The organism is Mycobacterium sp. SP-6446 (assembly GCF_001954045.1).
Taxonomy (GTDB): Bacteria; Actinomycetota; Actinomycetes; order Mycobacteriales; family Mycobacteriaceae; genus Mycobacterium.
Genome location: NZ_MBEM01000140.1, coordinates 57672 through 108586, shown reverse-complemented (window position 1 = coordinate 108586; position 50915 = coordinate 57672). Strand labels below are relative to the sequence as shown.

Sequence of the window (50915 nt, the reverse complement as noted above, 5' to 3'; positions counted from 1 at the left end):
GTGCCGACTCCTTGTCTCCGGTGGGGTCTGCGGTTGGCAGAACGGACGCGTCCCGGCGGCGGGGCCGGGGCGCGTGTAGTTAAAGTGTGCGCCGGCGGCTGGGCGCGGTTGATGGGCAATTGGGCCCATTTTTTGGCACCCGAAACAGCGGGCACCGTGGGGTCTCTCAGAACGATGCCTTCTGCCCGACGAGATAGCGGCGAGTGGCGGTCCGGATCGGTCAGGGCCGCTTAATACGGCATCTCCCGACTAACCGGCCGATCCGACTTCCCTCCACAACGAAGACGAGGATCGAACCGGGGTACTACGCGGGAATCCCGGCAAAGCACTTCCGATGCCCTGCGGCGGCTTAGCTCACACAACCGGGGCAAGGACCTGGATCGCCCTCGATTAGCATCGGGCTAACTTGGCGATTCTGTCCCCCATTAGTAACCCACGGCGGGGAATCCGGAGCGATCTTGCCGATCATAAAGTGGTGGCAGACGTTCATGTCCCAATCTGGAGCCCCATGATTCGGCTGCGGCAGTGGCATGCCCGGACACCATACGTAGCTGCAAGCCATACCGTTGCACACCGCACGCGGATATGCGTCGGCTCGGGCGGTAGCGGCTCCCACGCCTAAAAGGACCACGGCGACGCTGCCTGACAGCAGTGTCCCCGCGATGAACTTCTTCGGGGTGTGCTTGGTGTTCATGCTGTTTTCCTTCGTCATCCGTTCCCGGACCCCGTACTCAATTCGCCAGGGCAGCAACCAGGTTCGCCACGCTGGCCAAGGTGATCACAGTTCCGGTTTATGCGGTGGTGGCCGCTGCGGCCGCGATCGGCAGGCCAGCCGGTCGGGCCACGTGATCGACCATGTGCCGGCTCCTCGTCTCCGGCGGGGTTCTCGTTGGCAGACACGACGTGTCCGGGCGGCCCGCCACGGTGCGCCTGTGTGTAGTGTGCGTCGGCGAGAGGGCGCGGTTGATGGGCAATTGGGCCCATTTTTGGCGCGAGACGTCGTGTCAGAGCCCTGATATGGTCGGGCGCTGCAGAGCATGGGCGGCGGCTTGGATGCGGTTGTCGACGCCAAGTTTGGCCAGGATCGCCGCGACATGGTGGGCAACGGTCCTGCTGCTGATGGTCAGTTCGGTAGCGATCTCGGCGTTACTGTGACCCGCGGCGATCAGGGTCAGTATTTCTCTTTCGCGGCGGGTTAGTCCGTCGGGGTCGGCGAGGATGTCGGCGCGACGGCTGCGGCGGGTGCGACCACGCAACTCAGTGAGTCGTTGCTGGGCGCGCCGTGCCGTGGCCCGGGCGCCGAGGCGGTCAAAGGTCGCCAGTGCCGATTGCACGGCGGCGATATCGCCGCCGAGTTGGGCGATGGCCGCCTCGTAGGGGCAGCCCCGGCGCAGCCATTCCTCCACGGCGGCCTGCCACTCGCCGCGGACCTCTAGCTCGAACGGTGTGCATGGGTCGCCGCTGGAGGCCGCGGGTCGGTCGCCGACCAGATACAGCCAGCGGCGCAGCGCGCCGACCAGCCAGGGGTCGGTGTTGGCATCCGTGGCCGCCAGCCCTTCGTGGGCTTCGCTGCGGCAGGTGTCGTCGTCGCCGGCCAGCCAGGCCGCCTCGGCACGCGCTGCCCACACCGAGAAGAACCGAAGGTGGTCCGTTTCGGCCCCGGCGAGCGCGTCATCAAGCAGCGTGACGGCGGAGTGCTGGCCGCGCCGAGCATGTAGCAGGGCGAGGATGAGCTGCGGCAGAATCCGGTTCACTGCGGCCAAGCCCGGCCGGGTGAGGAGGTCTTCGGCAGCTGTGCGGGCGTGGTCCCAGTCGCCGCGATGCAGCCGCGCCACCGCATCGCCCCCGACGACCAAGGCCTCGAAGGTGAACACGTTATGGTCGCGGCAGAAGGCCAGCGAGTCGGTGATGTAGCGATCGGCGCGATCGATGTCGTAGTGCAACGCCGCCAGACAGCAAACCAGAGTCGCCAGCAGTCCGGCATGTTCGCCGCGGGTTTCGGTGGCCATCGCGTCACGCCACGCCGCTTCCAGCTGCTCCCAACCGGTGTCGTCGGTGAGGATCTGAGCCGTCGCGGCTGCGGCGCGGGCCCGGATAACCAGAGCGTTATCAGCGATGCGGGTTCCTAAGGCGATGGCTCGGCCGGCGTAGTCAACGGCGGCCGAGTCGAAACCCCAGCCCCCGAACTCTGCCAAGTTGACCAGCGCCCAGCCCAGCTGCGGACTCGGCCCGGCGTCTTGCACCAGTTCTAACGCGGCTCGTGCAGCATCGAAGGCCTCGCTGACCCGGCCCATGCCCCATAACTCATGGGACAGCCAGCGCAGATTCTCGCTTTGGCCGAGCGGATCACCCTGCGCGAGACGTAAGCGGATCGCCTCGCGCCACGATGACACCGCTGCCTCGGCGAGCCCGCACAGATAGCAGGCCAACGCGTGCTGCTCAATCCAGCGCACCTTTTGTTCGACGTTGACGCTATCGGCGTGGCGCAGCGTGAGCTCGTATAGCTCGGCGGCTTCCCGGTTCGCGCCAAGTACTGACGCCCGTTCGGCGGCCGCGGGCCCATACCGGATGACGGCGTCAGTATCGCTGGCCTGTTCGGCGTGAAACGCCAACGCCGACAAGGTATCCGGATCGATTGGCGGCTCAGCCAGCACCGCCAGTGCCCGTTTATGCAACACCCGACGCTGGTAGTTGGCGATGTGGTCGGCGGTGGCGCGGCGGGCCAGTTCGTGGCGGAAGTCGATGACGTCGTGCCCTTCGACCAGCACTCCGGCGTCGAGGCATTCGGCCAGTCCGATGCCGGCCGCGGGGCAAACCTTTTCCACCAGGGCGACAGCGGCGCGTGGGCCGCAGACCGCTACCGCAGCAGCGGTCTCGCGCGCGGCCGGCGACAGGCGGGCCAGCCGGCCGCGCACCGCTTCGGCAATGCTGCGCGGCAAGCCCTGCCGGGTCAGCGCCGCCGGGCCGGCGGCCAGCACCTCGGTGACGAAAAACGGGTTACCCCCGGTGAGTTCGTGTAGCCGCTCGGCGTTGACCCCGGTGCCGGTGGCCAGCTGTGCCACCGCATGGCGGCTCAGCGGCTCGAGTGCGATGCGGCGCACCGCAGCGCAGGTGGCCACATCCCCCAGGGCAACCGACAGCGGGTGGTGTCGGTCAAGTTCATCGTCGCGGTAGGACACCACCAGCAGCAGGGGCAGCGACTCGGTGCGCCGGGCCAGGAAGCGCAGCAGATCCAGGGTGGCGCCGTCCGCCCAATGGGCGTCTTCGATCACCCACACCCAGCTGTGCCCGTCGCGCAACACTCCCAGCAGCCGCCGGTAGAGCGCGCCGGTGTCTCCGGATTGGATCGCCGCGTCCAGCGCGCCAGCCGCGGCGGGGCCCACCCCGGCCAACGCGTCAATCAGCGGTCCCAACGGGCGCGGCGCGACCAGCGGATCACACCAGCCCCGTAGCACCCGCATCGAGGAATCCAGCCCGGCCCCAAAGTGATTCAGCACCGCGGTCTTTCCGACCCCGGCCTCACCCCGCACCAAAATCAGCCGCCCCGCACCGCCGCGGGCGACCTGCCGCGCCACATCGCCGAGCTCGGCGAGCACCGCCGAGCGCTCCAGCAACCCGTCCACCGATGCCCGCCTCGTTCCGACAAGACCCACGGTGCCGTCTGTGCTGGGTGCCAAAAATGGGCCAACGTGCCCATCAACCGCGCCTCCCGCCGGAGCACACTAATCACACGCGCCCCGGGCGGACCGCCGCGGCTACAGCAACCGCACATCCGGACATGATGCGGATCTCACTGTAGCCGCGACACCGCCCGGACGCGTGCCGTTCTGCCACCTGCAGATCAACGGGAGGGAGCCGGCACATCGTCAACGAAACTGTCCGGGGGGTGGGAGGATCACCGTGATGCGGCCCAGCCGAAGTAGCGATCGTCCCCGACTCCTCACCATCATGGGCTTGTTCGTCGCTTCGCTCGCGTTGTTCGCCATCGCGACATTCCTGGTATGGAATCGGCACTTCGGTGTTCCCGCTCGAGTGACAGTCGACAACTGTTGGGACAACGGGGCGGATAGCGTCAACGTACCCATCAATAACTGTTCCGCGCACGCAAGCGGTGCGCCGAAGGGATCAGTGATCATTACCGGTGCCTCGTCTCCAGACGTCGGTCACGACGTCGAGGTCCACAGAACCGGTGAATTTGTCATCAAGGACACTTGGTGGGAACCCCTTGTCATCCTTGGCTTGGGTTGCGCTGCCGGCGTGAGCGCGGTCAAGGGCATCGTGCGCCGCCGACGGTTCGACCCAACCACACAGAGCAGCGAGGTCTTCGGGCGCTCTTGGGAAACCTGGTCGGGGCACGGGCCTTAGGTCCCGGCCGGCAGCCAGCTACTCGGCCAGTTTGGCTAGTCCGGCTCCGGTAAATCCGTCCATTCGGCCGAAAGCCGCGCGCTGAACCGCGGCGGCCGACGGTCCAGGAACGCGGAGACTCCCTCGCGGGCGTCGGGAGTTCCCATCACCCGGTGGTGCAGCTGCGTTTCCAGCGACGCGACCTCTCGCGCGGTGTAGTTGTTGATTGCGCTGTCCCAGAGCAGCCGCTTGGCCAGCGCCGCGGACATCGGAGCGACGTTGATCGCGATGTCGCGCGCCATTTCCATCGCATGGGCGAGCACCCGTTCGGCGGGCAACGCCGCGTTGGCGACGCCGAGCGCGACAGCCTCCGCCCCGGTGAAGGTGCGGCCGGTCAGCAGTATCTCCGCGGCCGCGCCCAGGGTTGTCAGATGCGCCAACGTCCAGTGCGACATGCAGTCAGGTATCACGCCCCGGCGCACCTGCACCACACCGTATTTCGCGTCGATCGCGACGATGCGGATGTCGGCCTGCAGCGCGATGGTCAGGCCGATGCCGATGGCGTGGCCGTTGAGCGCGGCGATCACCGGCTTGCGTAATTCGAAGGCCGCCGGGTTGATCGGCGATGCCGAGAAAGTCTCGGCCGCGGCGTCGAACGGCGATACGTTGCCCGAGAAGTCCGCGCCGGCGCAAAAGGCGCCGCCCGCCCCGGTGACGACGATGGCGCGGACGTCGTCGTCATCGTCGCAATCCCGATACGCCAGACTCAACAGCGAGCCCATGTCGGCGGTGTAGGCGTTGAGATGTTCGGGACGATTAAGCGTGAGCACCGCCACGCCGTCGTTGATCTCAACTGTCACATCGGTATTCATTCGGATAGCTGGAACTCCACCATCTCGGCAACGGTGTCCACGGCCTCGCGCAGCGCGGCGAGCCGGTCGGCGGCCGACGGGGCGGACAGCACGGCGTAACGGTCGGCGGTGCCGATCGGAAGGCGGGATGCCAACCCGAACATGAGCGGTCCGGGGTCGTCGGCGCCGGCTTCGTCGTAGCCCAACAGCACGTCGCGCCCCGGCAGCTGCGCGCCGCGCGCTTCGGCGATCCGCTCGAACAGCGCGATCACCCGCTCTTCGACGTCGTGCAGCTGCGCTCGGGTCACCGGATCCCCCGGCTCGTCGGGCCACAGCGTGACCGTCGCCCGCGGGTAGGGGTCGTCGGTCAGCCACTCGCGCACCCGAATTCGCTCACCGGTACGGCAGCGCAGCGAGTATCGGTCGAGCCCGTGATCGACGCATTCGGTGATCCGGGTCAAAACGCCGACATCACACCGCGTCTCGCCGCCGCCGACCTCGCGCCCGCGGGATATCAGCACCACGCCGAAGGGATCACCGGCCTCGACGCAGTGGCGCACAAGCGCGACGTAGCGGGGCTCGAAAATCCGCAGCGGCAGATCCTGGTTGGGCAGCACCGCCGATTCGAGCGGAAACATCGCCATCTCAACGGCTTCGAGGCCCACCATGACTCAGCTGTCCAGCTCGCTCACGAGCGCGTCGACAACGGCGCGCAGATCGCCGTCATGCTCTTCGGCGACCCGCCGCTGCCGCTGGTACGAAGCGCCGACTCGCGGGATGTCGGCCACCGCCGCCAATTCGTCAGCGCAGTGCAGTGACTTCGCGACGGGCTCGAGCCGGTTCAACACGTCGAGCAGATCCTCGGTGACCAGGCGCTCGTTGCTGTCCGCGTCCTGGATGATGATCGCGTCCAGGCCGTAGCGGGCGGCTCGCCACTTGTTCTCCTGCACATGCCAGGGCGGCATGGTCGGCAACGACTCGTCGGCGTCCAGCCGGCGGTCCAGGTCGACAATCAGGCAGTGCGTCAACGCCACCAGCGCGCCCAGCTCGCGCAGGTTGGACACGCCGTCGCAGACGCGCACCTCGAGGGTGCCCAGGTGCGGCGAAGGCCTGATGTCCCAACGGACTTCGTCCATGTGGTCGATGATGCCGGTCTTCTTCTGGTCGTAGACGAAGCCCTCGAACTCCGCCCAGGTCTGGAATTGGAACGGCAGCCCGGCGGTCGGCAACTGCTGAAACATCATCGCGCGATTGCTGGCGTATCCGGTGTCCTCGCCACCCCACCACGGTGAGGAGGCGGACAACGCGAGCAGGTGGGGGTAGTACTTCAGCAGCGACGACATGATCGGCATCACCTTGTGCGCCGACGAGATTCCGACGTGCACGTGCACACCCCAGATCAGCATCTGCCGGCCCCACCACTGGGTGCGCTTGATCAGCTCGGCATAGCGGGGCGCATCGGTGAGCTTCTGGGTGGACCAGCGCGCGAACGGGTGGGTGCCCGCGCAGAACAGCTCCATGCCGCGGTCGCGGACGATCCGGCGGGCCGGCCCCAGCGTTTCGCGCAGGTCCTCGATCGCCTGTCCGGTGCAATCGCAGATACCGCTGACGACCTCGACGGTGTTGCGCAGCAATTCCTTGTGCACGCGCGGGTTTTCGCCGATCTCGGCGATGACGGCGGTGGCCTCGTTGCTCAAGTCGCGGGTCTGCGCGTCGACGAGCGCGAACTCCCACTCGACGCCGATGGTCGGTCGCGGTGAGCGCTTGAAATCGATGCGAGCGCGGGTCTTGTTAGCCGGCACCGATGACACCGCAGGCTACCCGCTTGCCGGCGTCGCCGGTGCTCATCGTCGTCGCGTCGGGCCCCGGCGTGCCGTTGGTCTGGTTGTAACGATCGCGTGGGATGTTGCCGAAGTTGTCGGCGCCGGCGTGAATGATGATCGCGGTCTTCTCGCCGTTCAACAGGTCTTCCATCGTGAACGCGTCGGTGGTCGTCATCAGCGTCCCCGAACCGTCCTTGCGAACCTGCAGCGACGTCAGGTCACCGCTGGCCGGCTCGGCCGCGTGGCCGGGCACCTGGAAGTGCCCGCCGGCGGACAAGAAGTCGCCGGGCGCGCCGCCGGTGGGTGCGACCGAATTGGGTTCGCACTTGCCCACCTTGTGGATGTGCACTCCGTGGAATCCTGGCGTGAGCTGACCCGGACCGGTCGTCGCGATCGTGATGGTGGCATACCCGTTGGCGAACTCGAGCGTCGCGGTGGCCACCTGGGCGCCGTCCGGAGCCTTGAGATGGGTGATCATGCGCTGCGATGCGGACGCCGCGCCGGCGCCCGCCGGCGCCCCCTCCTCGCCCGAGCCTCCCGACGGCGCGGGCGATCCAGTCCAGACCGCCGGCGGGGTACCCGGGGTCGTCGATGCGTGTTGGGGCGACGAGCACGCACCTACCAACGCGATCGCGAATATGGCGGCGGCAGCGACATTGCGGTGCTTAGGCATAGCGGAAGCCTAGCCCGCCGACCTCCGAATTTGCAGCGATGCGAACGTCAGCCCGTCACCAACACGATGACCCCGGGCGGTTGGTTGGCGAGTGCGGGGATGCGCGGTTGGACGGGTGCGCTCAGCTTCTGGCCGACGGCATCGGCGGTGGCGTGCTCGTCGTCGGCGTCGGTGTAGTACACCGTGGTGGCCGCGACATCGGGGATCGACAGGTTCCCAACCTCGGTGACCTTGAAGCCGGCACCCGTGAGCTGGTCCTTGGTGTGCGCGGCGACGCCCTCCCTGGACGAGATGTTGTACACGCGCACCTCGGCCTGGTTCGCCGGGGGCTTACCGGTCGTCGAGGCCGTCGTCGAGGTCGTGCTGCTGGTCACGCTGGACACCTGCGACGCCGAGTCGTCCTCGGAGTTTCCCGAGCTACCCAGGGCCTGCCAGCCCAGCAGCAGGAAAATGACGCCGAGGAACAGCAGCACCATCACCATGGCCCGCAGGGGAAGCCCCGTCGAGTCGGGGACGCGCTCTTTCATCGCAGCCCACTGTAGCTAGAACCGGGCCGGAACCTGCAAAGGCGCGTCAGGTGTCAGGTGACCTCGAAGCCCAGGCGCCGCGCCGCGCGGGCCTTCTGGCGGCTGGCGCGCAGCCGTCGCAACCGCTTCACGAGCATCGGGTCGGCGGCCAGCGCCTCGGGCCGGTCCACCAGCGCGTTGAGCACCTGGTAGTAGCGCGTCGCCGACATCGAGAACAGCTCTTTGATCGCTTCTTCCTTGACCCCGGCAAATTTCCACCACTGGCGTTCGAATGCGAGGATGTCGTGTTCGCGGCGCGTCAGCCCATCGGCGATTTCAGAGTCGTCCCCCGATCGATTTGCCCGCGCCATGGCGCTGTCCATATCGCTTCCCCTGGACCCTTCTCGGCGATTCTCAAACTGTGCGAATGACTTGACTTACATAGGGGCATGTTTCGGCGAATATTGAACCACGCCGCGAACCCTCAATCCGTAATCCAGACCCGCGAGTCGGCGGATTGGCCAAGATTGCCCGGCTGTCCCCCAAGCCGTTGTCCACCCCGCCTAAGCTAGCCGACCATGGCAGTCGTACCCATTCGCATCGTGGGAGATCCGGTCTTGCACGCCCCGACGACACCGGTGGCGGTGGCCGCCGATGGTTCGCTGCCGGCGGATCTGGCCGGCTTGATCTCCGACATGTACGACACGATGGACGCCGCCCACGGGGTGGGGCTGGCCGCCAACCAGATCGGCTACGGACTGCGGCTGTTCGTCTACGACTGCGCCGAGGACCGCGGAATGACGGATCGACGCCGGGGTGTGGTCGTCAATCCCGTCCTGGAAACCTCCGAAATCCCCGAGACCATGCCCGATCCGGGGGACGACGACGAAGGGTGTTTGTCGGTTCCCGGCGAGTCGTTCCCCACCGGCCGCGCGAAGTGGGCGCGGGTCACCGGACTCGACGCCGACGGTAGCCCGGTCGTCATCGAGGGCACCGGCCTGTTCGCGCGCATGCTGCAGCACGAGACCGGGCACCTGGACGGCTTTCTCTATCTGGACCGGCTCATCGGCCGGCACGCCCGCGCCGCCAAGCGCGCGGTGAAGTCGCACGGCTGGGGCGTTCCGGGTTTGTCGTGGTTGCCCGGCGAGGGGCCGGACCCGTTCGGCCACTGATGGTCTCGTGGCCCGAGTTGGGAACGCGGGTGACGGTTCGCTACCGACGCCCCGCCGGTTCGGTCCCGCCACTCACCGATGCGGTGGGGCATCTGCTGGCGGTCGATCCGGTGGTGCGGGTCCGGACGAAAACCGGCGCCGTCGTGGAGTGCTCGCCCGCCGACGTGGTGGCGCTGCGGGTGCTGACCGACGCGCCGGTGCGCGCGTCGGCGATCCGGGCACTCGAGCACGCCGCCGCCGCGGCCTGCCCCGCGGTCGAACACACTTGGCTGGACGGCTGGCTGCTGCGGGCCGGAGACGATACCACCCTGTGCGCTAATTCCGCTGTGCCCCTGGATATTTCGGCTCACACCGCGACCATCCCCGCGATCGTCGACTGGTACGACCGGCGCGGCCTGACACCCTGGTTAGCCTTCCCCGACCGGTTGCTGCGGCCGCCGCCCGGCCTCGCGGCCGCACACACCGAGCGAGTCTCGGTGTGCGACTTGTCGAGCGTCACGCCAGCGTCACAGCCGGACCCGAGCGTCATACAACGGGAGCGCTGGCGAGCCGCTGTGACCAACGCACCCGACGGCACCCGGTGGCTGTTCCTTTCCGTGGCGGGTGAACCGGCACGCCAAGCGGGCGAGGCGCTGTTGGCCTGGGGTGCGAGTCGCGGCGCAACCCGCGGTTGCGTGCAAGTCGGCGACGACGACACCGACGGCATCGCACTCGCCGATGCGCTCGGCTTCCGGCTGCACCACCGCCGGCGCTACATGCCGGGCCGAAGAATCGATACGGTCTAGCCATGCCCGACGGCGTGCTTGATGGCGGCGACCCGCTGCGCCCGGCTTCGCCGCAATTGCGATCGCCGCGGCTGCGGCTCGCCACCTGGAACGTGAATTCGATCCGCACCCGCTTGGACCGCGTCGTCGACTGGCTTGCTCGCGCCGACGTCGACGTGCTGGCCATGCAGGAGACCAAATGCGCCGATGGTCAATTCCCCGCCCTGCCGTTCTTCGAACTCGGCTACGAGGTCGCACACGTCGGCTTCAACCAATGGAACGGTGTGGCCATCGCGTCCCGAGTCGGTCTGGACGATATGCAGATCGGCTTCGACGGCCAGCCCAGCTGGAGTAGCAAGCCCGAGGTGGCCGTAGCGGCGGAAGCCCGCGCCCTCGGTGCCACCTGCGGTGGTGTACGGGTGTGGAGCCTGTACGTGCCGAACGGACGCGCCCTGGGCGATCCGCACTACGCCTACAAGCTGGATTGGCTTGCCGCCTCCGTGATACGGCCGCCGGCTGGCTGCACGACGATCCCACCGCGCAGATCGCGCTGGTCGGAGACTGGAACATCGCCCCGACGGACGAGGACGTATGGAGCACCGAATTCTATGTCGGCTCCACACACGTGTCCGAGCCGGAGCGGCGCGCGTTCAACGCCATTGTCGACGCGCAATTCACCGACGTGGTAAGGCCTTTCACGCCCGGCCCCGGGGTCTACACCTACTGGGACTACACCCAGTTGCGGTTCCCGAAGAACCGGGGCATGCGCATCGACTTCATCCTCGCGTCGCCGGCGCTGGCCGCCCGCGTGACCGATGCGCAGATCGTCCGCGAGGAGCGCAAGGGCAAGGCGCCGAGCGATCACGCGCCCGTGCTGATCGACATTCGCTGAGGCGAATCCGTGCGACCATTCGCTCGCGTTGAAATAGTCCAGAGCCGGCGTACGCTTGCGATATCTAAAGCCAGGGAGTCGCTATGGGTGTCGTTGGCGGAACAGTCCGCAGCGTGGGCAAAACGGTGAATCGTGCGGCAGCGGCCACCACGGCGACCGCTGGAGCGGTGGGCGGCGCGGCGGTGAACGGAATCGTCGGCGGCGTAACCGGCGCCGCGGAAGGCATTAGGCGCGGAATCAATTCGGGCAGTCATTCGACCCCCGCGGCCGCGCTGGCCATCGGTGCGCTCGGTGTCGCCGGCCTGGTCGAGTGGCCGGTGCTGCTGGCGGTCGGTGGCGGCGCGCTGCTGCTGCAGCGGCTGAACCGCAAACCGGAGACGCAGCCAACGGCCGCGAAAGCGACCCTCAAGCCGGTTCCGACGGAGCCGCCGCCGCAAAAGGCCCAGAAAGCCGCCGCCAAGCGGCCGGCCAAGAAGACGACGGGCCGCCGCGCGGGCACGGCGCAATTGCGCAGCACCAACTGAATGTGTGAGTACCGGGCTCAGCCGACCGCTCGGCTGTGCCCCGCCCGGCCCGCGGGCGTGGGCTCAGGGGCGCGGCGAGTCATCCGGTCGGTCTCCACAATCTCCACGACGCCCACCCGCCAGAGCAGCGCATATAGCTGCCGCACGGGCACGGTCAGCACAGAAGCTACCGTCGAAGTCATCGGATCGGCCAGGACGTCGGTCGTCGACATATCTCCGACGTTGACCACCCGACCCGGCTCAACGGGAAATGCTTAGTTACGGAAAGGCAAATGATGGCCGAAAAGAAAGCTCGCAGAGGGACCTCGCAGAGCGAGGCGGTGCAGAAAATCCGCGAAGGCGAGACCTTCGCCGTGAATCTTCCGGTTTTTGGTCAGCTGGAGATTCCGCGGCCCGAGCAGATGGCGTACTACGGGGGTCTGGCCGCGCTGGCCGCGTTCGAACTCATCGACTGGCCGGTGGCCATGGTCATCGCCGCCGGACACCTCTTGGCAAGCAACCACCACAACAAGGTCCTCGAGGAGCTCGGCGAGGCGATGGAAGAGGCCTAGCCGCGCCCCGTCACCGGCTGGATTCGGCGGGCACGCGCTCGTGCACGGTCAGCAGCACGTGGTCGAACTGGCTTTGCACGGTCGGCGACGGCGGCGGCAGGCTGACGACTTCGCTGACGAGTTGTTTGGCCAGCACACGCAGCTTGACGTTGGTCTCCTGCGACCGCCACTGCAGCACCCGAAAGGCCTGATCCGCGCTGACCCGGTAGACGGCTATCAGGACGCCCTTGGCCTGCTCGATGGCCGCGCGGTTCTCGAACAAGTCCGGCAGCGCCTCGTCGAGCACCTCCTGGCGGGTCTCCGAGCGCGCTTCACCGAATGTCTCGGTGAGGTCGATGTAGTAGCCCGCGGTGCCCACCACCGCTCCCGATTCGTCCAGGATGCGGTCGGCCACGACGATCGCATCGTGCTCACCGCCGGCGGTGTCGATGAAGCGGTGACGGCTGGAGAACGACTCTCCCGACTGCACCGCGTAGTCGAGCAGATCGCGGACGTGTTCACGGTCATCAGGATGCTTGTGCGACAGCAGTAGCTCAGTGGTCGGCACCACCGACCCGGGTTCGTAACCGTGCATCCGCGCGACCTCGTCGGACCATTCCCAGCGCTCGCCGGCGAACCAAAAGCGGAAGCTGCCGACGCTCAAGTGTCCCGAGGCGGCGCGCTCGGCATCGCCGGTCATTGGCGTGGGCTGTGGCACGTCTCCATCATTCCACCGGCCGGATTCGACGGCGAGAGTCGCCCGGTACGGGGTTGGGGGTAACGTCGCGTGCGGACGATCAAACACAAGGACGCGGGAGCGCACGCCGAGTGCGCTGAGAGGACGGCTGGGGCCGTCGACCGTACGAACCTGACCGGGTAATGCCGGCGTAGGGAGATGACAAATGACCGCAACTGTCGAACCGTCCGTGACCACGGGACCCATCGCGGGCAGTAGCAAGGCCTATCGCGAAATTGCGACGCCGGGCAACGGCGCGGGTCTCAAGGTTCCGTTCCGGCGGGTGCACCTGTCCACCGGCGACCACTTCGACCTCTACGACACTTCCGGTCCATACACGGATCCGGACGCGATGATCGACTTGGCGGCCGGGCTGCCGGCGCGGCCAGGCGTGGTCCGCGACCGCGGGACCCAGCTGCAGCGCGCCCGCGCCGGCGAGATCACCGCCGAGATGGCGTTCATCGCCGCGCGCGAGGACGTGGCGGCCGAGCTGGTGCGCGACGAGGTCGCCCGCGGCCGCGCGGTGATCCCGGCCAACCACAATCACCCCGAGTGCGAGCCGATGATCATCGGCAAGGCATTCGCGGTCAAGGTCAATGCGAACATCGGCAACTCGGCGGTGACGTCGTCGATCGCAGAAGAGGTCGACAAGATGGTGTGGGCCACCCGCTGGGGCGCCGACACCATCATGGACCTGTCCACCGGCAAGAACATCCACGAAACCCGCGAGTGGATCCTGCGCAATTCGCCGGTGCCGGTCGGCACGGTGCCGATCTACCAGGCGCTGGAAAAGGTCAAGGGCGATCCGACCGAGCTGACGTGGGAGATCTACCGCGACACCGTGATCGAACAGTGCGAGCAGGGTGTCGACTACATGACCGTGCACGCCGGCGTGCTGCTGCGCTACGTGCCGTTGACCGCTAAGCGCGTCACCGGCATCGTGTCCCGCGGCGGATCGATCATGGCGGCGTGGTGCCTGGCACATCACCGGGAGTCGTTCCTTTACACCAACTTTGAAGAGCTCTGCGACATCTTCGCGCGCTACGACGTCACCTTCTCGCTCGGTGACGGGCTGCGTCCCGGCTCGATCGCCGACGCCAACGACGCCGCGCAGTTCGCCGAGCTGCGCACCCTGGGCGAGCTGACCAAGATCGCGAAAGCCCATGGCGCACAGGTGATGATCGAGGGGCCCGGACACATCCCGATGCACAAGATCGTCGAGAACGTGCGGCTCGAGGAGGAGCTGTGCGAGGAGGCGCCGTTCTACACGCTGGGCCCGCTGGCCACCGACATCGCGCCCGCCTACGACCACATCACCTCGGCGATCGGCGCGGCCATCATCGCGCAGGCCGGCACCGCGATGCTGTGCTACGTGACCCCGAAGGAACACCTGGGATTGCCCGACCGCAAGGACGTCAAGGACGGGGTGATCGCCTACAAGATCGCCGCGCACTCGGCGGACCTGGCCAAGGGCCACCCGCGCGCCCAGGAGCGCGACGACGCCCTGTCGACGGCACGCTTCGAGTTCCGCTGGAACGATCAATTCGCACTGTCGTTGGACCCCGACACCGCACGGGAATTCCACGACGAGACGCTGCCCGCCGAACCGGCCAAGACGGCGCACTTCTGCTCGATGTGCGGGCCGAAGTTCTGCTCGATGCGCATCACACAGGACGTGCGCGACTACGCCGCCGCGCACGGGCTCGACAGCGAGGAAGCCATCGAGGCCGCAATGGCCGAGAAGTCGGTCGAGTTCGCCGAGCACGGCAATCGGGTGTATCTACCTATAACGTGACGTACCTGCCGCTGCCCGGGCCGGGCGAGACGCCCCTGCGGGTGCTGGCCATCGCCGGGTCGGACTCCGGCGGCGGCGCCGGTATGCAGGCGGATGTGCGCACCTGCACGCTGCTCGGGGTTCATGCGCTGTGTGCGGTGAGCGCGGTGACGGTGCAGAACTCGGTGGGCGTCAGAGGTTTTCACAAGGTCCCCGGCAACGTCATCACCGCCCAGATCGAGGTGGTCTGTCACGACATCGGTTTGCAGGCGGCCAAGACCGGCATGCTGGCGTCGGGCGAAATCATCGAAGCGGTCGCCGCGGCCTGGCGCGACCACGGCGGCGACGCACCGCTGGTAGTCGACCCGGTGTGCGCGTCGATGCACGGCGACCCGCTGCTGGACACGAGCGCACTGGATTCGCTTCGTACCGAACTGTTTCCGCTGGCGTGCTTGGTGACGCCGAACCTGCACGAGGTGCGATTGCTGGTCGATATCGACGTCGTCGACCCTGAGTCGCAGCGGGAGGCCGCCCGCGCGCTGCACGCCTTGGGACCCAAGTGGGCGTTGGTCAAGGGCGGGCACCTGCAGGGTTCGGCGAGCAGCACGGACCTCTTGTTCGACGGCACCGACTTTTACGAGTTCGACTCACCGCGGGTGGACACCATTCACGACCACGGCGCCGGGGACACCTTGGCCGCGGCGACAGCCTGCGCGCTGGCGCACGGGTTCACGGTGCCGGACGCGGTGTCGTTCGCGAAGGGGTGGGTGACCGAATGCCTGCGCGCCTCCTATCCGCTGGGCCACGGACACGGACCGGTCTCGCCGCTGTTCCGGTTGTCATGAACCTCGACCAGATCGCGGGCGTCGCGCATCGACCCGCAGGCCCGGCCGTCGGGGTGGTCATGCTGACCCACGGCGCGGGAGGTAGCCGGGAATCCACACTGCTGCAACATGTTTGCGACGAATGGGCGCATCGTGGCTGGCTCGCGGTGCGGTACAACCTGCCCTACCGCCGGCGCCGGCCCACCGGGCCGCCGTCCGGCTCGGCGGCGGGCGACCGCGCCGGAATCGTGGAGGCGATCACCGTGTGCCGCGGCCTCGCCGACGGTCCCCTGATCGCCGGCGGGCATTCCTATGGCGGCCGGCAGACGTCGATGGTGGTCGCCGCCAACGAAGCACCAGTGGACGTGCTGACGCTGTTCTCCTATCCCGTGCATCCGCCCGGCAAGCCGGAGCGGCCCCGCACCGAACACCTGCCGGACATCACGGTGCCGACGGTGTTCACCCACGGCACGTCGGATCCCTTCGGCACCCCCGACGAGGTTCGTGCGGCGGCGGCTTTGGTCTCCGCATCGGTCGAGGTCGTCGAAATCGCTGGCGCCCGACACGATTTGCGTTCGACGAAGCTCGATGTGCCTGCGCTCGCGGTGGACGCGGCGCTGCGCCTGCTGCGCTGATCACAGCGTGGTGACGTAGCCGCCGTCGATGCGATAGTCGGATCCGGTGATGTTCCCGGCGCGGTCGCTGGCAAGGAACAAGACGAGGTCCGCGACTTGCTCGGGGGTGGTGAAAAGGCCCGTCGGAGTATTCTCGATGATCGCCGCCCGGACTTCCCCGGGCGTGCGGCCGTCGGCGGCGGCATACTGAGCGGCCAACCTGCCCTCGTCGGTCCAGATCTCCGTCAGCACCGCCCCGGGGCTGACCAAGTTGACTCGGATGTCCTTCGGCGCCAACTCTTTTGACAACGCTTTCGAAAAACTGGCGAGGGCGGCTTTGGCGGCGCAATAGTCATAGCTTTCGGGATTGGCAAGGTAGGCGTTGATCGAGCCGATGATGACGATAGAGCCGCGGCCGCGCCTTTCGATCTGGGGTAGCGCGGCGCGGACGGATCGCACGGCGGCCATTACGTTGAGTTCCCACGTCGCTTGCCATTGGTCGTCGGTGATGCCGGCCAGCCCGCCCGCACGGACCTTCGAACCGCCGACGTTGTTGACCAGAATGTCGATCCCGCCGCGCTCGGCCGCCACGGCGACCAGCTCTTCGGCGGCGCCGGCCTGGGAGAGGTCGACGGGCACGAACGACGCCTGCCCCGTCTCTTCAAGCGCCGGCAGTCCCTTGCCGGGCGTCCGTGACCCGGCCACCACGTGCACCCCCGCATCCACGAGGGCTTTCGTGATCGCGAAACCGATGCCTTTGCTGGCGCCGGTGACCACTGCGGTCTTCCCCGATAGGTGCAGATCCATATCCGTCCTTCCCGCGTCTGCGGCGAGCACGACGCTAAAGGCTACGCCGCGCGGGTCCTCGACTTCGCAAAGCGCGATCCTGGCGCGCCACCGGTTAGAGCTTGCCCAATGGACCGCAACCGGCTCGCCGCAACCCGAGATGCGAACCTCCTCCGCCGAAGTGGTTTATACAGTCCAACCTGGACAGTTTTAGCTGTCTAATTTAGACTGGTGGCATGGATGGCATCGGCGAGTCCGCCGTCGCGGCCGCGCGAGATATTCGGGTGGTGTTCAGCCGGCTGCGACGGCGGTTGAGAAACGTCGCGGTTGGTCAGGATCTGACTCCGTCACAGACGGCGGTGCTCACCCGGCTATGGAAAGAGGGGGCGTCGTCGGCCAGCGCGTTGGCAGGCGCAGAACGGGTACGCCCCCAGTCGATGGCAACCATACTCGCCGCCCTCGCACAACGTGGGCTCATCGAGCGGACTCCCGACCCGGAAGACGGTCGGCGCCAAGTGGTCTCGCTGACCGAGGCGGGCCGTGAGCGCGCCGAGAGCGCCCGTCAAGTGCGGGAGGAGTGGCTGGCACGCGCGATGCAGGAGCAGTACTCCGAACGCGAGCGGCGCATCATCCTTGATGCGTTGTCGCTGCTGGAGCGCCTAACCGAACAATAGCTACATGAAAGGACAGATTTGGCAATGGAATTGGGAGTGCACTTCATCGATTTTCTGCCAGGCGACCCGGCGAAGCTGGGCCCGACGCTTGCCGACGCGGCCAGAGCCGCCGAGGAAGGCGGGGCAACGCTATTCACGCTGGCCGACCACTTCTTCCAGATGGAAGCCCTTGGGGCCGCGCAGGATCCTTTCTTGGAGGGCTATACGTCCCTGGGCTTCCTGGCCGGACAAACGACGACGATCGACCTGGCCCTGCTGGTCACCGGGGTGACGTATCGCTATCCCGGGGTGCTGGCCAAAGCGGTCACGACGCTTGACGTGTTGTCCCAAGGCCGATCGATCCTGGGCCTGGGCGCGGCATGGTACGACCGCGAACATGTCGCCCTCGGTATTCCATATCCGGCGCTGAGCACACGCTTCGAGATGCTGGAGGAGACGCTGCAGATATGCCGGCAGATGTGGAGCGATGATGACGGCCCGTACAACGGCAGGCACTATCAGCTGGCCGAGACAATCTGTGCGCCGCAACCGATTCGACGTCCCCCCATCCTGATCGGCGGCGACGGCGAGAAGAAGACGCTACGCCTGGTCGCGCAGTACGCCGATATCTGGAACAGCATGGCGACCGATGTCGACGAGCTGAAGCACAAGGTCGATGTGCTGAACCGCCACTGCGACGCGGTGGGCCGTGATCCCGGCGAAATCCGCAAGACGGCCGGCGGCCTCGCGACCATGGACCCGTTCGAGGACACCGACGCGCACCTGAAGACTGTGGAGCGCTTTTCCGCGCAGGGCATCGAGATGATCAACGTCGGTCCCCTGCCGGGAAACCCGGACCCCGTCGGGTTCATCCGCCGGTATGTCGATCAGGTGATGCCAAAGCTCGCCGGGATAGGTTGAGCCGCAACGACTATCACTGTCGTCGGCGCGCTGGAATGCGTGTGTGACGCGCCGCCGAACACGGCCCCGAGGATCCCCGCGAATATCACCAGCGCGGTCACGATGCCGCCGATAACAATTCCGGCAATCGCCAAACCGCGCCCGCCCTGGCCGCTCTGCCTGATCTGGCCCAGCGCCAAAACGCCGAGGATGATGCCCAGAATGCCGCCGATGATGCATAGCCAACCGAACAAGGAACACACCAAGGAGGTGATGGCCAACCCGTTGGTGCCGACGGCCGGCGGTGGCGGTTGGTAGCCATAACCACCCGGCGGCGGGTAGCGGGGCGGTGGTTCCGACACGGACGCCTCCTTATCCCGGATAACGCGAGTAGCACGCGTCCATGTTGCCGGTTACGCCGCCGCGGAACGCCGCTATTCGCGTGAAGCCGGCCGGAACGCTGGTACCGTCCGCGTCGCTGGCCACCAGGTGGTTGGTGAGCAGGCCCGCGACGGCTTCGTCGAGGTCGCCGGCGGTCAGCAAAAGCTCCTTCTTGGAAGGCAAGTCGATGGGTTCGGCCATCTTGCGGTGGACTACCCCGGTCAGGCATGCGGTGCGCAGCGCGGTCCACGGGCTGTGCATCGCCAGCTCGCGTTCGTGCTGTACCGCCAGCGCGTATCGCGACATCACGACCGACAGGGCGGTGTCGTCACCCTGCGGCAGCGTGTGTTCGCTCTCGGCGGAGACCTTCCCCATCTTCGCCAGCCCGGGCAGATCGACCACGATGGTGTTGGTGGCCGGACAATACGACGCCGGCGGGCTGGCTTTCGCATCCGGGCAATCGGCCGGCTTGTAGGACAACGTCGGCGGATTCTTCGGCGAGAAGATCTTCCCCAGCAGCTCCATCAGCGTCGACAGGGTGTCTTCGTTGAGCGTGACCTCGCCGGTTTCCGGGTCCCCGCTGTTATCGACGCGCAGGGTCTTGGGGAGGTCGCCGCGGCGCTGCTCGATTTCCTGCTTGTTGATTCCCGCGCAGGCCGAGGCCCCGCTGATGAAGCCCATCTGGAAGGCGCTGATCCGATCCAGGGCCGATCCGTGTTCGTCGTCGTTCTCGGTGTCGGCGTCCATCACCGGATCACGGGTGGTGATGATTCCCGCCAGCACATGGTCGAGTCCGTCGGCGGTGCTCAGCGTGAAGCGCGGCGACTTGCCGTCGGCCACCCAGAACAGATAGACGCCGGCGAAACAATCGGCCTGCTGCTCGCGAACGATGGTGGGGTCCTTGCGGGTCACCAGTTTCGCCATCTGCTGCAGGGCATGCCCGAACTCGTGGGCCAGCACACCATTGACAGACATGTCGCCGAAATAGCGTTGCGCGACAGGCATGAACACGCCGCGATCCCAGGCGATCAGGTTGCATCTCGACGTGAAAAAGGCGTTGACGAGCTTGTAGGTGTCGTTGTGGCACACGATCGGACTGCTGGGATTGTTGGAGTCGTAGGAGATGAGCTTGCCGACCGGCACGAACGATCCCTGCAGCGATTCGCCGTACACCGACTTCCAGTACTCCTCGATGTCATTGACCGATAGCAACGACAACTTGTCGATCGTGCCGTTGTCGGTGTTGACCACCGTGCCGGTCGGTGCGGGTGCGTTCGGGCGGATCCCGCTGGGACCGTTGGTGGCGGGCAGACCCCCGACCCGGAAGGGGTCGTTGAGCATCGACAGGGCTCGTCCCTCGACGAAGGTGCTGCAGCCGGCCACCACGAGTATCGCCGCTGCAGCGCAGGCGATTGCCGCCCGCAGCGATGCCGCCCCCCTGCGTCGGCGACCTCGGGCCGGTCGACGTCGATACCGCGCGTGGTTATCCATGACCAACCCCATCTCGACCGGCCGAATCAAAGGGTCCTTATTGTAAATCCGTCGATCAACGAGAGTGCCACAAATGGGGGCCTCAGCAAACCCCGAATCGGCAATCGCCTGTGGTGGGCCCGGCGCTACGGCACCCGCGTGCGATGCCGCTTGTCGTGGGACGGGACGCCGTTGACGCCCCCGATTGACATGGCGTAACTGCCGACCGCATACGCCACCCCAGAACCCATGACCGCCAATGCTTCCCGGCTGATGTTGTCGATGGTGTCGCGGGGGGTCTGGAAGTTGGGATCGAAGCCGACACCGGCCTTGCCGCCCCATAGCCGTGCTTGCACAGGGGTTTTCAGCTGTGACGCGCCCGCGCTCAGACCGCCGATCGGCACGCCCGCCACCATGAAGGGGTGGTAGTCGGTGCGGGTGCCCAGCGGCATGTCGGCGGGCCGCTTCCCGGCCAGATTCAGGTAGCCGTCCAGCGTGCGCTCGATGCCCGCCGAGCCGTCGGGCACGTCACCGAACGAGACGCCCTGTCCGGGTGGACCGGACTGGTCCCCGTCGTCGGTGAAAAAGCCGGCGTTGAGCGAACCGATCAGGTTGACGTTCAGGTACAGGGCGATGTCGTTGCGTTGCTCGTCATCCAGGCCGAACACGTAGTCCATCACGCCGTTGAGCCCATCCTCGTCGGCGCCCCAGAACACGAACCGCACCGCGTTGTTCACCGGCGCCAGCGGTCCGAGCTGCAGGGCCGTTTCCAGAACGGCGGCAACGCCCGAGCCGTTGTCGTTGATGCCCGGGCTGTCACGCGGGCCGTCCAGATGCGCTCCGACCACGATCACGTCGTTAGTCGAGCCGGTCTTGGTCTGCGCCAGCACATTTCGCGACGTGATCTTGACGTTCTCGGCGTCCAGGACCAGATGCACCGGCGCGGTGCTGCGGGCGAGCGCGCCGGCGGCGTCGGCACCGGCGACGGCGACGGGAACCGTCAGCTCCTTGAAGTAGCCGGGATTGAACAGCGTGGGCGGCGCGCCCTGGCCGCCGGGCGTGCTGAGCACGACCAGCGCGACGGCGCCCTTGGCAACCGCGCTGTTCTGCTTGTCGACCACCGAGCAGCGGGTGTCGTCGACGACGGCGATCGCACCCTGGGGTAGGGCGGCCGGGTAGTCGCCGACCGCGCAGCCCGACGGCGCCGCGGGCCGGACCGGTTGCCCGGTCAGACCGCCGGGCGGTGTCCGGACCAGCAGCGAAGCCTGGTCGACCGGATAGCCACGCCCGGCGACCGTCAGCGCCGGCTTACCCTGGGCAATGGCATACAGCCGGTCGAACTGCGGCGTCGACACCTCGAAACCCTTGCCGCGCAACGCCTTCACCACATACTCCACGCTGGCGTCGTAGCCCGGTGTGCCGTCCGCCCGGTTGCCCTTGTTGGCGTTGGCGATGTCCTGCAGTGCGCGCAGGTGGCCGAACATCCCGTCGACGCTCACCTTTGCGGCCACGCCACGGCCGAGGTCCGGTGCCGCGGCGGGCGGAGCCGGCCGCGGCGGCGAACAGGCGGCGAGCAGCCCGATCACCAGCAGCGCGCCCAGCCGACGGGGCATCGCACGCGTCATGGCTTGGAGAGCACATGGCGCGTGCGGTCCGCCATGGCCGGCACGCCGTTTCGCCCGCCGAGGTCCTGCGCGTACAGCGCCAGCGTGTAGGCAACGCCGCCGCCGTTGATGCCCAGCGAGGTGCGGTCGATGTGGTCGAGGGTGTCGCCCTTCTGGTGGTAGTTGGGATCGAACGGCTCGTTTGCCGTCCCGCCCCACAGCTTGGCCTGCTCGTCGGACTTCTTGTTCTCCGCACCCGAGAACAAGCCGCCCGCGGGGATGCCCGCCAGGGTGAATCCGTCGTAGTCGGAGCGCCCGTCGAACGACGTGTCCTGCGCCGTTTTGCCGGCCGACTTCAGGTAGTCGACAAACGTGCGCTCGATGCCGGCCGAACCCTCGGGCACCACCGGCTGCCCGCGCGCGTCCGGCGGCAGCGATTGGACTCCGTCATAGGTGAAGTAGCCGGGATTCGGCGACGCGAGCATATCGAAATTGAGGTACAGCGCAATGTCTTTGAGCGCGTCGAGGTTGAGTGATTCGACGTAGTTGCGCGATCCGATCAGGCCGAGTTCCTCCGCACCCCAGAAGCCGAACCGCACCGCGTTGTGCACTTGCGGTGAATTGCCCAGCTGCACCGCGGTTTCCAGAACGGCGGCAACTCCCGACCCGTTGTCGTTGATGCCCGGTCCCGCCGGCACGCTGTCCAGGTGCGCGCCCGCCATCACCACGTCGGTGGGCGAACCGGTCTTGGTCTGCGCGATGACGTTGCGAGCCTTGAAACTCTGGCTGCTGGCATTGAGCTTGATCGTCGTGCGCCCCGGCTGGACCCGCAGCTGCACCCCCACGGACTTGCTCACCCCGATTACCGGGATCTTGACGTCGGTGTCCGCCCCCAGGGTTCCGCCCATCTGTTGCTCGTCCACGTTGTCGGCGACGATCATCGCCACGGCGCCGCGCTGCGCCGCGGCGTCCTCCTTCTGGGCAAAGGGGCAGGTGCCGCGGTCCACCAGCACCACGGCGCCATGCACTGCCAGCCCGTCGAAGTCGGAGGCCTTGCAGCCCGCGGCGTCTCCGGTAGGGGCGGCCACCAGCGGGCCGCTCACGCCGTCCGGCGGTGTGGCGGCGCTGTAATCGAGCGCCCGCGCCTCCACGGGCTTGCCGCCGACCGTCACCTCCGGTTTGTCCGCATGGAACACCCGGGCCGAGAACTCCGGCGTCTGCACGTCAAAACCACTGTTACGCAGTGTATTCACCACATAGTCGACGCTGGCCTCGTAGCCTGGGGTGCCCACCGCACGAGTGCCGTTGTTGGCATTGGCGATGTCCTGGAGCTTCGACAGGTGCGCCATCATCGCATCGGTCGTGACCTTGTGTTGCAGGGCACTGGCGAACTTGGCCGCGGCGGGGTCGCCGCTCGGTTGCTCCGAGTTGGCCGTCCGATGGAAGCACCCCGACGCAAAGACGGTGACGGCGACCAAGCCGAGCACCGCCGCGACAGCCCTGGATTTGTGCACCATCGCGCCCAACGTTAGACGCGGGGGGTCAGGAGTTCCAGCTCAGACATACAGCGCGCTGAAGGGCGCAAACGGGATGTTGCGCACCACAAACCAGGCCAGCACCACGACCAGCGTCACCGCCGCGGACCATCGATGGTGCTGCCAGCCCCTAATCCGGCGGCCCGAAACCCGGCCGTAAGTCCACGCCGCGAATGCCCACACCAAGAGCGCTAACGCCACCAGGCCCACGGCGTTAAACCTCGCGGCCGCTAGCAGATTGCCGTGCATCAACGAGTACAGCATCCGCAGGCTGCCGCAGCCGGGGCAGTCGATCCCCAACAGCGCCTTGGTCGGGCATACCGGCAGCGGACCATGCGGGGTCGTCGGGTCGCCCACCCAGATGGCCGCGCACACCAGCGTCGTGCCCGCCGCCACCATTAGTGGCGCACCGACACTCAGCCGGGTCGAACCAGGGCTCACCGTAGAACCAATCGCGGCCTTAGAAAAACATCGTCGTGGCAAGCATCGCCGCGTTCGAGTTGGTGGCCAACCCGCCCGCAATCGCGATGATCGCGTAGATGATGCCCACGACAACACCGATAACGGCCGACCAGATCACGAACTTCTTCGCACTGTCGGCGGCCGCCTGCGCCTCGGCATACTGGCCTTGCGCCCATAATCCGTTGACTTGGCTGGACTTGACGATCGCAACGATCCCCAGCGGAAGGCAGCAGAACAACGTCACCAAAATGGACCACACCAAGTAGTTGTTCGGCGCTTGCCCCGCGGGCGGCTGTTGCGGCGGGTAACCGGGAGGGGGAGGCGGCTGTGCAGTCATCGGGTCTCCAGTCAAGAGAAGTTAGCTGGCGTAAAGCGTGCTTACCATACCTGAGCGGCGCCGTTCGAGCAGCATGTCCGCGAAATTCCCAACTCGGCGATTTTTCGCAAACGCGATGGGAAAAATCGGCGGGTAAACCCTTCATGTCGATCGCGAGCGCATTCGAGTGAAATAGCTTGTCTACTAGGCAATTTGAGCGCGCGTCGGTTTTTGACGCGGCACCGAGGCGCGCCGAGAATGATGCCCAAACAGACAATTTCCAACGGAATGTGTTGCATAGCCACGAGATAGCCTTACGATCCTTTTAGCTGAAGCGCTGTTTTCGGCCGACAACGCACATACACTCCGGGACGTCAGCGCAGCCGCACCGTCGGTCCGGCGACCGTAAGGAGTCATCGAATGTCTCACCTCAGCATCACGTTACGAGCCGCGACGGCGGCAGCACTCGTCAGTAGCTCTGTCTGCCTTGGCACCGCCACCGCCGCAGCAGATCCCACCGACACGCTTGCGGGTCTGCTGTCCAAGGGCTACAACACCAGCAACTGTTCCTCGCAGTCGCCCCCTAGTGGCGTGTCGGCCGTGCTCCAGTGCGGCCAGAACAGCGACCCCAGCGGTCCGGTCTTCGCCAAGTACCTGCTCTTCAACAACGCCAGCGATCTGGCCAGTTCGTTCACCAACAGCATCGGCTCCGACACGTTGACCAATTGCGGGGACGCCAAATCGCCGACCGTGTGGCACCAGGGCAGCTCAACCGACTCGGCCGGGCAAGTTGCGTGCGGCACCTATCAGGGCCAGGCCGAGGTCATCTGGACCACGGACGCCAAGACCGTGATGAGCCTCATCCGCGGATCCAACGGTGACACCGCCGCGCTCTACCAGTGGTGGCGAGCCAACGGCTGAACGGTTGCGCCGCAGCATATTCCGGCGTGGCGACCCGAAACATCCTCGCATTACCCGGTTTTCCCCTCAAACAAAGGAGTTCAGAATTGTCCCCCCTCACCAACACGCTGCGGGCGGCGACGGCCGTAGCGCTCATCGGCGGCTGCGCCATCGCCGGTACTGCCACCGCAACGGCAGCCCCCATCGACACGCTCACTAGCGCGCTGTCGAAGGGCTACACCAGCAGCAACTGCTCGACACAGCAGGTCTCCGACGTGCAGGGCTCGTTTTCCGCCCCGGTGGTAGCGGTGCTGCAATGCGGACAGAACGCCGACTCCAGCGGTCCGATGGGCGGCAAGTATTTCCTGTTTGGCAGCAGCGCCGACACGGCCAGCTCGTTCACCAAACTGATCAGCAGCGACACCCTTGCCAACTGCGGGGACGCCAAGTCGCCGACCACATGGCACCAGGGCAACTCCGACTCGGCCGGACAGGTGGCGTGCGGAACGGATTCGGGTCAGGCCGAGGTGCTTTGGACCGTTGACTCCAAGAACGTGCTGGCGTTCATCCGCGCGTCCAACGGTGACACGGCGGCCCTGTACAAGTGGTGGCAGGCCAACGGCTAAGCGTCACAACCGAGCTGATAGGAGCTCCGCGACCGCACGCATCCCCGCGCCGTTGGGATGCAGCGGGGCCGGCCGGCCCGGCAGTGGCACGCCGTAGCGCGCCGGCAGGGTTGTCCACGGCTCCGCCGACCACGCGTGATGTTGCCGGCTGGCGGCGGCGGCGCTGACGACCTCGCAACCGGTCGCCGCGGCGGCCTCGGCCGTGAGTCGTTCGAGCGTCCCGGCGACGTGCCGGCCGAGGTCGGATTCCGCCGGCGCGAGCGGCGGGGCCGGCGCATCCGCGGGCAGGATCGTCAGATAGTCGACGAAGCAGATCCGGGCGCGGGGCGCGCGCTCGCGCAGCGCGCGCCCGACCGCGCACAACGAATCGAACACCTCGGCCAGGGCCCGATCGCGCGTGTCCCGGTCCAGCAGTTCGGATATGCGCCCACCGACCAGCGGCAGGCGTCGCGCCCAGTAAGGCAGTGCGGCGGCCATCAGCAGCGGGACGTAGCCGACGTCGTTGCCACCGATGGTCACGGTGACCAGGCTCTCCGAACCGTCGAGCGCGGCGATCTGCGGAGGCTGACCGTGTTGGTGGTCGGCCAGCACGTGGGCGGTGGTCGCGCCGGAGAAGGTGACGTCGACCAGGTCCAGTTTCAGCCGTTCGGCGAGCAGATGCGGGTAATTGCGGGCCGACCGGCCCGACCACCGGGGCGCTCCTGCGGCGCGGGGCAGGATGCCGGGACCGGCGGCCATCGAACTGCCGAGAGCCACATAACGTGTCATCGTTCCGGGCTGGATGCCTGCGCCCAGAACCGTTTTGGGATCCGCCCGGCGCGGCGCGCCAGGTAACCGGCGGTGACGGCGCCGGCCATCGCCGCGGCCATCGCGGGCGGGTCGGCGGCCCGGGTTACCGCGGTGGCCAACAGCACGGCGTCGCAACCCAATTCCATCGCCAGCGCGGCGTCGCTGGCGGTGCCGATGCCGGCGTCGAGCACCACGGGAACGCCGGCCCGGGCGACGATCATCTCGATGTTGTGCGGGTTGGTGATGCCCAGGCCGGTGCCGATCGGCGAGCCCAGCGGCATCACCGCCGCGCAACCGGTGTCCTCCAAACGGCGGGCCAGGGCCGGGTCGTCGTTGGTGTAGGGCAGCACGACAAACCCGTCGTCGACCAATTGCTCTGCCGCCCGGACCAATTCGACCCCGTCGGGCAGCAGGGTGCGCTCGTCGGCGATCACCTCGAGCTTGATCCAATTGGTGCTCAGCGCCTCGCGGGCCAGTTGCGCGGTGAGCACCGCCTCGGCCGCGCTGCGGCACCCCGCGGTGTTGGGCAGCGGGGTGATGCCGAGCCGGTTCAGCAGGTCCAGCAGCCCGGTGCCGCCCTCGGCATCGACCCGGCGCATGGCGACGGTGGTCAGCTCGGTGCCCGACGCGATGAGCGCCTCTTCCAGTACCGCGAGGTTCGTCGCTCCCCCGGTACCCATGATCAGCCGCGAGGCAAAGCTGCGGTCGGCGATCGTCAGCTTGGAATCAGCCACCCTGCACCGCCGTCACCACCTCGAGTCGCGCACCGTCGAAAAGTGTTGTCGTCCAGCGCGAACGCGGCAGCACGGACAAATCCATGGCCACCGCGATGCCCCGGTCCGGGAAACCCAGCGACTCCAGCAAGGCCGCGACCGTGGTCCGCTCGTCGACCTCGACCTGCTCGTCGTTGACCATGACGATCATCGGTGGGCCCCGACCGGAACGAGTTCGGAGACAATCTGTTCGGCGGTCCACGGGGCCAACAGGAACCCCGATCGCCCGTGGCCCGCGGCGACCAGGGTGCGCGCGTCCAGGCGTTGCACGAGGGGCAGATTGTCCGGTGTCATCGGGCGCAATCCGGCGGCGCACTCGGCAAGCTCGTACTCGCCCAGCGCCGGCACCACCGCACACGCGTCGTCGAGGAGGTCGCGCACCCCGGACACCGCCGGGGCGGTGTCGCGGCCATGCTCATACTGGGTGGCGCCGACGACGACGCCGTCCGCGCGCGGCACCAGGTAGACCTGGCGGCCATGCACGCGGGCGCGAATCACCCTGCCCAGCAACGGCATACAGCCCTTTCGCCAACGAAGCCGCAGCACCTCGCCCTTCACCGGGCGCACGGGCAGGCCGGGCCACAGCGCCGGGGCGTCGATGCCGTTGGCGATCACCACGGCGTCACCCTCGAGACCGGCCAGCTCGCGCGCCGGCGGCGCCCACTGCACGCCGAGACGCTCGCAGTCCAGCGACAGCGCGTCAAGCAGGGCCCGGTTGTCCACCGCCAGTTCGGTCGGTGCCCGGAAGCCGTGGCGAATGCCTTGTGCCAGCAGCGGTTCGACGTCGCGGGCGGCCGACTCCCAGATCACCGGGTGCCCCTGCGCGGACAGCCAGTCGGCGACGGTGCGCAGGTCTGCGACGTCCGCCCGGTCGACGGCCACCACCAATGACTCGCGTGCGGTGATCACCTCTGGTGGCAGCCCGTCGGTAAAGCCGCCCGCACGCCACAGCCGCAGCGATTCCAGGCCCAGCCGCAGCAGCCGCTCTTCCCCCGGCCAGCCTTCACTGTGCGGGGCCAGCATGCCTGCGGCGACCCACGACGCGCCGGCCTGCCCGGTGCGGTGCACCCGCACCGACCACCCGGCCCGCGCCGCCGCGCGCGCGATCGACAATCCGATGACGCCGCCGCCTACTACGGCTAATGAGCCGGCCATCGGCATCCTCTGCTCCCTTCGCCGGCATGACCCGGATCAGGTTCGACGGTAAGGGCGGGCGCGCCCACTCTCAGTCCCCGCTCGCCGGGACTCCCGTGCTCTTCTTCTTGTCCTACGCTAGCGCGCTAGCGTCGCGGTGTGCACGAACGTCTCACGCGGCTGGCCGCGGCCAGGCTGTACCTGTGCACCGACGCGCGGCGGGGGCGCGGCGACCTGGCCGAATTCGCCGACGCCGTGTTGGCCGGCGGGGTCGACATCATCCAGCTCCGGGACAAGGGCTCGGCCGGCGAGCGGCAGTTCGGACCGCTCGAGGCGCGCGACGAGCTGGCGGCGTGCGAGATTCTCGCCGACGCCGCGCACCGGCACGGCGCCCTGTTCGCCGTCAACGACCGGGCCGATATCGCCCGTACGGCCGGCGCGGACGCCCTGCATCTGGGGCAGGGCGACCTGCCGCTCGCCGTGGCGCGGGAGATCGCCGGGCCGGCGACGCTGCTGGGCCTGTCCACCCACGACTCGGGCCAGCTCGCCGACGCTGTTGCCGGCGACGCCGACTACTTCTGCGTCGGCCCCTGCTGGCCCACCCCGACCAAGCCGGGTCGCGCGGCGCCCGGCCTGCGGCTGGTGCGCGCCGCCGCCGAACTGGGTTCCGACAAACCGTGGTTCGCGATCGGCGGCATCGACGCCCCGCGGCTGCCCGAGGTGCTCGAGGCCGGGGCGCGCCGGGTCGTGGTGGTGCGCGCGATTACCGCGGCCGAGGATCCGGGGGCCGCAGCGCAGCGGCTCAAGTCAGCGCTTGCAGCAGCGAGCTGATCCGCGGGCTCAGCTGCGAAGGTTCCTGATTCGCGTCGCCCGGCATGCACCAGACGAACACCCCGGCCTCGATCTCCAAGGTCCGCGGCAGGCGCTGCCGCCGTTCGTCGGCATGGCCCAGCGGCACCAGGGCGGGGGCGGTGCGCAGCCGTTGCCAGCTGGCGGCGAAGCCGGGATGCAGCGGCAGGTCGGCGACCTCGTCCTCGCCGACCCAGCGCAGCTCGGCGCTTTCGCGGTTGGGCACGGTGTGCAGCGGCTCGGCGGCGTCGGCGACGACCGTGGTGTAGCTCCAGCGCGCACCGCCGTGCCCGGAGACCTCGGCGGTGACCACGGTCGCCCGCACGGCCAGCAGCTCGGCGAGCAGCCCCGCCTCCTCACGCGCTTCGCGGACCGCCGTCTCCTCCGGGGACTCGTGGCTGTCGCGGGCGCCGCCCGGTAACCCCCACGTGCCGCCCTGATGGCTCCACACGGCGCGATGCTGCAGCAGCACCGCCGGGGTGCCGTCGGGTCGCGGGGCTCGCAGCAACAGACCGGCCGCGCCGTAGCGGCCCCAATAGTGGACGCCGCCGTCGGATATCACCCATCCGTCACCGTCGCCCTGCACGAGTTCAGGATATGCAGGTCTGCGACGCCCGGGCCCAATTGCCTCCGCCTCCCCCCACACGCCGGAACATTCTCTTAGAATTCGCTTAAAGGTTCGTACAGCGACTTTTTCGAGGCCGAAAGCTGAGGTCTGAACAGACGTGACGGTTGAGCTGGCGCACCCGTCGACCGAACCGCTGGGGTCGCGGTCGCCGGCCGAACCGGCTCATCCACGCTGGTGGTTCATCTCGACGACGCCGGGCCGCATCTTGACCATCGGGATCGTGCTGGCGGCGCTCGGCGTCTCCAGCGCCTTTGCCACCTCGACGACCATCAATCACCGGCAGCAGGTGCTGACCACGGTGCTCAACCACACCGAGCCGCTCTCGTTCGCCGCCGGCCGGCTGTACACCACGCTGTCGGTCGCCGACGCCGCGGCGGCCACCGCGTTCATCGCCCAGGCCGAGCCGCGCCCGGTCCGGCAGCGCTACGAGCAGGCCATCACCGACGCCGCGGTGGCGGTGACCCGGGCATCAAGCGGGCTGACCGATGAACCGCTGGTGCAATTGCTGGGCAAGCTCAACGCCGAACTGGCCGTCTATACCGGCCTGATCGAGATCGCGCGAACCAACAACCGGGCGGGCAACCCGGTCGGCGCGGCCTACCTGTCGGAGGCCTCGGGGCTGATGCAATCGACGATCCTGCCCGATGCGGCGCAGCTCTACCAGGCCACGGCCGACCGGGTCGATACGGAAACCACCGCGTCGACCCACTTCCCGGCTCCGGTGATCCTGGTCGTCGCCACGACGGTGGTCTTCGGCGCGTTCTCCCATCGCTGGCTGGCCCGGCGCACCCGGCGCCGGATCAACCCGGGACTGGTCGTCGGCGCGCTCGGTATTCTCGTCATGGTGGTGTGGGTCGGAACTGCGCTGACAATCTCGACGACCGCGAGTCGCAGCGCAAAGGACACTGCGGCGGAGTCACTTAAGACGGTGACCAACGTCGCGATCACCGCTCAGCAAGCTCGAGCCGACGAGACGCTGTCGCTGATCCGGCGCGGCGACGAGGACCGGCGCAAGCAGTCGTTCTATGAGCGCATCGACTCCATGCACGCCCAGCTCGAGCAGTACATGGCGCGCAGCGATGCCGTCGACAAGCCCGACCTGCAGGGCGCCGATCAGCTGCTGGTCCGCTGGCGGCAGGCCAACGACCGGCTCAACTCCTACATCTCCGTGGGCAACTACCGCGCCGCCACCCAGGTCGCGCTGGGTAGCGGCGAGGACGACTCCACCCCCGCCTTCGACCGGCTGGAAGACCAGCTGGGTAAGGCCATGGACCAAAGCCGCATCCACCTGCGCAACGACGTCCTCGCTGCGCGCGGCGGGCTGTCGGGCGCCCAGGTCGGCGGCGTAGTGCTCAGCCTCGGCGCCGCCATCGCGGTCGCGCTGGGCCTGTGGCCACGGCTGAAAGAGTATCGATAATGGTCCGTCCGGCCCGGGTTCGACGGGTGTGCGGCGCACTCGCCGCCGCGGTCGTCGTAGCGGGTTGCAGCCACACCGAATCGCTGACAGTGGCGACGGTGCCGACGCTGCCGCCACCCTCTCCGGTGGGCATGGACCAACTGCCGCCGGAGCCCCCGCTGCCGCAGGGTGACTCCACCGAGGACTGCAACGCGACGGCAAGCCTGCGGCCCTTCGCCACCAAGCCCGAGGCCGACGCCGCCGTGGCCGACATCCGAGCCCGCGGCAGGCTGATCGTCGGGCTCGACATCGGCAGCAACCTGTTCAGCTTCCGCGACCCGATCACCGGCGAGATCAGCGGTTTCGACGTCGACATCGCCGGCGAGATCGCACGCGACATCTTCGGCGCCCCGTCGCACGTCGAGTACCGGATCCTGTCGTCCGACGAGCGCGTCACCGCGCTGCAGCAATCCGAGGTCGACGTCGTCGTCAAGACCATGACCATCACCTGTGAGCGGCGCAAGCTGGTGAACTTCTCGACCGTCTACCTCGACGCGAACCAGCGCATCCTGGCCCCGCGTGACTCGCCGATCGCGAGGGCGGCCGACCTGTCCGGCAAGCGGGTCTGCGTGGCGCGGGGCACGACGTCGCTGCAGCGGATTCGGGAGATCGTGCCGCCGCCGGTCGTCGTGTCGGTGGTGAACTGGGCCGACTGCCTCGTGGCGATGCAGCAGCGGGAGATCGACGCCGTCAGCACCGACGACTCCATCCTCGCGGGGTTGGTCGAAGAGGATCCCTACTTGCACATCGTCGGACCGAACCTGGCCACCCAGCCCTACGGCATCGGGATGAACCTGAACAACACGGGACTGGTCCGCTTCGTCAACGGCACGCTGGAGCGGATCCGCCGGGACGGCACGTGGAACACGTTGTACCGCAAGTGGTTAACGGTGCTGGGCCCGGCGCCCGCTCCGCCCGCGCCGAGGTACGTGGACTGATGGCCGAGCCGATGAAGAAAGCGGACAAGAACCGCGAGGCGCCCGAACCGGCCGACCAACCGGACGAGGACGTCAGTCCCGCCACGCAGCCGCCGGACACCCAGACCGGTGGGATGCCGACGGGACGGCTGCAGGCCACCCAGGCCCTGTTCCGTCCCGATTTCGACGACGATGACGACGATTTCCCGCTCATCCACGGTGTCGATACCGAACCGCAGGAGCGGACCGTCGCCACCCGCGTGTTGCCGCCGACCAGGCAGCTCGGCGGCGGACTGGTCGAGATCCCGCGGGTGCGGGACATCGATCCGCTCGAAGCCCTGATGACCAACCCGGTGGTGCCGGAATCGAAGCGGTTCTGCTGGAACTGCGGAAAGCCCGTCGGCCGGTCCGGGGAAGAGGGCAAGGGGGCGTCGGAGGGCTGGTGCCCATCCTGCGGCAGCCCGTATACGTTCCTGCCCCAGCTGAATCCCGGCGACATCGTCGCGGGCCAGTACGAGGTCAAGGGCTGCATCGCACACGGCGGGCTGGGCTGGGTGTATCTGGCGGTCGACCACAACGTCAATGACCGCCCGGTGGTGCTCAAAGGCCTGGTGCACTCCGGGGACGCCGAGGCGCAGGCGATCGCGATGGCCGAACGGCAGTTCCTCGCCGAGGTGGTGCACCCGCAGATCGTGCAGATTTTCAACTTCGTCGAACACACCGACCGGCATGGCGATCCGGTCGGGTACATCGTCATGGAGTACATCGGCGGGCAGTCGCTCAAGCGGGGCCTCAAGGACGGCAAGGCGGACAAGCTGCCGGTCGCGGAGGCCGTCGCGTACCTGCTGGAAATCCTGCCCGCGCTGAGCTATCTGCATTCCATCGGCTTGGTCTACAACGACCTGAAGCCGGAGAACATCATGCTCACCGAGGAGCAGCTCAAGTTGATCGACTTGGGCGCAGTGTCGCGGATCAATTCCTTCGGTTATCTCTACGGCACACCCGGCTTCCAGGCGCCGGAAATCGTGCGGACCGGTCCCACTGTCGCCACCGACATCTACACGGTGGGGCGGACTTTGGCGGCGTTGACGCTGAATCTGCGCACCCGCAACGGCCGCTATGTGGATGGGCTGCCCGAGGACGACCCGGTGCTGACCACGTACGACTCGTTCGGCCGGCTGCTGCGCCGCGCCACCGACCCGGACCCGCGGCGCCGGTTTTCCACGGCCGACGAGATGTCCGCCCAGCTGATGGGCGTGCTGCGGGAGGTGGTCGCGCAGGACACCGGGGTGCCGCGGCCGGGGCTGTCGACGATCTTTTCCCCGAGCCGCTCGACGTTCGGGGTGGACCTGCTGGTCGCGCACACCGACGTGTACTTGGACGGACAGGTGCATTCGGAGAGGCTGACCGCTCGGGAGATCGTGACGGCCCTGCCGGTGCCGCTGGTCGATCCGACGGACGTCGCCGCGCCGGTGCTGCAGGCGACGGTGCTGTCCCAGCCGGTGCAGACGCTGGACTCGCTGCGCGCCGCCCGCCACGGCTCGCTGGACGCCGAGGGCGCCGACGTATCCGAGTCGGTGGAGCTGCCGCTGATGGAAGTCCGCGCGCTGCTGGACCTCGGCGACGTGGCGAAGGCCACCCGCAAGATCGACGACCTGGCTGAGCGGGTCGGCTGGCGCTGGCGGCTGGTCTGGTACCGGGCCGTCGCGGAGCTGCTCACCGGCGACTACGACTCCGCCATCAAACATTTCACCGAGGTGCTGGACACCTTCCCCGGCGAGCTGGCGCCCAAACTGGCGCTGGCCGCCACCGCCGAGCTGGCCGGCAGCACCGACGAGCACATGTACTACGAGACGGTGTGGAAGACGAACGACGGCGTGATCTCCGCGGCCTTCGGTTTGGCCCGGGCGCTTTCCGCCGAGGGTGATCGGGCCGCCGCGGTGCGCACCCTCGACGAAGTCCCGGCCACCTCACGGCATTTCACCACCGCGCGCCTGACGAGCGCGGTCACGCTGATGTCCGGCCGCTCGACGAACGAAATCACCGAGGAGCAGATCCGCGACGCCGCCCGACGCGTGGAGGCGCTGCCGCCCACCGAACCGCGCGTGCTGCAGATCCGCGCCCTGGTTCTGGGTGGCGCGATGGACTGGCTCGAGGACAACGACGCCAGCACCAACCACATCCTCGGTTTCCCGTTCACCGAACACGGGCTGCGGCTGGGCGTCGAGGCGTCGCTGCGCGCCCTGGCTCGCGTCGCGCCCACGCAGCGGCACCGCTACACGCTGGTGGACATGGCCAACAAGGTGCGGCCGACGAGCACGTTCTGATTTTGTTCTCGAGTGTGCATCCTGGGCGGCCTGCGCGCACACTCAAAGCCCTTGGCGCACACTCGATGCAGCCAGCGCGGATTTGACTCGTCGGATCGTAGCGGCGGGGCCGTCCTCCGCGACGACCCGGACGGTGATCCAGCCCATTCGCTCCAGCATCTCCTGCCGCCGAATGTCCTTGACGTACTGCCGGCGGTCGCTGCGGTGATGGTCGCCGTCGTACTCGACGGCGACCATCCGGTCCTCCCAGCCCATGTCGAGGTAGGCGACCGGAATGCCGTCGGCGCCCAACACCGGGATCTGGGTCTGCGGCCTCGGCAGACCCGCATCGATGAGCAGCAGGCGCAGGTAGGTCTCCCGCGGCGACTGCGAGCCCGCGTCGACCAGCTCCAGCGCCGCCTCTAGCCGTCGCAGCCCAGGCGAGCCCGGATGGGCTGCGGCGATTCGCAATACGTCGTCGACCTTGAAATCCGTCGCGTATGCCAGCGTGTCCAGCCGCGCAACGGCCGAATGAACGGCCCCGCGCCGGCCGATGTCGAAGGCGGTCCGTTCGGCCGTGGTGACGGCGCGGCCGTCGATAATCTGCGTCTCGCCGTCCAGCAGCGCGTCGCGCCGCGTCAGCACGCCGCGAGGTGCGTGGGGGTTGGTATGGATCAGCTCGACCGGAACATCGTCGGGAATCCATTCGGCGCCATGCAATCTGGCGGCGGCGGCTCCCGCGATGGTCGCGCGGCGGCCCGACCAGAGCCACGCCGCGGCGATACGCCGTTCGACCGACGCCTCCGCATCCCGCGAAAGATAGACATTCGGAAACAGTGCGCGGTAGTCCCTCCGCAGTTGATGGCGGGTCACCTCGCCCAGCCTCAGTGCCTCGCTACCGATGAACGGTTCTCCCAGGTGCCGCATGGCGCGACACTTGCATAACGCCGCCAACCGCGACTTCGTCTATGCACAAGGCTCATCGAGTGTGCATCGTGGGCGGCCTGATCGCACACTCCACGCCCTCAACGCACACTCGACGATGACTTTAAGTCCCGCGGCCCAGCAGGCTGACGCAGTCGCGGGCGATGGCAAGCTCTTCGTCGGTCGGGACCACCAGCACGGTGATCGGCGAGTCGTCCGCGGAAATCTGTCGCGCGCCCTTGCCGGCCCCGAGGTTGCGCGCCTGGTCGAGCACGATGCCCAGCTCCTCCATGCCGGCCACCGCGTCGCGGCGGACCGCCGGATCGTTCTCGCCGATTCCGGCGGTGAAGCTGATCACGTCGGTGTGGCCCAGGACCGCCAGGTAGGCGCCGATGTACTTGCGCAGCCGGTGAATGAACACGCTGTAACCCAATTGCGCTGCGCTGTCCCCCGATTCGATCATCGCCCGCAGCCGGCGGAAGTCACGCTCACCGGCCAGGCCCCACACGCCTGACCGATTGTTGAGCATCGACTCGATCTCGTCCACACCCATCTTCGCGGTCCGCCACAGGTAGCCGATCACGCCCGGGTCGATGTCGCCGCTGCGGGTGCCCATCACCAGGCCCTCCAGCGGGGTCAGGCCCATCGAGGTGTCGATGGGCCGGTTGCCGGCGATCGCCGAGGCCGAGGCGCCGTTGCCCAGATGCAGCACGATCTGCTTCAGGCCGCCGCGCGGCCGGCCCAGAAACGCGGCGGCCTGCTCGCTCACATACCGGTGCGACGTGCCGTGAAACCCGTAGCGGCGGATCTGCCACCGCTCGGCGAGGTCACGGTCGATGGCGTAGGTCGCGGCCGCGGGCGGCAGGTCGTGGAAGAACGCGGTATCGAACACCGCGACGTGCGGAACATCCGGCAGCAGCTTTCGTGCCACCTTGATTCCCCGCACCGCGGGTGGATTGTGCAGCGGGGCAAGCTCCGATAGCGCGTCGAGGTCGGCGAGAACCGCGTCGTCAACCAACGTCGGAGCATGAAATTTGTTGCCTCCGTGCACGACCCGGTGTCCGACGGCCAGCAGCCCGCACGACTTGAGGTCTATGCCGCCCTCGGCCAGGTGCTCGAACGCCAGGCGCAACGCCTCCTCATGGTCGGCGACCCGAGACGACGGCTCGCCGATGCTCTCAACGTTGCCGGTCGCGCGGGCCGCGCCGGAATCGGGGTCGACCAGCTGGTATTTCAGCGACGACGAGCCGGCGTTGATCACCAGGACCGCGTTATCGGCCATCGTGCACGCCCTGCGCCTGAATCGCGGTGATGGCAATGGTATTGACGATGTCCTCGACCAGCGCGCCCCGGGACAAGTCGTTGACGGGTTTGCGCAGGCCCTGCAGTACCGGCCCGATCGCGATCGCCCCGGCGCTGCGCTGCACCGCCTTATAGGTGTTGTTGCCGGTGTTGAGGTCGGGAAAGATCAGCACGGTGGCGTGACCGGCGACCGGCGAGTCATGCAGCTTGGTGGCCGCGACCGAGGGTTCGATCGCGGCGTCGTACTGGATGGGGCCCTCGACCGGCAGCTGCGGATCCCGCGCACGCACCAATTCCGTTGCTGCCCTGACCTTGTCGACATCGGCGCCGCTACCCGAATTGCCGGTGGAATAGGACAGCATGGCCACTTTCGGGTCGATGCCGAACTGGGCCGCGGTGCGCGCCGAGCTGATCGCGATGTCGGCGAGCTGTTCGGGCGTGGGATCCGGGACGATCGCGCAGTCACCGTAGGCCAGTACCCGATCGGGCAGGCACATCAGAAAGATGCTCGACACGGTGGAGACGTCCGGAGCGGTCCTGATGATCTCGAACGCCGGGCGAACGGTGTGCGCCGTGGTGTGGGCGGCACCGGACACCATGCCGTCCACCATGCCGTTGTACACCAGCATGGTGCCGAAATACGAGACGTCGTGCATCATCTCGTGCGCCTGCTCGACGGTGATGCCCTTCGCCTTGCGTAACTCGGCGTACTGTTCGGCGAACCGGTTTCGCAGGTCCTCGTCGTCTGGGTCGACGATCTTGGCCGCGCTCAAGTCGACCCCGAGTTCGGCCGAGCGCAACCGGATTCTGGTCTCGTCACCCAGGATGGTGAGGTCGGCGATGCACCGTTTGAGCACCCGTCCGGCCGCCTTGAGGATCCGGTCGTCGTCGCCCTCGGGCAGCACGATGCGCTTGCGATCCGAGCGCGCCTGCTGCGACAGCTGGTGGGTGAACATCTGCGGCGTGGTGACCGTCGGGATCGGAATGGCAAGCTGCGCCAGCAGATCCGCGATATCGACGTGCCGCTCCATCAGCTCCACGGCCGTGTCGATCTTGCGCTGCGACGTGGCGGTGACCCGGCCGCGCGCCGAGGCGACCGCGCTGGCCGTGTCGTAGGTGCCGAGCTCGGTGGCGATGATGGGTAGCCGCAGCCGCAGGCCCGACACCAGCGCCGAGATCGAGGGGTGCAGGTCGAATCCGCCGTTGAGGATTAGGCAGCACAGTGACGGAAAGCCTTCGGCCGCATGGGCGCTCGCGACGGCCAGCACGACGTCGGAGCGGTCGCCGGGTGTGATCACCGCCGTGGCGTCGCGGAGCCGTTCCAGCACGTGGTCCGCCGTCATCCCGGCCACCAGCACGTTCATGGCCTCACGTCCCACCAGCTCGGCGTCTCCGCTGACCAGCGTGCCGCCCACCGCCTGCTGCAATTCGGCCACGGTCGGCGCCGACAGCAGCGGATCGTCCGGCACCACATAGCTGGGCGGGACGAATGAGCGCAGTGCTTCCGCGACGGCGCCCAGCTCCTTGGGCTCGCAGCGGTTGGCGACGACCGCGGCGGTGTGGGCGCGCTGGGCGAGTAGCTCGGCGAGGGAGAGGGTGACGACGCTGGCGACTTCGGTTGGGCTGCGACCCTTTCCGCTCACCGTCAGCAGCACCGGTGCGCCGAGGTTGACCGCGATCCGGGCATTGGCCGAGAGCTCGGCGGGGGTCGCGACGTCGGTGTAGTCGCTGCCGACGATCACCACCGCGTCGCACGCCTGCGCCATCGCGTGGTAGGCGTCGACGATGGTGGCGATGGCGGCGTCGGTGTCGGCGTGCAGCTGCTGGTACGTGACGCCGATGCACCGCTCGTAGGGCAGCCCCGCGGTGGTGCGCGTCAGCAGCAATTCCAGGATGTAGTCCCGGTCGCCGTCGTGGCGGGCAATCGGCCGGAACACACCAACTTTGGCGACGGTCGCGGTCAGTCGGTTGAGCAGCCCCAGCGCGATCGTCGACTTGCCGGTCTCGGGCTCGGGCGCCGCGATGTAGATCGCGGAGGTTTCAGCCAAGTCGCCGCAACCTGGGCGCCAGGTCCTTTTCGAAGAGCTCCAGGAATCGGCGCTGGTCGTGCCCGGGCGCATGGAACACCAAGTGGTTGAGGCCCCATTGCACGTACTGGCCGACCTTTTCGACGGCCTCGTCGGGGTCCGACGCCACGATCCAGCGCTTGGTGATCTGCTCGATGGGCAGCGCGTCGGCGGCCTTCTCCATCTCGATGGGATCGTCGATGCTGTGCTTCTGCTCGGCGGTCAGCGACAGTGGCGCCCAGAACCGGGTGTTCTCCCGTGCCAGTTCGGGGTCGGTGTCGTAGGAGATCTTGATCTCGATCATCCGGTCGATGTCGTCGGGGTTCTTGCCCGCCGCTTCGGCGCCCTCGCGCATCGCGGGGATCAGCTTGTCCTTGTAGAGCTCTTCGCCCTTGCCGGAGGTGCAGATGAACCCGTCGCCGGCCCGGCCGGCGTACTTGGCCACCTGCGGTCCACCCGCGGCGATGTAGATCGGGATCCCGCCCTCGGGCACGTCGTAGATCGAGGCGCCCTTGGTCTTGTAGTACTCGCCCTCGAAGTCGACGCGGTCGCCGAGCCACAGTTCGCGCATCAGCCGCACCGACTCGCGCAGCCGCGCATAGCGCTCCTTGAACTCCGGCCACTCGCCCTCGTATCCGGTGGCGATCTCGTTGAGGGCCTCGCCGGTGCCGACACCGAGGAAGATCCGGTTCGGGTACAGGCAGCCCATCGTCGCGAAGGCCTGGGCGATGACGGCGGGGTTGTACCGGAAGGTCGGGGTGAGCACCGAGGTGCCCAGGACGAGCCGTTCGGTGCGTTCGCCGACGGCGGTCATCCACGCCAGCGAAAACGGCGCATGCCCGCCCTTGTGCCGCCACGGCTGGAAGTGATCACTGACAGTGGCGCTGTCCATGCCATGCGCTTCGGCGGCGACAGCCAGTTCGACGAGCTCGCGCGGTGCGAATTGTTCAGCGGAGGCTTTGTATCCAAGTTTCAGTTCGGCCACCAGTTATTTCTACTCCTCCAGCCGCTCCTAAACTCGGGGGGCATGGGACCGGCACCGAACCTTGTCCAGGTCACCGACAGCGTGTACCTCGCCCAGGGCCCGGCCGTTAACTGGACCGTGGTCGTCGACGGGACCGGCGTCATGTTGATCGACGCCGGTTATCCCGGCGACCGGGAGGCGGTGCTGGCCTCGCTGCGGCAGCTGGGCTACGGCGCGGGCGATGTTCGCGCCATCCTGCTGACGCACGCGCACATCGACCACCTGGGCTCGGCCATCTGGTTCGCCAGCCAGCACGGCACGCCGGTGTACTGCCACGCCGACGAAGTGGGCCACGCCAAGCGGGAGTACCTGGAACAGGTGTCGATTCTCGATGTCGCCCTGCGCATTTGGCGGCCGCGGTGGGCGGTCTGGGGCCTCCACGTGGTCCGCAGCGGCGGCCTGACCCGCGACGGCATCCCGACCACGCAGCCGCTGACCGCCGAGACGGCCGCCGGCCTGCCCGGTCACCCGATGGCCATTTCCACGCCTGGCCACACCAGCGGGCATTGCTCGTATGTCGTCGACGGCGTGCTGGCCAGCGGCGACGCGCTGATCACCGGCCACCCGTTGCTGCGGCACAGCGGGCCGCAGCTGCTACCGGCGGTATTCAGCCACAGCCAACAGAATTGCCTGCGCAGCCTGAGCGCGCTCGCCCTACTGGATACGGCGGCGCTGCTGCCCGGTCACGGCGACGTGTGGCGCGGCCCCATCCGTGAGGCGACCGATCGGGCACTCGCGCTGGCGCAATGAAAGGAGGGGCATGTCAAACAACGAAAGTTTTCAGCAATCCGCCGAACGGATCTACCACGACTGGGACGAGGCGCTCAGCAACGACGACGTGGAGGCGCTACTCGCGCTCTACGCTCCCGACGCGGTCCTGGAGAGCCCGGCGGTTCCGCTGACGATGGGCACCGAAAGCGGGATATGCCGCGGGCACGACGAGTTGCGGCCGCTGCTCGAACGGGTCGCCGCACGAAAGCCGCCGTTACGCACCTACTACCGCACCGGGTTCCTCACCGATGGCAGCCGAACGATGATCTTCGAGTACCCCCGCGCTACACCCGATGGCGAGCAGATGGATTTCGTCGAGGTCATGGAGATCGCCGACGGCCTGATCCAGCGCCACTGCGTCTACTGGGGCTGGCGCGGAGTCAAGGTCATCCAGGACGACGCGTATCACAAGTAAGCCCAAGGTGATCGCGCAGCGTTTCGCCGCTGTACCCGGTGCGAAACGCGCCGCGCTCCTGCAAAAGTGGGACCACGCGATCGACGAACTCGTCCAAACCATGCGGTGTCAGGTGGGGCACCAGGATGAACCCGTCGCAGGCATTGGCCTGGATGTAGAGGTCGATCTCGTCGGCGATTCGGGCGGGGGTGCCGACGAACTGCTGCCGGCTGGTGACGGCGATGACGAGTTCGCGGATCGACAGGTTGTCGGCCGCGGCGCGCTCGCGATAGCGGCGGGCCACCGCGACCGGGTCACCGTGGCGCACCCGCCCCTGGGTGATGTCGCTGTCCACGACCGGATCGAAATCGGGTAGCGGCCCGTCCGGATCGTGGTCCGAGAGCTCGCGGCCCCACACCTGCTCGAGCATCGCGATGGCCGTCGCGCCGCTGACTTGCTGATAGCGGATGTGGCGGGCTTTCTCCTCGGCCTCGGCGTCGGTGTCGCCGATGACGAACGTCGCCGCCGGAAAAACCTTGAGCCGGTTGGGGTCTCGGCCATAGGACGTGGCCCGTCCCTTGACGTCGGCGTAGTAGCGCTGCCCGTTTTCCAGCGACGAATGCAGGGTGAACAGGGCGTCGGCGTGCCGGGCGCCGAATGCTCGGCCGTCGTCGGAGTCGCCGGCCTGCAGCAGGATCGGATGGCCCTGCGGGCCGGCGGGCAGCGTCGCGAAGCCGCGCACCTCGAACTGCGGGCCGATGTGTTCGACGCTGTGGATCCGGTCCGGGTCGACGTAGCTCCCGGCCTGGACGTCGGCCAGCACGGCATCGGCTTCCCAGCTGTCCCAGAACTTACGGGCGACGGTAACGAACTCCTCGGCGCGCAGGTAGCGGTCGGCGTGCTGGAGAAATCCCCCACGCCGGAAGTTGGCGCCGGTGAAGGCGTCCGACGACGTGACGATGTTCCATCCGGCGCGGCCGCCGGACAGGTGATCGAGGGTTGCGAATTGCCTTGCCACTTCGAATGGTTCGTTGAAGGTGGTGTTGATCGTGCCGGTCAGCCCGATCCGTTCGGTGACGCCCGCCAGGGCCGCGAGCACGGTGAAGGTGTCCGGCCGGCCCACCACGTCCAGGTCGTAGATCCGGCCGCGGTGCTCGCGCAGCCGCAGCCCCTCGGCCAGGAAGAAGAAGTCGAACAACCCGCGCTCGGCGGTGCGGGCCAGGTGCACGAACGAGTCGAATTCGATCTGGCTGCCCGCGCTGGGATCGGTCCACACGGTGGTGTTGTTGACCCCCGGGAAATGAGCGGCCAGATGAATGGGCTTGCGCTGCTTGCCTTCCCGAACGCTCATCCGGCCAGGCCCCATCGTTTGGCGATGAGCTCATGGGAGCGCAGGCGGTCCGTGTGGCGGTGGGTCACCGAGGTGATGACGAGTTCGTCGGCGTCGGTGGCCCGCTGCAGGGTGTGCAGCCGCTCGGCGACTTCGTCCGGATTTCCCACGAATTGCGTTGCTATCCGGTCTTTTACCACGGCCAGTTGTTCGTCGGTCAGCGGCGGGCAGTGGTCGGGATCGGGATACGGGATGGCCCCGCCCCCGGCCCGAATCGAGTACACCCATTGGCCGTAGCTGGACGCCAGCTGTTTGGCCGTGGCGCTGTCGTCGGCCACCACGATGTCGGCCGACACCACGACATAGGGCCGCGCCAATGCCGCCGACGGCACGAAGGCGTCCCGGTAGGCGTCGATGGCGTCCAGCGCGGTGGCGGGGGTGATGTGGTAGCTGGCGACGAACGGAAGGCCTAGCGCGCCGGCCACCTTGGCGCTGCGTCCCCTGCTGCTGCCGAAGATCCACGGCGTGAGCGCCGCGCCCTCGCCGGGCACCGCATGCAGGTCGAAGCCGTCGACCTCGTAGGTGCCCGCGAGCATGGCGATGATGTCGCCGAGTTGCTCTTCGAAGTCGGGCGCGACCGCCTCGGGCTGCTGCAGGACCGACATGCTCGCCTTCACCCGGCCGCTGCCCAGCAACCCCCGCAGGTCGAACGGTGGCGGGATCACCACCCCGTCGACCTCGCGCCATTCGCGCGACGGTTCAGGCCTTGGGGGTCGCGGCCCTCTCGGCTTCGATATTCGTCGCTGGGCCGAGCGGCCCAAGCCGAGGTCGATGCGGCCCGGGTAGAACGCGTCCAGCATGCCGAAGCTCTCGACCACCGCTGCGGCCGTGGTGTGGCTGAGCTGCACCGCGCCCGACCCCACCCGAATCGTGTTGGTAGCGGCCGCGATTTGTCCGATGAGCACCGCCGGTGCCGCACTGGCGACGGCGACGAAATGATGCTCGGCGATCCAGAAGCGGCGATAACCCCACTCCTCCGCCCGCTGGGCCAGCTCGATGGTGTTGCGCAACGCCGTCGCGACGTCGCCGCCTTCGCTGACCGGCGCGAGATCCAGGATCGAGATGGGAACCCCGTTCATCGGCTGACCGCCGTGTACCGGTTGACGGCGACCGGGAGGCCGAGGCGCGCGCGCAGCGTTTCGCCGTCCCGATAGCCGTCGCGGAACCGTCCGGTCCGCTGCAGCAGCGGCACCACCTCGTCGACGATCACCGGGAGGTCGGTGGCGTTGATCGCCGGACGCAGCCGCGCACCGTCGATGCCCAGCCGCTGCCATTCCACGAGCAAGTCCACCAATTCCGTTGCGCTGCCGGAGAAGACGAGCGCGTCGGACCGGAAGTCCCCGTTACCGTCGAAGGACACCACCACATCGGCGAACACCTTCAGCCCGGTGCCGCCCCCCGCGCGTACCTCGCCGAGGATGCCGCGGACCGACGCCTCGTCGGTGGGCGTGATGAACACGAGGTCGGCTGTGGCGGCGGCGAATTCGTAGACGGGGCCGGCGTGCGCCAGCGCGGCGACCACCGGCTGACCCTGCGGCGGTCGCGGCGTGATCGACGGCCCCTTGACGGAGAAGTGCTTGCCGGCGAAGTCGATGTAGTGCAGTTTGTCCGTGTCGACGTAGCGCCCGGTGGCCACGTCGCGGATGATCGCGTCGTCCTCCCAGCTATCCCATAACCGCCGCACGACGTCGACGTACTCGGTGGCCTCTTCAAAGAGAGGCGATAGCGGAATCTGGGCCGCGTTCCGCCGGCCGAACAGCGCGGCCTCGTGTGCGGTGACGCTGACCCGCGGTTGCCAGCCCGCCCGGCCGCGCGACACAAAGTCAAGGGTGGCAATGGCTTTGGAGATATGAAACGGCTCGGTGTGGGTCACGGTGGCCACCGGAACCAGCCCGATGTGGCGCGTCGCGGGAGCGATGCGGGCCGCGATCAACACGGCGTCGCCGCGGCCGGCCAGGCGATCGGGATGGATGCGCTCGCCCCGTCCGATTTGCGGCATCAACGTGTCGTCGATGGTGAGGAAGTCGAGCAGCCCGCGCTCGGCGGTGGCCGCCAGGTGAGACCAGTAGCCGCCGCTCAGCACCGATGGGGTGTCGGGATCGGACGCCAGCGTGGAACGCCAGGCCTGCGGGTGCCAGCCGTACCCGTCGAGTGCGACCGCCAGATGCAACGGAGCGGTCATGCGGGTCCCCACGCGAGGATCTTCTCGAACGCGATGGGATGAAACGGTCCCCAGGACGGAATCGGCTCGGCCTCCACCCGGGTGTACCCGGTCGCGTCGTACAGCGCCTCGGCCTCGGGCTGGCGGTTGCCGGTGATCAGGTACAGCCGGCGGTAGCCGCGCGTCGCGGTCTCCGCCTCCAGCGCCGCCAGCAGCGCCTTCGCGTAGCCGCAGCGCCGATGCGCGCGGTCGGTCCAGATCCGCTTGAGTTCGGCGGTCTCGTCGTCGAAACGCCGGAACGCGCCGCCCGTCACCGGCACGCCGTCCAGCACGCCGATCAGCAGGCCGCCGTCCGGCGCGGCCAGCTCCGCGGGCGGCACCGGCAGCCAGGACAGGTGCGCGCTCGGTGTACCGCCGTATCGCTGCGCGTATTCGACGGCCAGCTCGGCGAGCAGCGGCTGCGCCAGGGGGTCATCCTGGGCGGCGGCTACGAACCGGAGCTGGGAACTGGGCATCACCTAACTGTCTAACGCCTGCCCCGTGGATGCATTCCGGCCAGGGCTCAACCGCGCGCCCGGGACCGGGTGGCGGTGACGTACCGCGGGGTGATCGCCTCGTCTTCCGGGCTGCCGCGCCACCGGCCGGCCATTCCGATCGGGGCGAATAAATCCGCGACCTTCCGCTCGACCGTTTCCCAGCCGCGGGCCGCCAGATGCTGGGGAACATAGCGGTATTCGCCTGAATAGGTCAGCCCGGCCAGATCGACGTCCAGCCCCTCCTGGCGCCAGATATCCATAAACGCCCGCCCCTCCTCCAACTGCGTGGGGGTCCACGTGGGCATGTGATCGGCGGCGAGCCGGCTACCGGTAGCGCTGGCCGCCGTGAGTGTTTCGAGTAACCGATTCTGTGCGTCGGGCGCCAGGTACCCAACCAACAGCCCCTCGGCAACCCATACCGTGCGTTGGGAGGCGTCAAAACCCACACGCCGCAGCCCGTCCAGCCAATCCTCACGAAGATCGATGCCGATCGCGCGGCGGTTCGCGGTCAGTTCGGCGCCCAGCCCGCGTAGCACGTCTGTCGTGAAATCCACGATTTCCGGCTGATCGATTTCATACACCGTGGTCCCCGATGGCCACCACAGCCGATACGGCCGGGTGTCCATCCCGCACCCCAGGTTCACCACTTGTCGTATGCCGGCCTTCCCGGCCTCGGCGAGGTATTCGTCCACGAATCGCGTGTGTGCCGCAAGGACATCGATGAGCCCGGTAACTACGGGCGATCTGCCGGCGTCATCGGCGTACCGCTGGTCCTCGATCAACCTGGTGAAGTAATCCACGCCCGCGGCACGAACCAGGTGCTCGGCGAACGGGTCGTTGATGAGCCCCTTGTTGGTGCCCACCGCCCTCGCGACGGCGCCGAACGTCGCGGTCATTCCGACGCCGGTGGCCGGATTCCAGGTGTCGTCGTCGGTCCGTGTCATCGTCGGTTTGCGCCGTGCCGCGCGGTCAGCCCGACGGCGGCTCGCCAACCGAGCAGCAGGACCGCGGTGACCGATGCCGCGACCAGTACGAAAGTCGCCGCCACCCCGGCCGAGCTGGCCTTGCGCAGCAGCATGCCCACCGCCACCGTGCACAACCACACGACCACCCCGGTGGGAACCACGGCCGTCGGGCGCTGCCAAGCCCGGGAGACCAGCCACCCGATGACGGTTCCGGTGAGAAACGGCCATGCCGTCGTCGCGACGCCCCCGATGGTGAGCCCTTCGGCGTGGCTGCGGCGTCCGAGGGCGCAGAACACCAGCACAGCGACTACGTCGATGCCCAGCCAGGCCAGCCGTTGCATGCAGCGAGACTACCGGGCGCGGCGGCCGTCCTTGACCCCAACGCCGTGGTGAACCTAGATTTCGTCGGCAGTGATTGGCCATTCACATCCCGGCAGACTGGCGCTAGTGACCGGCGCCGGATCGGGCATCGGCAGGGCGATCGCCCTGGGATTCGCCGCCCAGGGCAACCGGGTCGTCGCCGCCGATCTCGACGAGTCGACCGCAGCGGCCACCGCGGCGGAGCAACCTGAGCTGATCACCGCGCTGCCGGTGGATGTCGCCGATCCTGCCCAAGTCGACGCCTTGCGTGACCGCACACACGACGAGGTAGGGGTGCCCAACATCGTCGTCAATGCCGCCGGTTGGGACCGCACCGACCAATTCCTCAATGCCACACCGGAATTCGCGGCCAAAGTGGTAGCGATCAACTACTTGGGTCCAGTGCATGTGTGCGGTGCGTTCCTGCCCGCGATGATCGAGACCCACGCGGGCGGACGGGTGATCAACTTGGCCAGCGACGCCGGCCGCGTCGGCAGCTCGGGTGAATCTATCTATGCCGGCGCAAAGGGCGGCGTTATCGCGCTGAGCAAGTCCCTGGCCCGGGAAATGGCCCGCCATCGGATCACCGTCAACTGCGTGTGTCCAGGCCCGACCGACACACCGCTGTTTCACGCACAGCCCGAGAAGCTGAAAGAGGCGCTGGTCAAAGCGATTCCGTTCCGCCGTCTGGCGCGTCCCGAAGAGGTCGCGGCACCGGTGCTGTTCTTTGCCTCCGACGCCGCGTCGTTCATCACCGGACAGGTGATCAGCGTCAGCGGTGGTCTCACGATGGCTGGTTAGTGGCAGGCTGGCCCCATGAGCACTGATGCGCCTCCCGCCTTCGACCGATACGACCCGCTCGGCCTCGACGCATCCCTGTCGAGCGACGAGATCGCGGTGCGCGACACCACCAGGAAGTTCTGCGCCGAACACGTCCTCCCCCACGTGGCGGAGTGGTTCGAGATCGGCGACCTGCCGGTCCGCGAGCTCGCCGAGCAGTTCGGCCAGCTCGGGCTGCTCGGCATGCACCTGCACGGCTACGGCTGTGGCGGGGCGTCGGCCGTGCACTACGGCCTGGCCTGTACCGAGCTGGAGGCCGCCGACTCCGGCATTCGGTCGATGGTCTCGGTGCAGGGATCGCTGGCGATGTTCGCGATCTGGAACTTCGGCTCGGAGGAACAAAAGCAGCAGTGGCTGCCCGGCATGGCCGCGGGCGAGCTGCTCGGCTGCTTCGGGTTGACCGAACCCGACGTCGGATCCGACCCCGCGGCGATGAAAACCACTGCGCGGCGCGATGGTGCGGACTGGGTGATCAACGGTCGCAAGCTGTGGATCACCAACGGCTCGGTCGCCGACGTCGCGGTCGTGTGGGCCGCCACCGACGACGGGATCCGCGGGTTCATCGTCCCCACCAAGACACCCGGCTTCGCCGCGAACACGATTCACCACAAGCTGTCGCTGCGGGCATCGATCACCAGCGAACTGGTGCTCGACGACGTGCGACTGCCCGCCGACGCGATGCTGCCCGAGGCGAAGGGGCTGCGGGGGCCGCTGTCCTGCCTGTCCGAGGCGCGCTACGGGATCATCTGGGGATCGATGGGAGCGGCCCGAGCGGCCTGGCAATCCGCACTGGATTACGCCACGCAGCGCACCCAATTCGGCCGTCCGATCGCCGGATTCCAGTTGACCCAGGCGAAACTCGTCGACATGGCGGTCGAGCTGCACAAGGGCCAGCTGCTGTCGCTGCACCTCGGCCGCCTCAAGGACAGCGTCGGGCTGCGGCCCGAACAGGTCAGCTTCGGCAAGCTCAACAACACCCGTGAGGCGCTCAAAATCTGCCGGGATGCTCGAACCATATTGGGCGGCAACGGGATATCGCTGGAGTATCCCGTGATCCGGCACATGGTCAACCTGGAGTCGGTGCTGACGTACGAGGGCACTCCAGAGATGCACCAGCTGGTGCTCGGCCAGGCGTTCACCGGCAGCGACGCCTTCCGCTGAGGGCGGCCGGTCGGTAACCTTGGGAACCATGGCGCTTCGCATTGGCGCGGCTATTGCGGCGGGTGTGCTGTCGCTGAGTGCTGTGGCTCAGATACCAACGGCGACCGCCGATGTCACGCTGCCCGCGATGACGTCCGGCGGGGGCGGAGCGATCATCGGCGGCGGCAACAATGCCGGGATCGCGCAGCAGTTGACGAGTCTCGGGAATCCGAATGTCCAAGAGGTAGACGGCTCGGACGCGGCCCAGTTCATCACGGCCGCCGCCGCGGTCAGCAATGCGCAGCTCGCCGCGCCCTTCGGACTGCTGCGCCGCGCGCTGGCCTGCCAGACCAACAATGCCGGATTCGGGGCGCGCGCCTACCGGCGCAACGACGGCCTGTGGGGCGGCGCGATGCTGGTCGCCGCGAAGAGCACCGCCGGCAACGTCGACGCCCTTGCGAGCTGCGCCAAAACGAATTGGCGCAGGCCCACCACCGGCAACCAGACGTCGATGTGCGACAACGGCTGGACCACCCCCAACTCCTTCGAAAGTCGCGGCGGCGAAGCCTATTACATCTTGCTCGCTGGTACGGCTGACGACTTCTGCAGCCAGCTCAACGGCAAGTACAAGACGAATGCGGGCGCCTGGCCGTTCTAAACCGTTGGCGTGTCGACGATGTCGGGCTTTAGGTGTCGCCACCAGCAGGACAGGTACAGCAGCATCGAGCCGACCAATGCGACGATGACCCAAAGCACGACCGAGACATCGATCCAGGACCCCAGCGGCGGTGCGTCCGGAAGGGCATTGCGCAGCGGTATCACCGCAAAAAGCATTGCCGCATACCAGGTTGTCATCGGCGGTTGGAATAGTCGCCGATCGCGCGCAGTCTGCGCCGCAACCCAGACACCTACTCCGGCAAGCGCGATCAACACCGCGACCATCACGGCAGCGAACACCGCGGTGCTCGGCGACCGATGCAGCTCGACCCGGTAGGGTTCGGGCACACCGGCTTTACTACCAACGGGAATGTCGAGCCGCCAGCCCGGAACGCGGTCAACGAATTTGACCCAAGTCCGTTCCGGTACTTCCGCGGCGCCGCGGAACAGATCGACTGTGACTGGTCCGGAGTCGTAGCGATCGAAGGGCCAGTCCGAAGGGTCACCGACAACGGGCAGTGCAACCGAAAAGACGCCCGGCACCGTGCCCTTCGACCACTCGCGTTTGGTGGGCATTGCCGCGGAGTGGACCCGGACACCGAGGTCCTCCTTGAGGCCCCCGGTTCGCTGATCCAGCAGGTCGGGCCCGGGCGTAACCGTCACGTTGGCGTTGAGGACGCCCTTCACCGACTGCAGTTCATCGAAGTTGATGGTCACCGTGGTTCCGTCGGCAGCGGGCTGACCCTGAGTAAGTTGAATGGGACAGCCACAACCGGACCTCGCGTAGAGCGTCATCGTGGTGATATAGGCCGCAACGAACACGACCACCAGACCGACGATCCGCAATCTCATGACCAAATAGTGTAAGGGCGCGATGGTTCCGTTCGGCGCAGTACCCCTACGCCACAAGCGCTTTCGATATCCGCGCTAGAACGGCGGCGGGTCGGCCGCCATTCGGGCTTCGTTGATGCCGCGTTCCCAGCCGATGCGGGCGGCGCGGTCTTGGGCGCGGGTTCGTCGTCGCAGCGGCATCATCACTCCGCGGTTGGGCTGCGGCGCTGGCATGCAAGTCGGCGGGGTCAGCGCTCCGGTCGGGAGGGCCAGCGCCGGAAACAGCAGAGCACCAAACGGTTTCGTGGTGTACGTGCGACCGGACGGAGACGTCCACACCACCGTTCCGTCGGGCAACTGGAGATCGCGCCAATCGGTATAGAAGGTCTTGAGCAGGTGGTGGTAGCGACACAGGAGTTTGAGGTTCGACGGGTGGGTGGGACCGAGCGGAAACGGCACGGTGTGGTCGATATCGCAAACCTCAGCCGGCGCGTCGCAACCGGGGAATCGGCATGTCAGATCGCGGAACCGGACGAATTCGGCCAACGCCGCAGAAGGTCGGTAACCGGCTTCCGACTTCGCCCGCGCAATCGGCAGCGACTTGATCTTGGCGGAAGCAGCCAGATCGCGCAGCAGCGGCGCCGGCACGGGGCCGAACCCTGGTAGGTATGCCGGAGCCTGCGAGTCGCCTTTGACCGCCGCCTCTTCGGCTAGCACATGAATGACCACACTGGTGCCCGGCTCCCGTTGTGCGGCAGCGCAATCCGCTGTACCGCAATGGCAACGCAGCCCGTCCAACCCGGCGGCCAGCGCACCCAGCGCGTCGGCGCGCCGCTGCTTTTTGGTCCGCGGGTCGTCCCGGCAGACGGTAGCGGCCAGCTCGTCGAGGGCGCGATCCAACGCGGCCCCGTCGGTGGAGTGCAGCTGCGCATAGAACCCGGCGAGCCCGGGAGCCGCCGGCAGAAACTCGACATAACGATCCTCGGTGCGAACGCCCGGGGCCCGCAGACCGGCCGGGTCGAACCGCGCAACCCACATGTCG

General features: G+C 67.7%; 54 protein-coding genes, 1 pseudogene and 2 riboswitches (1 of these 57 only partly in view). Of the genes and pseudogenes, 22 read left to right on the top strand and 33 right to left on the bottom strand.

The features are described from left to right. Positions 1-1004: 1004 nt before the first annotated feature. Positions 1005-3623 carry an AAA family ATPase gene (locus A5736_RS13350; protein ID WP_076246700.1) on the bottom strand — a complete coding sequence of 873 codons (2619 nt, stop codon included), beginning with the start codon at positions 3621-3623 and terminating at the stop codon, positions 1005-1007. Positions 3624-3954: 331 nt separating this feature from the next. Between A5736_RS13350 and A5736_RS13345 the strand changes: the two genes are divergently transcribed. Beyond that, the gene (locus A5736_RS13345) at positions 3955-4365 is read left to right on the top strand and encodes a hypothetical protein (protein WP_139333297.1); all 411 of its coding nucleotides are present in this window, start codon (positions 3955-3957) and stop codon (positions 4363-4365) included. A 35-nt stretch (positions 4366-4400) separates the two neighbouring features. Here A5736_RS13345 and A5736_RS13340 read toward each other — a convergent pair whose 3' ends face one another. Genes A5736_RS13340 through A5736_RS13315 form a run of 6 tightly spaced genes read right to left on the bottom strand, consistent with a single transcriptional unit; the run spans position 4401 to position 8580 of the window. Further along, positions 4401-5216 carry an enoyl-CoA hydratase-related protein gene (locus A5736_RS13340; protein WP_076246697.1) on the bottom strand — a complete coding sequence of 272 codons (816 nt, stop codon included), beginning with the start codon at positions 5214-5216 and terminating at the stop codon, positions 4401-4403. Beyond that, positions 5213-5863: an LON peptidase substrate-binding domain-containing protein gene (locus tag A5736_RS13335; RefSeq protein ID WP_076126718.1), complete on the bottom strand. Its 651-nt coding sequence runs from the start codon at positions 5861-5863 to the stop codon at positions 5213-5215. The genes A5736_RS13340 and A5736_RS13335 overlap by 4 nt, the downstream gene beginning before the upstream one ends. Positions 5864-5866: 3 nt before the next feature. Further along, the gene (locus A5736_RS13330; protein ID WP_369805132.1) at positions 5867-7006 is read right to left on the bottom strand and encodes a glutamate--cysteine ligase; all 1140 of its coding nucleotides are present in this window, start codon (positions 7004-7006) and stop codon (positions 5867-5869) included. Next, on the bottom strand, positions 6987-7691 hold the full coding sequence (locus A5736_RS13325) for a superoxide dismutase family protein (protein ID WP_076126714.1): 705 nt from the start codon (positions 7689-7691) through the stop codon (positions 6987-6989). Before A5736_RS13325 ends, A5736_RS13330 begins: the two co-directional genes overlap by 20 nt. 47 nt (positions 7692-7738) lie before the next feature. Further along, a complete protein-coding gene (locus tag A5736_RS13320) occupies positions 7739-8218 on the bottom strand; it encodes a LytR C-terminal domain-containing protein (protein ID WP_076126712.1) in 480 nt (159 codons plus the stop codon). Positions 8219-8271: 53 nt separating this feature from the next. Continuing rightward, positions 8272-8580: a DUF3263 domain-containing protein gene (locus tag A5736_RS13315; RefSeq protein ID WP_046185798.1), complete on the bottom strand. Its 309-nt coding sequence runs from the start codon at positions 8578-8580 to the stop codon at positions 8272-8274. 195 nt (positions 8581-8775) lie between these two features. Here A5736_RS13315 and A5736_RS13310 point away from each other — a divergent pair, with 195 nt between their 5' ends. The 4 genes and pseudogenes from A5736_RS13310 to A5736_RS13295 all read left to right on the top strand — a co-directional run bounded on the left by A5736_RS13310 (position 8776) and on the right by A5736_RS13295 (position 11549). Beyond that, positions 8776-9369 carry a peptide deformylase gene (locus A5736_RS13310; protein WP_076126710.1) on the top strand — a complete coding sequence of 198 codons (594 nt, stop codon included), beginning with the start codon at positions 8776-8778 and terminating at the stop codon, positions 9367-9369. Next, positions 9369-10154 carry a GNAT family N-acetyltransferase gene (locus A5736_RS13305; protein ID WP_076246695.1) on the top strand — a complete coding sequence of 262 codons (786 nt, stop codon included), beginning with the start codon at positions 9369-9371 and terminating at the stop codon, positions 10152-10154. Before A5736_RS13310 ends, A5736_RS13305 begins: the two co-directional genes overlap by 1 nt. A 71-nt stretch (positions 10155-10225) precedes the next feature. Next, positions 10226-11025: pseudogene (locus tag A5736_RS13300) on the top strand (exodeoxyribonuclease III). Between the two features lie 83 nt (positions 11026-11108). Further along, positions 11109-11549, top strand: coding sequence for a hypothetical protein (locus tag A5736_RS13295; RefSeq protein ID WP_076126706.1), 441 nt, complete (start codon positions 11109-11111; stop codon positions 11547-11549). Positions 11550-11566: 17 nt separating this feature from the next. Here A5736_RS13295 and A5736_RS13290 read toward each other — a convergent pair whose 3' ends face one another. Next, positions 11567-11761: an Rv1535 domain-containing protein gene (locus A5736_RS13290; RefSeq protein ID WP_076246693.1), complete on the bottom strand. Its 195-nt coding sequence runs from the start codon at positions 11759-11761 to the stop codon at positions 11567-11569. Between the two features lie 63 nt (positions 11762-11824). Here A5736_RS13290 and A5736_RS13285 point away from each other — a divergent pair, with 63 nt between their 5' ends. Then, positions 11825-12100, top strand: coding sequence for a hypothetical protein (locus tag A5736_RS13285; RefSeq protein ID WP_139329437.1), 276 nt, complete (start codon positions 11825-11827; stop codon positions 12098-12100). Between the two features lie 10 nt (positions 12101-12110). Here the strand turns inward: A5736_RS13285 and A5736_RS13280 are convergent, their stop codons facing one another. Then, positions 12111-12779, bottom strand: coding sequence for a PAS and ANTAR domain-containing protein (locus A5736_RS13280; protein ID WP_076126702.1), 669 nt, complete (start codon positions 12777-12779; stop codon positions 12111-12113). 101 nt (positions 12780-12880) lie between these two features. Next, positions 12881-12990, top strand: a riboswitch (TPP riboswitch). Here A5736_RS13280 and thiC point away from each other — a divergent pair. The 3 genes from thiC to A5736_RS13265 all read left to right on the top strand — a co-directional run bounded on the left by thiC (position 12982) and on the right by A5736_RS13265 (position 16048). Then, positions 12982-14610 (top strand): phosphomethylpyrimidine synthase ThiC, encoded by a 1629-nt coding sequence (gene thiC, locus A5736_RS13275; RefSeq protein WP_076246692.1) that lies wholly within the window; start codon positions 12982-12984, stop codon positions 14608-14610. It overlaps the preceding riboswitch by 9 nt. Then, entirely contained in the window at positions 14607-15434 is an 828-nt protein-coding gene (gene thiD, locus A5736_RS13270; RefSeq protein ID WP_076126698.1) for a bifunctional hydroxymethylpyrimidine kinase/phosphomethylpyrimidine kinase, read from the top strand. The genes thiC and thiD overlap by 4 nt, the downstream gene beginning before the upstream one ends. After that, on the top strand, positions 15431-16048 hold the full coding sequence (locus tag A5736_RS13265) for an alpha/beta family hydrolase (protein ID WP_076246690.1): 618 nt from the start codon (positions 15431-15433) through the stop codon (positions 16046-16048). Before thiD ends, A5736_RS13265 begins: the two co-directional genes overlap by 4 nt. On the opposite strand, the gene A5736_RS13260 is transcribed toward A5736_RS13265, so the two are convergent. Further along, on the bottom strand, positions 16049-16834 hold the full coding sequence (locus A5736_RS13260) for an oxidoreductase (protein ID WP_076246689.1): 786 nt from the start codon (positions 16832-16834) through the stop codon (positions 16049-16051). It lies immediately after the preceding gene. A 215-nt stretch (positions 16835-17049) separates the two neighbouring features. On the opposite strand from A5736_RS13260, the gene A5736_RS13255 reads away from it, so the two are divergent. Together A5736_RS13255 and A5736_RS13250 are read left to right on the top strand one after the other, a co-directional pair. Next, positions 17050-17487, top strand: coding sequence for a MarR family winged helix-turn-helix transcriptional regulator (locus A5736_RS13255; protein WP_076246687.1), 438 nt, complete (start codon positions 17050-17052; stop codon positions 17485-17487). A 24-nt stretch (positions 17488-17511) separates the two neighbouring features. Then, on the top strand, positions 17512-18387 hold the full coding sequence (locus A5736_RS13250) for an LLM class F420-dependent oxidoreductase (RefSeq protein WP_076246685.1): 876 nt from the start codon (positions 17512-17514) through the stop codon (positions 18385-18387). On the opposite strand, the gene A5736_RS13245 is transcribed toward A5736_RS13250, so the two are convergent. The 6 genes from A5736_RS13245 to A5736_RS13220 form a co-directional block, all read right to left on the bottom strand. After that, positions 18354-18728: a DUF4190 domain-containing protein gene (locus A5736_RS13245; RefSeq protein ID WP_076246683.1), complete on the bottom strand. Its 375-nt coding sequence runs from the start codon at positions 18726-18728 to the stop codon at positions 18354-18356. The two genes, A5736_RS13250 and A5736_RS13245, sit on opposite strands and share 34 nt — an antisense overlap. A 10-nt stretch (positions 18729-18738) precedes the next feature. Beyond that, positions 18739-20238: a peptidase gene (locus A5736_RS13240; protein ID WP_076246711.1), complete on the bottom strand. Its 1500-nt coding sequence runs from the start codon at positions 20236-20238 to the stop codon at positions 18739-18741. Between the two features lie 125 nt (positions 20239-20363). Beyond that, the gene (locus tag A5736_RS13235) at positions 20364-21830 is read right to left on the bottom strand and encodes a M28 family peptidase (RefSeq protein WP_076246709.1); all 1467 of its coding nucleotides are present in this window, start codon (positions 21828-21830) and stop codon (positions 20364-20366) included. A gap of 8 nt (positions 21831-21838) precedes the next feature. Further along, positions 21839-23338 carry a M28 family metallopeptidase gene (locus A5736_RS13230; protein WP_076246682.1) on the bottom strand — a complete coding sequence of 500 codons (1500 nt, stop codon included), beginning with the start codon at positions 23336-23338 and terminating at the stop codon, positions 21839-21841. A gap of 39 nt (positions 23339-23377) precedes the next feature. After that, a complete protein-coding gene (locus A5736_RS13225) occupies positions 23378-23755 on the bottom strand; it encodes a DUF2752 domain-containing protein (protein WP_076126686.1) in 378 nt (125 codons plus the stop codon). Between the two features lie 61 nt (positions 23756-23816). Next, complete coding sequence (locus A5736_RS13220) at positions 23817-24155, bottom strand: CD225/dispanin family protein (protein ID WP_076062675.1); 339 nt, start codon at positions 24153-24155, stop codon at positions 23817-23819. 399 nt (positions 24156-24554) lie between these two features. Between A5736_RS13220 and A5736_RS13215 the strand changes: the two genes are divergently transcribed. Both A5736_RS13215 and A5736_RS13210 read left to right on the top strand, forming a co-directional pair. After that, the gene (locus A5736_RS13215) at positions 24555-25055 is read left to right on the top strand and encodes a serine/threonine protein kinase (RefSeq protein WP_076126684.1); all 501 of its coding nucleotides are present in this window, start codon (positions 24555-24557) and stop codon (positions 25053-25055) included. A gap of 86 nt (positions 25056-25141) precedes the next feature. Then, on the top strand, positions 25142-25660 hold the full coding sequence (locus A5736_RS13210) for a hypothetical protein (protein ID WP_076126681.1): 519 nt from the start codon (positions 25142-25144) through the stop codon (positions 25658-25660). Between the two features lie 3 nt (positions 25661-25663). On the opposite strand, the gene A5736_RS13205 is transcribed toward A5736_RS13210, so the two are convergent. The 4 genes from A5736_RS13205 to thiO all read right to left on the bottom strand — a co-directional run bounded on the left by A5736_RS13205 (position 25664) and on the right by thiO (position 28383). Next, positions 25664-26428 (bottom strand): SGNH/GDSL hydrolase family protein, encoded by a 765-nt coding sequence (locus tag A5736_RS13205; protein ID WP_076126679.1) that lies wholly within the window; start codon positions 26426-26428, stop codon positions 25664-25666. Continuing rightward, the gene (locus A5736_RS13200; RefSeq protein WP_076126676.1) at positions 26425-27183 is read right to left on the bottom strand and encodes a thiazole synthase; all 759 of its coding nucleotides are present in this window, start codon (positions 27181-27183) and stop codon (positions 26425-26427) included. Before A5736_RS13200 ends, A5736_RS13205 begins: the two co-directional genes overlap by 4 nt. Further along, a complete protein-coding gene (gene thiS / locus A5736_RS13195; protein ID WP_076246680.1) occupies positions 27176-27373 on the bottom strand; it encodes a sulfur carrier protein ThiS in 198 nt (65 codons plus the stop codon). The genes A5736_RS13200 and thiS overlap by 8 nt, the downstream gene beginning before the upstream one ends. Continuing rightward, entirely contained in the window at positions 27370-28383 is a 1014-nt protein-coding gene (thiO, locus tag A5736_RS13190) for a glycine oxidase ThiO (RefSeq protein ID WP_076246679.1), read from the bottom strand. Before thiO ends, thiS begins: the two co-directional genes overlap by 4 nt. Further along, positions 28374-28484: riboswitch (TPP riboswitch) on the bottom strand. (Overlaps the previous gene by 10 nt.) A gap of 31 nt (positions 28485-28515) precedes the next feature. Here thiO and thiE point away from each other — a divergent pair. Continuing rightward, positions 28516-29187 carry a thiamine phosphate synthase gene (gene thiE / locus A5736_RS13185; protein ID WP_076246677.1) on the top strand — a complete coding sequence of 224 codons (672 nt, stop codon included), beginning with the start codon at positions 28516-28518 and terminating at the stop codon, positions 29185-29187. On the opposite strand, the gene A5736_RS13180 is transcribed toward thiE, so the two are convergent. Further along, positions 29159-29791 (bottom strand): NUDIX hydrolase, encoded by a 633-nt coding sequence (locus A5736_RS13180; protein WP_076246676.1) that lies wholly within the window; start codon positions 29789-29791, stop codon positions 29159-29161. The genes thiE and A5736_RS13180 overlap by 29 nt on opposite strands. A 139-nt stretch (positions 29792-29930) precedes the next feature. On the opposite strand from A5736_RS13180, the gene glnX reads away from it, so the two are divergent. Genes glnX through A5736_RS13165 form a run of 3 tightly spaced genes read left to right on the top strand, consistent with a single transcriptional unit; the run spans position 29931 to position 34533 of the window. Beyond that, complete coding sequence (gene glnX / locus A5736_RS13175) at positions 29931-31250, top strand: protein kinase G-activating protein GlnX (RefSeq protein WP_076123603.1); 1320 nt, start codon at positions 29931-29933, stop codon at positions 31248-31250. Next, a complete protein-coding gene (locus tag A5736_RS13170) occupies positions 31250-32227 on the top strand; it encodes a glutamate ABC transporter substrate-binding protein (protein WP_076123602.1) in 978 nt (325 codons plus the stop codon). The genes glnX and A5736_RS13170 overlap by 1 nt, the downstream gene beginning before the upstream one ends. Before the next feature lie 11 nt (positions 32228-32238). Beyond that, positions 32239-34533, top strand: coding sequence for a serine/threonine-protein kinase PknG (locus A5736_RS13165; protein ID WP_371328380.1), 2295 nt, complete (start codon positions 32239-32241; stop codon positions 34531-34533). 42 nt (positions 34534-34575) lie between these two features. On the opposite strand, the gene A5736_RS13160 is transcribed toward A5736_RS13165, so the two are convergent. From A5736_RS13160 to fgd, 4 genes are all read right to left on the bottom strand, one after another. Further along, positions 34576-35439, bottom strand: coding sequence for an endonuclease domain-containing protein (locus A5736_RS13160; RefSeq protein ID WP_076246672.1), 864 nt, complete (start codon positions 35437-35439; stop codon positions 34576-34578). Between the two features lie 121 nt (positions 35440-35560). Next, the gene (locus tag A5736_RS13155; RefSeq protein WP_076246670.1) at positions 35561-36718 is read right to left on the bottom strand and encodes an acetate kinase; all 1158 of its coding nucleotides are present in this window, start codon (positions 36716-36718) and stop codon (positions 35561-35563) included. Further along, entirely contained in the window at positions 36708-38786 is a 2079-nt protein-coding gene (gene pta / locus A5736_RS13150; protein ID WP_076123598.1) for a phosphate acetyltransferase, read from the bottom strand. The genes A5736_RS13155 and pta overlap by 11 nt, the downstream gene beginning before the upstream one ends. Beyond that, on the bottom strand, positions 38779-39789 hold the full coding sequence (gene fgd, locus A5736_RS13145; RefSeq protein ID WP_076246668.1) for a glucose-6-phosphate dehydrogenase (coenzyme-F420): 1011 nt from the start codon (positions 39787-39789) through the stop codon (positions 38779-38781). The genes pta and fgd overlap by 8 nt, the downstream gene beginning before the upstream one ends. 42 nt (positions 39790-39831) lie before the next feature. On the opposite strand from fgd, the gene A5736_RS13140 reads away from it, so the two are divergent. Together A5736_RS13140 and A5736_RS13135 are read left to right on the top strand one after the other, a co-directional pair. Further along, positions 39832-40578 carry an MBL fold metallo-hydrolase gene (locus A5736_RS13140; protein ID WP_076246666.1) on the top strand — a complete coding sequence of 249 codons (747 nt, stop codon included), beginning with the start codon at positions 39832-39834 and terminating at the stop codon, positions 40576-40578. Positions 40579-40588: 10 nt separating this feature from the next. Next, complete coding sequence (locus A5736_RS13135; RefSeq protein ID WP_076123595.1) at positions 40589-41014, top strand: nuclear transport factor 2 family protein; 426 nt, start codon at positions 40589-40591, stop codon at positions 41012-41014. On the opposite strand, the gene A5736_RS13130 is transcribed toward A5736_RS13135, so the two are convergent. From A5736_RS13130 to A5736_RS13105, 6 genes are read right to left on the bottom strand one after another with little or no spacing between them, the layout of a single operon-like run. Then, a complete protein-coding gene (locus A5736_RS13130) occupies positions 40986-42344 on the bottom strand; it encodes an NtaA/DmoA family FMN-dependent monooxygenase (protein WP_076246664.1) in 1359 nt (452 codons plus the stop codon). The two genes, A5736_RS13135 and A5736_RS13130, sit on opposite strands and share 29 nt — an antisense overlap. After that, positions 42341-43462 carry an LLM class flavin-dependent oxidoreductase gene (locus tag A5736_RS13125; protein ID WP_076246662.1) on the bottom strand — a complete coding sequence of 374 codons (1122 nt, stop codon included), beginning with the start codon at positions 43460-43462 and terminating at the stop codon, positions 42341-42343. The genes A5736_RS13130 and A5736_RS13125 overlap by 4 nt, the downstream gene beginning before the upstream one ends. Beyond that, positions 43459-44565, bottom strand: coding sequence for an LLM class flavin-dependent oxidoreductase (locus tag A5736_RS13120; RefSeq protein WP_076246660.1), 1107 nt, complete (start codon positions 44563-44565; stop codon positions 43459-43461). Before A5736_RS13120 ends, A5736_RS13125 begins: the two co-directional genes overlap by 4 nt. Continuing rightward, the gene (locus A5736_RS13115; RefSeq protein ID WP_076246658.1) at positions 44562-45059 is read right to left on the bottom strand and encodes a GNAT family N-acetyltransferase; all 498 of its coding nucleotides are present in this window, start codon (positions 45057-45059) and stop codon (positions 44562-44564) included. The genes A5736_RS13120 and A5736_RS13115 overlap by 4 nt, the downstream gene beginning before the upstream one ends. A gap of 47 nt (positions 45060-45106) precedes the next feature. Beyond that, positions 45107-46024 carry an SAM-dependent methyltransferase gene (locus A5736_RS13110; RefSeq protein ID WP_076246656.1) on the bottom strand — a complete coding sequence of 306 codons (918 nt, stop codon included), beginning with the start codon at positions 46022-46024 and terminating at the stop codon, positions 45107-45109. Then, positions 46021-46386 (bottom strand): DUF3054 domain-containing protein, encoded by a 366-nt coding sequence (locus A5736_RS13105; RefSeq protein WP_076246654.1) that lies wholly within the window; start codon positions 46384-46386, stop codon positions 46021-46023. The genes A5736_RS13110 and A5736_RS13105 overlap by 4 nt, the downstream gene beginning before the upstream one ends. Before the next feature lie 70 nt (positions 46387-46456). Between A5736_RS13105 and A5736_RS13100 the strand changes: the two genes are divergently transcribed. Genes A5736_RS13100 through A5736_RS13090 form a run of 3 tightly spaced genes read left to right on the top strand, consistent with a single transcriptional unit; the run spans position 46457 to position 49043 of the window. Further along, positions 46457-47206, top strand: coding sequence for an SDR family NAD(P)-dependent oxidoreductase (locus tag A5736_RS13100; protein ID WP_139333296.1), 750 nt, complete (start codon positions 46457-46459; stop codon positions 47204-47206). 15 nt (positions 47207-47221) lie between these two features. After that, the gene (locus tag A5736_RS13095) at positions 47222-48406 is read left to right on the top strand and encodes an acyl-CoA dehydrogenase family protein (RefSeq protein ID WP_076123588.1); all 1185 of its coding nucleotides are present in this window, start codon (positions 47222-47224) and stop codon (positions 48404-48406) included. A 19-nt stretch (positions 48407-48425) separates the two neighbouring features. Further along, positions 48426-49043 (top strand): hypothetical protein, encoded by a 618-nt coding sequence (locus A5736_RS13090; protein WP_076246652.1) that lies wholly within the window; start codon positions 48426-48428, stop codon positions 49041-49043. Here the strand turns inward: A5736_RS13090 and A5736_RS13085 are convergent. Both A5736_RS13085 and A5736_RS13080 read right to left on the bottom strand, forming a co-directional pair. After that, the gene (locus A5736_RS13085; protein WP_076246650.1) at positions 49040-49894 is read right to left on the bottom strand and encodes a DUF4436 domain-containing protein; all 855 of its coding nucleotides are present in this window, start codon (positions 49892-49894) and stop codon (positions 49040-49042) included. The genes A5736_RS13090 and A5736_RS13085 overlap by 4 nt on opposite strands. A gap of 75 nt (positions 49895-49969) precedes the next feature. Continuing rightward, positions 49970-50915 carry the 3' portion of an HNH endonuclease signature motif containing protein gene (locus A5736_RS13080; protein ID WP_076246648.1) on the bottom strand. It continues 437 nt past the right edge of the window, so 946 of the gene's 1383 nt are visible here — the last part of the coding sequence; its start codon lies off the right edge, out of view; its stop codon occupies positions 49970-49972.

Bases quoted from the DNA above. Each gene is read 5' to 3' on its own strand.
- A5736_RS13295 (WP_076126706.1), top strand. From the start codon at position 11,109: ATGGGTGTCGTTGGCGGAACAGTCCGCAGCGTGGGCAAAACGGTGAAT.
- A5736_RS13290 (WP_076246693.1), bottom strand. From the start codon at position 11,761: ATGTCGACGACCGACGTCCTGGCCGATCCGATGACTTCGACGGTAGCT.
- A5736_RS13110 (WP_076246656.1), bottom strand. From the start codon at position 46,024: ATGACACGGACCGACGACGACACCTGGAATCCGGCCACCGGCGTCGGA.
- A5736_RS13140 (WP_076246666.1), top strand. From the start codon at position 39,832: ATGGGACCGGCACCGAACCTTGTCCAGGTCACCGACAGCGTGTACCTC.
- A5736_RS13225 (WP_076126686.1), bottom strand. From the start codon at position 23,755: ATGGTGGCGGCGGGCACGACGCTGGTGTGCGCGGCCATCTGGGTGGGC.
- A5736_RS13160 (WP_076246672.1), bottom strand. From the start codon at position 35,439: ATGCGGCACCTGGGAGAACCGTTCATCGGTAGCGAGGCACTGAGGCTG.
- A5736_RS13115 (WP_076246658.1), bottom strand. From the start codon at position 45,059: ATGCCCAGTTCCCAGCTCCGGTTCGTAGCCGCCGCCCAGGATGACCCC.
- A5736_RS13230 (WP_076246682.1), bottom strand. From the start codon at position 23,338: ATGGTGCACAAATCCAGGGCTGTCGCGGCGGTGCTCGGCTTGGTCGCC.
- A5736_RS13285 (WP_139329437.1), top strand. From the start codon at position 11,825: ATGGCCGAAAAGAAAGCTCGCAGAGGGACCTCGCAGAGCGAGGCGGTG.
- A5736_RS13105 (WP_076246654.1), bottom strand. From the start codon at position 46,386: ATGCAACGGCTGGCCTGGCTGGGCATCGACGTAGTCGCTGTGCTGGTG.
- A5736_RS13335 (WP_076126718.1), bottom strand. From the start codon at position 5,863: ATGGTGGGCCTCGAAGCCGTTGAGATGGCGATGTTTCCGCTCGAATCG.
- A5736_RS13095 (WP_076123588.1), top strand. From the start codon at position 47,222: ATGAGCACTGATGCGCCTCCCGCCTTCGACCGATACGACCCGCTCGGC.
- A5736_RS13260 (WP_076246689.1), bottom strand. From the start codon at position 16,834: ATGGATCTGCACCTATCGGGGAAGACCGCAGTGGTCACCGGCGCCAGC.
- A5736_RS13220 (WP_076062675.1), bottom strand. From the start codon at position 24,155: ATGACTGCACAGCCGCCTCCCCCTCCCGGTTACCCGCCGCAACAGCCG.
- A5736_RS13325 (WP_076126714.1), bottom strand. From the start codon at position 7,691: ATGCCTAAGCACCGCAATGTCGCTGCCGCCGCCATATTCGCGATCGCG.
- thiC (WP_076246692.1), top strand. From the start codon at position 12,982: ATGACCGCAACTGTCGAACCGTCCGTGACCACGGGACCCATCGCGGGC.
- A5736_RS13250 (WP_076246685.1), top strand. From the start codon at position 17,512: ATGGAATTGGGAGTGCACTTCATCGATTTTCTGCCAGGCGACCCGGCG.
- A5736_RS13240 (WP_076246711.1), bottom strand. From the start codon at position 20,238: ATGGATAACCACGCGCGGTATCGACGTCGACCGGCCCGAGGTCGCCGA.
- A5736_RS13135 (WP_076123595.1), top strand. From the start codon at position 40,589: ATGTCAAACAACGAAAGTTTTCAGCAATCCGCCGAACGGATCTACCAC.
- A5736_RS13130 (WP_076246664.1), bottom strand. From the start codon at position 42,344: ATGAGCGTTCGGGAAGGCAAGCAGCGCAAGCCCATTCATCTGGCCGCT.
- A5736_RS13205 (WP_076126679.1), bottom strand. From the start codon at position 26,428: ATGACACGTTATGTGGCTCTCGGCAGTTCGATGGCCGCCGGTCCCGGC.
- A5736_RS13235 (WP_076246709.1), bottom strand. From the start codon at position 21,830: ATGCCCCGTCGGCTGGGCGCGCTGCTGGTGATCGGGCTGCTCGCCGCC.
- A5736_RS13255 (WP_076246687.1), top strand. From the start codon at position 17,050: ATGGATGGCATCGGCGAGTCCGCCGTCGCGGCCGCGCGAGATATTCGG.
- A5736_RS13265 (WP_076246690.1), top strand. From the start codon at position 15,431: ATGAACCTCGACCAGATCGCGGGCGTCGCGCATCGACCCGCAGGCCCG.
- A5736_RS13320 (WP_076126712.1), bottom strand. From the start codon at position 8,218: ATGAAAGAGCGCGTCCCCGACTCGACGGGGCTTCCCCTGCGGGCCATG.
- A5736_RS13155 (WP_076246670.1), bottom strand. From the start codon at position 36,718: ATGGCCGATAACGCGGTCCTGGTGATCAACGCCGGCTCGTCGTCGCTG.
- thiO (WP_076246679.1), bottom strand. From the start codon at position 28,383: ATGCCGATGGCCGGCTCATTAGCCGTAGTAGGCGGCGGCGTCATCGGA.
- A5736_RS13310 (WP_076126710.1), top strand. From the start codon at position 8,776: ATGGCAGTCGTACCCATTCGCATCGTGGGAGATCCGGTCTTGCACGCC.
- A5736_RS13120 (WP_076246660.1), bottom strand. From the start codon at position 44,565: ATGACCGCTCCGTTGCATCTGGCGGTCGCACTCGACGGGTACGGCTGG.
- A5736_RS13305 (WP_076246695.1), top strand. From the start codon at position 9,369: ATGGTCTCGTGGCCCGAGTTGGGAACGCGGGTGACGGTTCGCTACCGA.
- A5736_RS13125 (WP_076246662.1), bottom strand. From the start codon at position 43,462: ATGAACGGGGTTCCCATCTCGATCCTGGATCTCGCGCCGGTCAGCGAA.
- A5736_RS13315 (WP_046185798.1), bottom strand. From the start codon at position 8,580: ATGGACAGCGCCATGGCGCGGGCAAATCGATCGGGGGACGACTCTGAA.
- thiS (WP_076246680.1), bottom strand. From the start codon at position 27,373: ATGATCGTCATGGTCAACGACGAGCAGGTCGAGGTCGACGAGCGGACC.
- A5736_RS13215 (WP_076126684.1), top strand. From the start codon at position 24,555: ATGTCTCACCTCAGCATCACGTTACGAGCCGCGACGGCGGCAGCACTC.
- A5736_RS13085 (WP_076246650.1), bottom strand. From the start codon at position 49,894: ATGAGATTGCGGATCGTCGGTCTGGTGGTCGTGTTCGTTGCGGCCTAT.
- A5736_RS13170 (WP_076123602.1), top strand. From the start codon at position 31,250: ATGGTCCGTCCGGCCCGGGTTCGACGGGTGTGCGGCGCACTCGCCGCC.
- A5736_RS13165 (WP_371328380.1), top strand. From the start codon at position 32,239: ATGAAGAAAGCGGACAAGAACCGCGAGGCGCCCGAACCGGCCGACCAA.
- A5736_RS13340 (WP_076246697.1), bottom strand. From the start codon at position 5,216: ATGAATACCGATGTGACAGTTGAGATCAACGACGGCGTGGCGGTGCTC.
- A5736_RS13280 (WP_076126702.1), bottom strand. From the start codon at position 12,779: ATGACCGGCGATGCCGAGCGCGCCGCCTCGGGACACTTGAGCGTCGGC.